Source organism: Paenibacillus nuruki (assembly GCF_963311185.1).
GTDB classification, from domain to species: domain Bacteria; phylum Bacillota; class Bacilli; order Paenibacillales; family Paenibacillaceae; genus Saccharibacillus; species Saccharibacillus nuruki.
In genome coordinates this window covers 4,175,001-4,232,671 of the sequence record NZ_OY725677.1, presented here as the reverse complement: position 1 = coordinate 4,232,671, position 57,671 = coordinate 4,175,001, and the positions used below count along the sequence as shown (strand labels likewise).

The following is a 57,671-nucleotide window of genomic DNA, read 5'->3' as shown; positions in this document are numbered from 1 at the left end:
AATCTGATCCGCCGAAAACCCAAGGATTCCTGAGGAAGGCTCGTCCTCTCAGGGTAAGTCGGGACCTAAGGCGAGGCCGAAAGGCGTAGTCGACGGACAACAGGTTGAAATTCCTGTACCACCGAAAGCCGTTATGAGCAATGGGATGACGCAGGAGGATAGTGACGCGGACTGATGGATGTCCGTTCAAGCAGTGAGGCTGGTATGTAGGCAAATCCGCATACCGCAAGGCCAGGCTGTGATGAGGAGCGAAAATTGTAGTAGCGAAGGTCATGATTTCACACTGCCAAGAAAAGTCTCTAGCCAGGAAGCAGGTGCCCGTACCGTAAACCGACACAGGTGGGTGAGAAGAGAATTCTAAGGCGCGCGGAAGAACTCTCGTTAAGGAACTCGGCAAAATGACCCCGTAACTTCGGGAGAAGGGGTGCCCCGGTAGTGTGAATAGCACGAGGGGGCCGCAGTGAAAAGGCCCAAGCGACTGTTTAGCAAAAACACAGGTCTGTGCGAAGCCGCAAGGCGAAGTATACGGGCTGACGCCTGCCCGGTGCTGGAAGGTTAAGGGGAGTGGTTAGCGCAAGCGAAGCTATGAACCGAAGCCCCAGTAAACGGCGGCCGTAACTATAACGGTCCTAAGGTAGCGAAATTCCTTGTCAGGTAAATTCTGACCCGCACGAATGGCGTAACGATTTGGGCGCTGTCTCAACGAGAGATCCGGTGAAATTTTAATACCTGTGAAGATGCAGGTTACCCGCGACAAGACGGAAAGACCCCATGGAGCTTTACTGCAACTTGATATTGAACTGGGGTGCGATTTGTACAGGATAGGTGGGAGCCGTAGAAACCGGAGCGCAAGCTTCGGTTGAGGCGCCGTTGGGATACCACCCTGATCGCATTTGAGTTCTAACCTCGTACCGTGATCCGGTACAGGGACCGTGTCAGGTGGGCAGTTTGACTGGGGCGGTCGCCTCCTAAAGTGTAACGGAGGCGCCCTAAGGTTCCCTCAGAATGGTTGGAAATCATTCGAAGAGTGTAAAGGCATAAGGGAGCTTGACTGCGAGACAGACACGTCGAGCAGGGACGAAAGTCGGGCTTAGTGATCCGGTGGTACCGCATGGAAGGGCCATCGCTCAACGGATAAAAGCTACCCTGGGGATAACAGGCTTATCTCCCCCAAGAGTCCACATCGACGGGGAGGTTTGGCACCTCGATGTCGGCTCATCGCATCCTGGGGCTGAAGTAGGTCCCAAGGGTTGGGCTGTTCGCCCATTAAAGCGGTACGCGAGCTGGGTTCAGAACGTCGTGAGACAGTTCGGTCCCTATCTGTCGTGGGCGTAGGAAATTTGAGAGGAGCTGTCCTTAGTACGAGAGGACCGGGATGGACGCACCGCTGGTGTACCAGTTGTTCCGCCAGGAGCATCGCTGGGTAGCTACGTGCGGAAGGGATAAGCGCTGAAAGCATCTAAGCGTGAAGCCCCCCTCAAGATGAGATTTCCCAGTATGTAAGACCCCTTGTAGACGACGAGGTTGATAGGTTGGGGGTGGAAGTGCCGCAAGGCATGGAGCTGACCAATACTAATCGGTCGAGGGCTTATCCAAAATCTACAAACGCGATGTTTCAGTTTTCGGATTCAGTTTTCAGGGAGCAATACAGCCTGACTGTTTGGTAATGATGGCGGAGGGGTTCCACACGTACCCATCCCGAACACGACCGTTAAGCCCTCCAGCGCCGATGGTACTTGGACCGCAGGGTCCTGGGAGAGTAGGACGTTGCCAAGCAACGCGCAAGACCCAAAGAGTGATTCCTGTTTACAGGAGTCGCTCTTTTTTTGCTTTGTTTTGTTTATTGATTTTGTTTGTTTTCATAGACTTTAAAGGATAGGTAAGGCAGACTAGAACTCCAATAGCATCTATACCCTTTGATTTTAGAGGATGGGTAGAGAGATATAACATGGATTCCAACGGCAACGGGTTAGGGCAATCTCTTCTCTGTATCGATATGTAGATGTAGAGGATTTAATTTCTGAGAAAGAGCATAAGGTTTGAGTATAAGTGGCTTAGGAAAGATTGTATGGATTGTATTTGGATTGGGGTATAGATAGTATTTTGGTTATGATTAGATTAAACAGGGTGTAAGGTTAGATCAAGATGACCGTTATTCTTCTTATACTTTCTATAGATAGCATATATAGAAGAAATCCTTATATGAATCTCTATACAAGTTCAATGCTGCCAATGCTGTGATACATTGTAATCGTATGTATTAAATGTATTAGATCCTTTTCTATATAGAATCTAATAAAGTAGCTTCAAGGAAAGAACAGCTATAATTTTTAAAATTACTTATGCTAAGGCTAATCGCCTTCAGACTTCTTATTCCTCTGTTTGAAATTCAGAACGATACCGTCATAATTCTACAATAGAATACACTATCATATAAGTATATCTAGGTAGTATAGGCGTCTACTTCTGTGCTAGAGGCTTTTGTTGGCAGTGTAAGATCATGATTTTCTTGCTGTATGTGTTTATTACTTTACATAATTATAAAGCGAGCAAAGAGTGTAGAATGAATGATATTTTCATAAGATGGAGTACAAGGAAATAGATAGAACTAAAGTTAGAGCTTAAGAACAATAATATTTTGTATACGTTTTGATTAGGCAAAGAATAAGTCAGTGAGATGGATCATTTCTTGTTATGACTACATGATGTTATATTTCTTCATGTATCTTTGGATCTTCATCTATATAAATACATAAATAAGCTATAGATTATAAGATATTGTATCTTAATCTTAGTGAAGTGTAACTGTTTTGTTACAGAAGTTGTTATAACAAATAGTATACTGATATAAGTATTAGATAGTTCTAAAGTCACGATAGCGAAAAAAAGTGATATTCGTTTTATATAGAAAAATTTAATTTGAAGTCATAGAGCGTAATTAAGTATATTTATTATTAATAGAATGTATAATTATGCAGTATGCGAATTTGATTGTTGATTATACCTTATATATTCACAAATATATGAACATGATGAATTCTATCTTTATTTAGGGGGACGATGTGATGTGGTGGAAGAACAAGCATCGGATATGGAATGTATTATTATTGGGAGTGCTTTGGGGAGCATTAGTAGGTTGTTCGCAAGCTAATATTTCTTGGACTCATTATCAGGGTGCTTTTGTAGAGTCTAGTTTTCCTATTCCAGAAGAAGTGAAGGATATGGATACTGTTATTAATAATAGGCAAATGAATTATGTACGTTATAAGCTTCCAGGAATAGAAGCATCTACATTACCAGATCTGTATTTACAAGAAATTAAAAATTGGGGTTGGAAACAACAACAAGAGAATATAGATGAAGAGCAGACTAACTTTGTTTTTGTACAAGGTAATCGTACACTACAATTAGTATTACAGAATAATTATTTGACTGTTATTGTACCTGATAAAAGTTCGAGAGCACCTATTGCTGAAGCTACGATCAATCCTTAGCATTTGACTAGTGAAGTAGATGGAAAGTCCAAAATTAATACAGAGAACAGAGAACAGAGAACAGAGAACAGAGAACAGAGAACAGAGAACAGAGAACAGAGAACAGAGAACAGAGAACAGAGAACAGAGAACAGAGAACAGAGAACAGAGAACAAAGAACAGAGAATAGAAGTTAAAATTATAAAATAAAAATCGGTTATCTTCTGTATTTAGAAAGATACCGATTTTTTGTTGTATTGACTTATTTTATGAACGTGTTTTACTTCTGTATCTAATGGAGTTTTTAGATGTTTTGTTAATAGAGTTATAACGTTTACTTTTACTAGCTTATTTGTTTGTAGAGTTCAGTAATAGATTAGAAATTAATTAGAATAGATAAAATAGCAGGTATTATGCTGTAATTGCTAGCAATATAGTCATTACCGTTAATAATGAGTGAGTAGTGAGTAGTGAGTAGTGAGTAGTGAGTAGTGAGTAGTGAGTAGTGAGTAGTGAGTAGTGAGTAGTGAGTAGTGAGTAGTGAGTAGTGAGTAGTGAGTAGTGAGTAGTTATGAGAGTACTCTATTAAGAAGTACTCCCTTAATTTTGATATAATAGTCTAGTTATAATGTTGGAAGTCGAATTATTGGATATAATAAGATACTTCTTCTTTTGTTAATTTAATAATGCCATCTTTGCGTTTACGGAATAAACGAAGCAAGATGATTAAACGGGGTAAGCAAAACCAAATATGCCACATAACTAAAGAAATTGAAAAATTGACTGGGAGCCACATACATAAAACAGCAGCAAAGCATAACCCGATCCACGTTGTATGTAATAACACTCTGCGGAATGTAGAATAGCCCATAAATTGATCAGGCAGATAACCGATCCATGGAAATTGAATTTGAAATTTCCATCGTTTGCGTAAATGATTGACCGTCATAATCAATACAGAACGAGAAATAACATATTGAATCCATAATACTAATGGAAAAGAAAGCACCCAAAAACCAAAACTAGACCATGAAAAGTAATACAGTTCAATCGCTAATGTTAGAATAGGTATAAGTAAATATATTAAATTCCAGACTTTGGTCACTGGCCATTTTTTGATGAGTTGATATTGATAAAAAGTTGCATTTTGTTGAGCTTCTGCTACCATCCGGTGCGACCCTCCTTGTATTGTATTATTGTTATCATTTGGTAGTGGTATTTAACTTTTGATCTTCATATTTTCCACGAGAAGTAGTCTGTATCCAATCGCTAGTTGTTACCCTTATATCGGTTAAATATGTACCTTTTGAAATACACGTACTCAAATTATAAGTACCTAGCATATATCATAAGTCAGTTTGAGACGATATCTGTTATTTTGATTATAATAAGAATAGGGAACAATACACAATAAATATTATAGGAATGACTATATGACTAATCAATGGAAAGCTTCTACAACCAAATTATGCAAAGCACCTTTATATGATGCTTTGACTCATTACGCTGGTTCAGATCAGCGTAGCTTTCATGTGCCTGGACATAAAAATGGTATGATCTATACGGATGTGCTCAAACCAATCATAGGAAATGATTTATTTAGCTCTATACTACAACTGGATGTTACCGAAATTAGTGGTACCGACGATCTTCATCATCCTGAGGGTGTTATTCAAGAAGCTCAGCAGTTGGCTGCCCAATGTTTTGGAGCTGAGGAGAGTCATTTTCTTGTAGGTGGTAGCACAGTTGGTAATCTAGCTCTTATTTTAACAGTATGTAGTCATCCAGGGGATATTATTATTGTACAACGTAATGTACATAAATCGATATTACATGGATTAATGATGGCAGGAGCTAAGGCAGTCTTTTTAACATCGGAGTTAGATCAAGCAAGCGGTCTGGCTGTAATTCCAAATCTAGAAAGTATTGAAGTAGCGTTGAAGCAATATCCGACTGCCAAAGCTGTTCTACTTTCTTCGCCCAATTACTATGGTATGGGTAAAGACTTGAGTGGAATTGCTGAAGCTTGTCATCGCTATCAGATACCTTTGCTAGTTGATGAAGCCCATGGAGCACATTATAGCCAGCATCATCGTTTCCCTATCAGTGCGTTAGCAGCAGGTGCAGATGGTGTTGTTCAATCTACTCACAAAATGTTGGCAGCAATGACTATGAGTGCGATGCTACATGTGCAGGGGGATTTGATTGCACGTTCTTTATTAAAGCAACGATTGACGATGGTTCAGAGTTCAAGTCCTTCCTATCCGTTGATGGCTTCTCTGGATCTAAGTCGTTATTTATTAGATTGTTATGGAGAGCAAATTTTCACAACCGGATTAGAAGCTCGAGATCATTTTATGGATAAATTGGTGGAAAACAAAAGATTCGATTATTTATCTTTTTCAGATGAGAGATATACACAAGATCCTTTTAAAGTGGTGATCTATGATCTAGAAGGGTATTTGTCTGGTGAAGTCTTGCAAGAGCGGTTAGAGCACTATGGTTGTGTACCTGAGATGAGTGATGATCGGTATGTTGTGCTCGTATTTAGTCTGGGTTCGACATTGGAAGATAGTCTGCGCTTGTTAGATGCTCTTCATCAGATCGCTCAAGAGCCACTCACAGTTAGTGTAGAAGATCATCAAGTAAACAACGTGGAACAAGATAAGAATCAAGCTACAATAGAGCGTACACGATCTTCTGAGGGCACTGAGGATGACCATTTGTCAAAAAAGAAGAGTTCAGTGACTTTATTTCATTCTAATGCGGATAGTGCAGATCAGAAAATTAATGATCATACAGAACAGCATAGGGATCAAGCAACAAATCAAGGCAAATCCATCAATCTTGATAAAGATCAATCTAATGAGCAAAATAAGTACAATATATCAGAGCCTATTTTGTTTACAATGACACCTATTGATGAAGAAAATGTAGAGGTAGTATCTCTAGAACAAGCAGAAGGACGTATATGTGCAGAAATGGTGATTCCCTACCCTCCCGGTATTCCCATTTTGTATGCAGGAGAAATCATACATTCTTCTGTATATGATAGACTGTTAACATTACGAAGCCATCATCACAAAATACAAGGCACTGCTGATTCTACATTGAATACATTGCGTGTCTATAAATAGATGTCTACCGAGCAGTAGTCTACAGAAAGCAGGAATAAGAATGAAGGCAAAAGGTTTATTTATTGTATTAGAAGGTATGGATGGTAGCGGTAAAACGAGTCAGCTTGAACATATTAAACGTTATCTTAATGAACAACAGATTGATTTTTTATCGACTCGTGAACCGGGGGGAATCTCTGTATCTGAACAAATTCGTGAAGTTATTTTGAATGTTGATAATGATATGAGTGGATTAACAGAGTGTCTATTATATGCAAGTGCTAGAAGAGAACATTTAATTCAAAAAGTGATTCCAGCGCTTCAGGCAGGAAGAATCGTTATCTGTGATCGATATGTGATGTCTTCTTTGGCTTATCAAGGGTATGGACGTGAACTGGGCAAAGCTGTACTCGATATTAATCAATTAGCGATAGATGTAGAGGGTCAGCAGTATTGGGCAGATATGAATATCTATATTGATGTTAAGCCTGAAGTAGGATTAGAGCGCATTATGTCTAAGTCTGGTGAACGAGAAGTCAATCGTCTGGATCTGGAAGCATTGGAATTTCATCATCGAGTACATCAAGGATATATGGAACTATCTGAACAACACGCAGAACGGTTTGTTATGATCAATGGTGAGCAAGATGAACAGCATGTTTTTAACGATATTAAGCAAGTATTGGATACATTAATTCAGCAGTATCATGTATAAGAATAAGGAATATGCTTCTTATTCAGGGTAGTCGGTTACAATATGGATAAAGAGTAAATAGAGGTATTATGCTTATCGATGTCGAATACAAAAAGCAGGGCTTGGTGCCTTACAGATCTGTAAAAGGAGGGCTATTATAATGAAACTGATTATTGCGATCGTGCAAGATAAAGATAGTAACCGTCTATCAGGCGAATTGGTAAAAGCTAATTTTCGGGCAACAAAACTAGCCAGTACAGGTGGATTTTTACGTGCTGGAAATACAACATTTATGATTGGTGTTGATGATAGCCAGATCGAAGCTGTTATGGAAGTCATTCGTAATAGTTGTAAGATTCGTGAACAGCTGGTTACACCAGTTACTCCAATGAGCGGTACAACAGATTCGTATCTTCCATTGCCAGTGGAAGTACAAGTAGGTGGCGCTACTGTATTCGTAATGCCTGTTGAGCGATTTGAACATTTCTAAAAAAGAATTTTATTTTAAAAAATACGCAAAAATCAGTACATCTTTAAACATAATTAAATAATAAAGAGTATAATTAAGAAACAAACAGAGGATCGGTTACGTTATTGGGAACCGGTCCGTCTTTATTATCTGCTGTAAATCTATGATCGTTCGTTGTATCGATACGTAAAAATTGAACTTTTTTTCATTTTACTATTCGTAAATCAGTGAATATGAACGATACTAATTAATAACGACTCTGTTTAGCGACTGCTAATTGATATATACACTATCCGGCATATATAAAGAAGATCTGCCTATAAGCAGAAGTTCAATGCCAGCAAAGAAAGGAAGAAAATAATGAAAATTAACCCCGGTTATCCTCCATTAAAAAGTAACCCTATCGTATCCGATTCTCCCAATAGAGTAGTGCAGCAACGGAATTTCTCGGATGTGCTTCAAAATAATAGTGCTCAAGCGACACATGATGATATTCAGCGTCAATTTAAAGAGATTCAAATGCAGGGTGACCGGCTTGCAAAATCGATGACACTACGTGAACTTAAAGCGTATCAAATGTTGGTTAAACGCTTTTTGGAAGATACCGTGCGTCGCGGTGTCAAAGTAAAAGAAACGCAAAGCTTCGATCGTCGGGGTCGTGGTAAAAAGTATAAATTGCTAGATGAAGTAGATTCTATGTTGATGAATATGGCAGAAGAATTGCTTCAAAGTGAAGAAGGACGAATCGAGTTATTGCAACGGATGGGTGAAATTCGAGGTATGCTTATTAACTTTTTATATTAATATAGTGAGTATAGATCTTGAAGTGAGCTGTTCAGTAAGGAGGCACCATGTCTTTTCAAGAAATTGTCGGGCAAGATATTGCTAAGCAGATGTTACAAAATGGTCTGCGTAATCAAAAGATTTCTCATGCATATTTGTTTAGTGGACCAGCAGGTAGCGGTCAGATGAAGATGGCGAATAGCTTTGCTAAAGCATTAGTCTGTATTCATAAAGGCGACGAAGCCTGTGGAGAGTGCATACAGTGTCGCAAGATGGAACATGGTAATCATCCTGATTTTCATGTGATTGAACCAGATGGATCTTCAATCAAAATTGAGCAAATCCGCGATATTCAGCGGATTTTTTCGTATCGTTCAGAATCGGGTAACCGTAAAATATATATTATCAAAGATGCAGATAAAATGACGATACAAGCGTCCAATAGTCTGTTAAAATTCTTGGAAGAACCGCCAGCACCTGCTGTAGCTATTTTGCTCACAGAAAATGCACAGTCAGTATTGCCTACGATTCGTTCCCGTACTCAACCTATAGTATTTACGCCACCAGATCCTCAAAAAATGGCTCAAATCTTAGGAGATGAAGGCTTTCCAATGCCTTTAGTACGATGCGTTGTTCATATTGCGTCTGATCTGGAGGAATGCCGAGAATTGCTAGCACAGAATTGGTTTGCAGAAATCAGAAACGTAATGTTACAATTAGGGAAGGAATCCGCAGGTAGAGGGAGTATGAGCCTTATTACTGCTCAGCAAAAGCTGTTTAAAGGCGGACTTGGAGATCATATTGAGCACGTATTTGATCTTTTCCACTTATGGTTTAAGGATATCATTCATATCCAGATTGGAAGGCACGAGAGTATCGTTTTTATAGATCAGTTAGAGTCTCTCTCCAAGGTGGCTACCACTCGTGATATGCAGCATTGGATATCGTGTATGTCGCTTGCTGCAGAGTGTAAGAAAATGCTTCGTTCTCATGTGAATCCACAGTTATGCATGGAGCAATTTCTTATAGGCGTTAGCGGTTGAAGGAGCTTCATCACAGACCGGACAGTGTATAACATCATGCAGAGTGCACAAAGCTTTAAACAAACGCACATTTTTTGAATACGTCATGTCAGGTGAGAATAAGAAGTAATTCTTCATATCGGAATTTTTGCCGTAGAGTTGAAAAACGGTATTGGCAAATGAGGGGGCTTATCTTTTGTATAGTGTAGTAGGAGTCCGCTTTAAAAAAGCGGGTAAAATATATTATTTCGATCCGTTAGACTTTCCAGTTGAAAGTGAACAACACGTTATTGTAGAAACTGCACGTGGGATTGAATATGGTAAAGTAGTGATTGGTAAAAAAGAAGTCAATGAATCTGATGTCGTTCTTCCTTTGAAAAAAGTGATTCGGATTGCAGAAGATCATGATGCTCAAGTAGTAGAAGAAAATCGGATCGCAGCTAAAAATGCTTTCACAACCTGTCTTAACAAAATCAGAGAGCATGAATTGAAAATGAAGTTGGTCGATGTAGAATTTACATTTGATCGTAATAAGATTATTTTCTATTTTACAGCTGAAGGTCGAGTCGATTTTCGAGAGCTGGTTAAAGATCTAGCCAGTATCTTCCGTACACGTATCGAACTACGCCAGATTGGTGTACGTGATGAGGCTAAAATGCTAGGTGGTATAGGTCCTTGTGGACGTATTCTATGCTGTTCTTCCTGGTTAGGAGATTTTGAGCCAGTATCGATCAAAATGGCTAAAGATCAAAGCTTGTCCTTGAATCCAACCAAGATTTCTGGATTGTGTGGACGTCTAATGTGTTGTCTTAAATTCGAGCACGATAATTATGAGAGCGTGAAGGAAGAGCTTCCGGCTATCGGTAAATTTGTCGTCACTTCGCTAGGCGATGGTAAAGTGGTGGGTATCAATGCCGGTTCGCGTACTGTACATGTTCAGATTTTTGACATCAGTAAAGTCAAAGAACTGCCATTGGATGACGTGGTCGTGAAGTAAACCCGATCAAGGCTGCTTTTGAGGTGGGAACTTGGAGAAGAAAAATCTTTTTACACACATTCACGAATTGGAAACACAGATGGATCATATGCATGGAGATATGGGTAAAATGAAGCAAGCTGTGAAAGAACTGTTAGAAGAGAATCAACGCTTGAGTACCGAAAATGAACAGTTGCGCAGAGTCTTGAAAAAAGAGGTTCCTGTTATTGAGCCTAAATCTGTTGGCACCTATTCGTCTAAATTGTATTCAGACTTACCTGATCTAGAAGTCGTTGGAGAAGGTTATGATAATCTAGCACGTATTTATCACGAAGGCTTCCATATCTGTAATGTGTATTATGGACATTTGCGTACAGAAGGCGATTGCTTATTCTGCCTTTCTTTTTTGAATAAATCTGAATAGTAGCATTATCCAAACCGCGGACAGCATTATGCCGCGGTTTTTATATAGTGTAATCATAATGTAGTATCATTTCTAAACAACGCAGGATAAGAAAGGAAATACCATGAACGAACAACCCCTTCTGGCAGATGAGCGTATTGATGATTTGCTTACGTATGACCTTAAAATTATTCAAAGTCGAGAAGTGTTCAGCTTTTCGATGGATGCTGTACTGCTGGCACGGTTTGCCAGTATTCCTAAGCGTGGTAAAATAATTGATCTATGTACTGGCAATGGGGTAATACCTATTCTGTTATCGACACGGACAAATGCTAGTATTGAAGGTGTGGAAATTCAAGAGCGCTTAGCAGATATGGCGATGCGTAGTGTAACCATGAATAACTTACAAGAACAGGTGAAAATTCGCATACAAGACCTTAAAGATATGCCACTTGCAGGTGAACGAGAAGCTTATGATGCTGTAACCGTTAACCCTCCTTACGCTCCTGTAACAGGAAGCGATATGAAGTTAAATATTCATCATGCGATGGCAAGACATGAGATTGGTTGTACGTTAGAAGATGTGATTCAAACGTCTGCCAAGCTTCTTCGCAATGGTGGTAAGCTGTCTATGGTTCATCGCCCGCACCGGTTAGCAGACATTATTATTTTGATGCGTCAATATGGAGTAGAACCGAAGCGTATTCGATTTGTACATCCTCGTCAACATATGGAAGCGAATATGGTGTTAATTGAAGGATTACGTGGAGGTAAGCCAGAAATGCGTATGCTACCACCACTTATCGTATATGATGAACATGAACAATATACACCTGATCTCAAAGCTGTCTATTACGGGTTAAAGGAGTCACTATGAGCATACAGATTCAAAAAAGTTTTGCTAAAGGAGAGTCTGCTGTTCTTCATGAAGGGGCAGGCACTTTGTATTTAGTTGCAACACCGATTGGTAACTTAGAAGATATGACGTATCGAGCTGTACGGACATTACAGGAATGCGATATTATTGCTGCTGAAGATACAAGGCAGACTCGCAAATTGCTAACTCATTTCGATATTACACCAGGCAAATTACTGAGTTATCATGAGCATAATAAAAAAGCCAGTGGACCGGAGTTAATTCGCCTTATTATAGAAGGAAGTAGTCTGGCGCTTGTGAGTGATGCTGGATTGCCTGCTATATCTGACCCAGGGCAAGAATTAGTGAAGTTAGCACTGGAGCAACAAATTGCTGTGGTTCCTATTCCTGGAGCGAATGCAGCACTGTCTGCTTTGATTGCTTCTGGATTATCGACAGATCGATTTACGTTTATTGGATTTTTGCCTAGAGATCATAAAGGTCAAGAAGAAGTACTGGGTAGTGTGAAGCATGGAGCAGGTACATTGCTGTTATACGAGTCTCCACACCGAATTATCAAAACATTAACAGCGATTGCACATCATTTAGGCAATCGTAATGTGGTATTAGCACGTGAGCTGACAAAGCGTCATGAAGAATGGACACGTGGTAGTGTAGAAGAAGTATTGGAATGGTTAGAATCGCATCCACCGATTGGTGAATACTGTGTTGTAATCGAGGGACAATCTATCATTGAAGCCAAAGCTGAAGCCAGCGAATGGTGGCAACAGATGACGATAGAAGAGCATGTGATCTATTACGAAAATAAAGAGAATATTTCACGTAAAGATGCAATGAAAAAAACAGCAAAAGATCGTGAAATCTCTAAACGTGATGTATATCAAGTGTTATTAAATGAAGAAGAGTAAGACGCATATGAGTGGTTACGAAAGAGCTTGCTTGGTAAATACATTTATAATAGAAGAAACTCGTTAAATAGATGAGTTTTTAACAAAAATAATGAAGAAAATAAGCGTGAAAATAGAGGAATCTTGATCTGTTCGAGGTTCCTTTTTGATGTGCAAATTGGAAGTGCTATGCAAAAGGAAGTATAATGAAAGATAAGCCTTTTTTGAAAACCAAAAGAAAGCAAAAAAATACCTTTACCCAGACAAAATGCTGAGTAAAGGTTCAAGGAGATATTAAAAAGGTTAGAATTAATAAGTTGATAGTTCTAGTATAACCTATTTTATTTATTTTGTCACAGGGACAGGAATTTCGGAAATACACTCATTACAAACGATTTTTCCTTTAAAATAAGTTACATTTTCAGCGTTACCACAGAAAATACAAGCAGGCTCGTATTTTTTAAGCATAATGCGCTCGCCATCAACGTAGATTTCCAAAGCGTCTTTTTCTCCGATACCTAGTGTACGGCGAAGTTCGATAGGAATTACTACGCGGCCCAATTCGTCTACTTTTCTTACAATACCAGTTGATTTCATCATTACTGATCAATCCTCTCAAATTTAAATATATTAGTTGTTATTGTTTTGTTTGATGTGCTAACATTCGACAAATTTCTATGTTTTATGATATTCATAATACCAACGTTTCCCAAATCAGTCAACCTATAATTTAAGAAAAATACAGTTTTTTTCACTTTTTTTTGAAAAAATATTTTTATATAGCGGTATTATCAAGTATTATAGGGTTAAAATTATTTTGTCGATTTGGAAATTCATAGCTTGTATATACCGACAACATTCGACAATATCGTCGAAAAAACTATTTTTAATTTTAAATAGTTAGGGTTTATTGATAGAAGGAGGAATTTATTTTGAAGCCTGTACAACCTTTAGGAGAAGAAAAAGTATTTAAAGATCCTGTACATAATTATATCCACGTGCAAGATCGTTTAATCTGGACTTTGATTAATACACCTGAATTTCAAAGATTACGTCGTATAAGACAATTGGGAACTTCCTATTTAACTTTTCATGGAGCAGAGCATAGCCGTTTCTCACATTCATTAGGTGTATATGAAATTACACGTCGTATTATTTCTCAATTTGAACGTGGTGGTTTTGAAGATTGGCCACGTGAAGAAAGTCTGGTGGCATTATGTGCCGCTTTATTACACGACTTGGGTCATGGACCTTTTTCTCATTCTATAGAAGAAGCTTTTGATATGGATCATGAAGAATGGACGTGTCGTATCCTACTTGGAGATACCGAAGTGAATCGGGTATTGGAAGAAGCAGAGAGTGGTCTTGCTGAACGAGTCGCTTCTGTTATTCGCAAAGATTATGAGAAAAAGATCGTTGTGAATCTGGTATCGAGTCCGTTAGATGCGGATCGGATGGATTATTTGTTACGGGATGCTTATTTTACAGGAGTTAATTATGGAACGATTGATGTTGATCGTATTTTGCGGATGCTTCGTCCTCACAATGGACGCGTCGTTGTCAAAGAATCAGGTATGCATGCGATCGAAGATTATCTTATGGCACGTTATCAGATGTACTGGCAAGTGTATTTTCATCCAGTAACTCGAAGTTCAGATATTGTATTAAAACAAATTTTCCGTCGTGCCAAAGAATTGTTCGATGAAGGATTCGATTTTAAATTTTTGCCGTATCCTTTACCTGAGTTATTCAAAGGCGATATTCAAGTTGGTGATTATTTATTGCTAGATGAAGCATTAGTACAGACAGCATTTATGCAATGGACAAGGGAAGACGATGATATTTTGGCAGATGTATGTCATCGTTTTATGCAGCGTAAGTTGTATAAATATGTAGAGACAGATCTAATTGATAAGCAGACGATTAGCAGTATACGTAGTGAATTTGCTAGAGTAGGATTACATCCTGATTATGATCTAGAAATCGATTTTCCCACCGATCTTCCTTATGATGTATTTCGTCCAGGTGATCCTAAAAAAGAAAAACAAATTCTATTATTAGATCGTCAAAACCGAATCCAAGAAATATCAGAAGTATCGGATATTGTACGTTCGATTAGCGGGATTCATCGCGGTCGATATCATCTCTATTATCCGCAAGATAAGTTGGAGAAAGTTATTCATCAATTATCCGAAGAAGTGGCAGCGATATTTGAAAACAAAATTAATCCGCCACAGATGGAATTTGAAATATAAGATTAACGAAAAAAGAACGAGAAACAGAGAAGGAGTGAGAAAAGTATATGTTATTTGATACACATACTCATTTGGATTCGATCGAATTTGCCGATGATCGTAAAGAAGTGATTGAGCGTGCTTATGCACAAGGGGTAACCCGAATGATCAATGTAGGATTCAACCGTGAAACGATTCCCACCACGATGGAATTAGTCGAAAGTTATGAATTTATATATGCGGCTATTGGCTGGCACCCTGTAGATGCGATTCATATGCAACCTGGAGATCTGGAATGGATCGAATCGCTATGCAAACATGAAAAAGTAGTAGCGATTGGTGAGATTGGTCTGGATTATCATTGGGATACTTCACCGAAAGAAGTGCAGCATAAAGTATTACGTGAACAAATCGGTCTAGCACGTTCGATTAATATGCCAATTGTTATCCATAATCGTGATGCTCATGAAGATATTGTTAAGATTTTGCGCGAAGAAAAAGCACATGAAGTTGGAGGGGTTATGCACTCCTTTTCAGGTAGCTGGGAAACGGCTAAAATGTGTCTCGATATGGGCTTTCATTTATCGTTTGGAGGACCGATTACTTTCAAAAATGCGAAGCAACCTAAAGAGGTGTTACAACAGGTTCCAATGGACCGTCTTTTGCTTGAAACAGACTCCCCATTTTTGACACCACATCCTTATCGTGGAAAACGAAATGAGTCCGGTTATGTGACACTTGTAGCAGAAGCTGCTGCTGCGCTAAAAGGGGTATCACTGGAAGAAATTAGTACAATTACAACTAAAAATGCACTGGAACGATTTGGCATTCGGTGAAAAAGAGAGTAAATCACGCAAAAAACAGCGTTAAACGGATATATGAATAAATTATAACCAAAAAACAAGAGAATATGACAACTTTTTAACCATTTATTCAGAAAAACGTGCTTGCTGGTCGCTTTACATGAGGGTTGGGTTCGGGATATTATTTCATCAGTGATTTAATCTTGCTGTTATTACGCAAGATTCCATGATTCGGTCTCGCTGAGTTTCCTGCATAGGAAAACGGGGGAACCAACATATGTCTTCAAGCCATTATTATCAGAATACCGAAGTCATTATGTATGATTCCTTTTACAGGGTCTATGGGGTGAATTGGAGGTACTCGCGCCATGAGCGGAGGAGCCTTCAAAGGGCAAGAAATATGATGTGTCCGAATCCGACAGCTAACCCCGTAAGCGATGCAGAGGCAACCTCGTATTTTCTAACGTTTTCCGAACTGTATTTAGATACGTCGGAAGCCAAGGAAAAGTTGCTTTGCTCTTTTCCAGAGGCTTCTTTTGTTTTGGGCTAAACGAAAAGATTCAGAGAATACGATATTTGAAATTTGATCTTTCAGATATTAGGTGTGTCCCTTAGACTGACCATGGCGCAGGCATTTTTGAACATCACGAAAGATTATCACACAGATTTGGTAATCTTATGCTTACGATCAGCCTGTGAAAATTCTGTTATATAGTCGCGTCATATACAATTACGTCACAGCTAGACGGCGAGACTATGAAGGAGGACGGAAGAAGTGGCAATTGCTCCTTTCGAAAAAACCCATGGTTCGCGCTCATCCAGCATGTCTTACGCGCTGAGTTGGAAGCAACAAAACCTACGCTATGTATTGTGGGCTGCATTATTAGTGATCGCTCTTGCAGCGATGCTATTGTCCCTACTTTATAATCAAGCGGGTAAAAATATTTCTGTAGTCATTGACGGCAAAGCACAAACCGTGGAAACACGTAAATTGATGCTTTCTCAACTGCTTGATGAAAATCAAATTAAAGTGGCACCACAAGATAAAGTATCTATGCCTATGAATGGCGCGCTTCAGGATGGGGACAAAGTTTATATTAACCATGCGGTTGCAGTAAACATTACGGCAGATGGTGGAACCAAGAAAATTTATACCACCTCTAAAACAGTTGGTAACACATTGGAGCAGGCTGGGTTAACACTGTCAGGTGAAGATCAATTAACACCTGCGATGGAATCTTCAGTTCATGACAATATGGATATCAAGATTGTGCGTACCAAATCATTTGTAGCGAAAAAAGTAGTCAAGATTCCGTATCAAACGGTTAAGAAAACCGATGGTTCTATGCTTGAAGGTAAAACCAAGTTAGTGCAAGGCGGTCAAACAGGTAAAGTGGTTCAATACATCGAGAAAGTATACGAAGATGGAGAATTCGTCTCCAAACGTATGGTTGATAAAAAAACAACCGCAAAAGTAAAAGATAAGATTGTAGCTATTGGTACCAAAAAAGAGGAGCCTAAACTTCTCGCAGCTGCTTCTTCTAGTGGAGGATCAAGTAATAGTACTTCCAAAGCAGGTGTAGATTTCTCTTATGCGAAAGTACTGAACAATGTATCTCTAACTGCTTATTCGTCTCAAGAACCTGGTCTAGGTACAGTGACTGCTTCGGGAGCACGTGTAACAGAAGGTCGTACGATTGCAGTCGATACGAGTGTCATTCCTATGGGATGGTGGGTATACATTGAAGGCATTGGCTTCCGCCGTGCTGAAGATACCGGTAGTGCTATTAACGGTAATAAAATCGACGTGTATATAGACAGCTTGAGCCAAGCGAGAGCATTTGGACGCAAATCCGGTTACACTGTATATGTAATTGGCCCGGTTAAACCCTAGAGAGGGTGTTGATTGGGATAGCACCATTGCTTAAGCCCAGTCATCTGTTATATGATATAAATAATATTAACTATGAGCGTGCATAAAGAAAACAAAAAGAAGAGGATAAATCCTCTTCTTTTTGTTCTGTTAAGATGAATATCGAACAGATTATCTTATCATTTAGAGAGTGAAGGGAAGCGTACAATCAACGTGATTAAAGAAGTGATTGTTGTGGAAGGACGAGACGATACCGTAGCGATTAAAAGAGCTGTAGACGCAGATACGATCGAGACAGGCGGCTCAGCTATAGGTGCTCATGTGATTCGTCGTGTAAAATTAGCTCAAGAACGACGCGGTGTAATTATATTAACTGATCCTGATTTTGCAGGTGAACGGATACGTAAGATCGTAGCGCAGAAAGTCCCTGGATGTAAGCATGCTTTTATCCCTGAAAGTGAAGCTACGCTCAAAGGTGATATCGGTGTCGAAAATGCTTCTCCAGAAGCTATTCGTGAAGCGTTGGCGCGTGTACACTCTGAGATGCCAGAAGCGGAAGTTCTGATCGATTGGGAAGATCTGATCATGACAGGACTTGTGATGCAACCTGATGCTGCGGAGCGACGAATGAAAATGGGCAATCTGCTCGGCATAGGTTATGGCAATGGAAAGCAGTTCCATAAACGTTTACGTATTTTTGGAATTAGCCGTGAAGAGTTTGCAACAGCACTCTCACAACTGGAAGCGGAGGAAGAACAATAATATGGATGAACGATTAGAAATAGCTACACCCAAACGCACCAAAGAAATTATTAATAAATATGGATTCTCGTTTAAAAAAAGCTTAGGTCAGAACTTTTTGATCGATTCCAATATTTTGAACAAAATTGTAGAAGCAGCTGAATTAACGCCTGAAAATGGAGCATTAGAGATTGGACCCGGAATCGGTGCATTAACCGAGCGTCTAGCTCAAGAAGCAGGTGCAGTCACAGCAGTTGAGATTGACCGTCGCTTGATTCCGATTTTGAAAGAAGTCTTAGAGCCTTATCCTCATGCTAAAGTACGTCATGATGATGTGCTCAAAGTCGATTTGCATCAATTGTTCCGTGAAGACTTCAGTGAAGTTGAAAAAGTCAGTGTGGTGGCTAACTTACCATACTACGTCACTACACCTATTGTGATGAAGTTGTTAGAAGAACGTTTACCGTTAGACAATATCGTCGTTATGATTCAAAAAGAAGTCGCTCAGCGCATGGCAGCCCCTCCTGGAGGCAAAGACTACGGAAGTCTTAGTATTGCTGTTCAATACTATTGCGTGCCTGAATTGATCTGTATCGTCCCTAAAACGGTATTTATCCCGCAACCGAATGTAGAATCTGCTGTCATTCGCTTGAAACTAAGGGATCGTCCGGCAGTTGAAGTCGAAGATGAAGCGTACTTCTTTGAATTAATGCAATCTTGTTTTGTACAGCGTCGCAAAACAATCGCCAATAACTTGCGTAGCCGTTATTTTGAAGGTGGCGATCGTACACAATTAGAGCAACTTTTGGCAGAAGCAGGAATCGAACCTTCTAGACGTGGAGAGACACTTAGTTTGCAAGAATACGCAACTTTGAGCAGTGTATTTTTGAGAGCAGGTATCCGTTGAAAAAATTCGTTGACAAGATAAAATTAATACTGCTATAATTTAATGTTCATTTGACAAACACTCTTTTCTTTGATATAATGAAGAGGGAAAGAGGTGGTTGTAGTCAATGGCTAACAATGCGCTTTTGGAAATCAAACGTAGTCTTGATGCTCATGTAGGGCACAAAATTACGTTACGTGCTAATGGTGGTCGTAAGAAGACCATCGAACGAACCGGAGTTTTGGAAGAGACCTACCCTTCTGTTTTTATTGTCAAGCTCGCTGAAGAGCATCAGACATTTGAACGTGTGTCTTACAGCTATGCCGATATATTGACAGATTCTGTGGAAGTCACCGTCTGTGATGACGATTGTCAGACACGAATCGAATATGTTGGGAATTGAATAACTGTTTTAGTATAAGACAGTCTTTATCTCCTTTCGGGGTAGAGACTGTTTTGTTTTGTGACTATATTTGATCTACATGAACGGAACCCGATACCCATATAATAGACTTTGTACGTCATTTTTTTTATAATATGGATTATTCGTAATGATAAGCACAGGAACCCGTACGCAGCGTATCAAATCGTTCGGATGGAATGTTGAGGGTGGAGGAACAGCATGAAGATATATGAAAAAGCGCCAGCAAAAATCAACCTGATGCTGGATGTGTTACATAAAAGACCGGATGGGTATCATGAGGTCGAGATGATCATGACAATGGTGGATCTAGCCGATCGCCTAACGATCACTGAATTGTCTCGAGATACGATCCAAATTTCTAGTCAAGCAGGATATATTCCTTTAGACGAGAAAAATCTGGCTTTTCAAGCTGCTCAAAAAATTAAAGCAAAATATAATATTAAGCAAGGCGTACATATTCATATCGATAAGCAGATTCCAGTTGCGGCTGGTCTAGCTGGAGGTAGCAGTGATGCTGCAGCAGCGCTTAGAGGATTGAATCGTCTCTGGAACCTCCAGATTCCCCATGAAGACATGATGGAGCTAGGTGCTTCTATTGGCTCTGATGTTCCTTTCTGCATCACAGGGGGGACAGCGCTCGCTACAGGACGTGGAGAGCTACTCACTCCACTGACCAGTCCACCAGATTGCTGGGTTGTGTTAGCGAAGCCACCTATTAACGTGTCTACTGCCGATGTATACGGACGGTTTCGTGCAGATAAGATCGCTAAGCATCCTTCTGCTCTAGAAATGCAAAAAGCGTTAGAAAACAAATCTTTTGATGAGATTTGTCATCAACTGGGTAACGTGTTGGAAGATGTTACTCTGACTCATTATCCGCAAGTTCAACAGCTCAAGCAGGCGATGATTCAGTTGGGAGCCGATGGTGTGCTTATGTCAGGAAGTGGACCCACTGTATTCGGATTGATCTCGCGCGAGTCCAAAGTAGCTCGTGTCTATAATGGATTACGTGGATTTTGCAAAGAAGTCTATGCTGTGCGGATATTAACTTAAATGATTTCAAATCGCAGTCTTTTTAACTCTAAATGGTGCTCGATGATAAGCCATAAGAGAAAAAGATTGCGATTTTCTTTTACAAACACGTACAAAAATGTTATATTCACTTTAATTATTCGGATTTAGGGTATAAAATGTCAATATTTTGTAGATAGCGAGGCGTTATGGTGAAAAAATTAAAGAGAAGCGCGCGGTTAGTTGAATTAACTCAATATTTAACTTCACGACCACATACGCTGATTCCATTAACCACTTTCGCTGATCGATACGGAGCGGCCAAATCATCGATTAGTGAGGATCTGACCATTATTAAAGAAGTTTTTGAAGAAGATGGTACGGGAGAATTATTAACACTTGCAGGAGCAGCAGGCGGAGTGAAATATATTCCAAAGCTGGCGAAAGAAAAAGCATTCTCATTTATGGAAGAAATCTGCGGTCAATTAGGACAACCGGATCGTCTGCTTCCAGGTAACTATATTTATATGTCTGATCTGTTAGGGCAACCTGCGATTTTGAATGAAGTAGGTAAGATTTTTGCTTCAGCTTTTGCAGATACGCCGATCGACGTCATTATGACAGTAGAAACCAAAGGAATTCCTTTGGCTCATGCTACAGGTACGCAATTGAATCTGCCGGTTGTACTGGTACGCCGGGATCATCAGATGACAGAAGGATCTGCGGTAAGTATTAACTATGTATCAGGTTCCCACAAGAGTCTGCATACGATGACATTGTCACGCCGCGCACTTAAAGAAAAATCACGTGTATTGATTATTGATGATTTTATGAAAGCTGGCGGTACTATTCAAGGTATGGTTGATCTTTTAGGAGAATTTAATGCAACGGTTGCTGGAGTCGGGGTGCTTTTAGAATCTGGTTCTGTCGACACGGATGATCGTCTGTGGGCAGATTATATATCACTTGCGAAAGTAACTGATATTGATCCTAAAAACAAAAAAATTACGGTACAACCTGGGAACTACTTTGAAAATGATTCTAATTAAGCTTTTCTGCCGATAATTTTCATTTTCGTAATGAGAACGAATATCATCAAAATCAGGTGAAAACGGTAGAAATCGAGCCTAAAGATAAATAAAATAAAAAAATATACAATTAATTTGGAGAAAAAAGAAGGAATTTGACTTCCATGTGTGGAATTACACAACCAAGTCTTGAATAGACAAAGGTGGTGAACACATATGGAAATAACGGATGTAAGACTCCGCCGAGTAAATTCCGAAGGCAGAATGAAAGCAATCGCATCCATCACAATTGATAGCGAATTTGTCGTTCATGACATTCGTGTAATTGATGGTAACAATGGAATGTTTGTTGCAATGCCAAGCAAACGGACACCTGATGGCGAGTTTCGCGACATCGCACATCCTATTTCTTCTGGAACTCGCGAGAAGATTCAGTTAGCTGTATTAGCTGAATATGAACGTGCAGGATTGGAAGAAGAAGCGATTGAAGAAGTGATTGAAGAAGGTGCTTAACGTTTACTTATTGGGGTTTGAAAGAAAAGGGAGCCACAGGGAGCTACATTGTGGCTCCCTTTTCTTTTTGTCTGGAATAAGATATATTCATTAAGGAGTTTTAACGATAAATCTAACATAATGATTTAAATATATGAGTTCGAATAAGGAGGTCTGTATTGTTGGATTCAAAAAGAATGGCAATCATACTCGCAGCAGGTAAAGGTAAACGCATGAAATCCAAATTGTACAAAGTTCTACATCCGGTATGCGGTAAGCCGATGGTAGGTCATGTACTGGATGCTGTACAGCAAGTTCATTGTGAGCGCAGTGTAGTCGTTGTAGGTCACGGAGCAGAAGCGGTACAAGCTTATCTAGGCGATCGTGCAGAATACGCACTACAAAGTGAACAATTAGGAACCGGTCATGCGATTCAACAAGCAGAATCTTTGCTGGGTACTGAAAAAGGAACAACGATTATTATTTGTGGAGATACGCCTTTGGTAACTCCTGAGACACTTGAAAATATTATTGCTAATCACGAAAGTCAGGGTGCAGCAGTAACGATTTTGACAGCTTCAATGACTGATCCTACAGGATACGGTCGTATTATTCGTGGAGCTGATGGTAGTGTACAGAAAATCGTTGAGCAAAAAGAAGGCACGCCTGAAGAATTAGCTGTACAAGAAATCAACACAGGTACGTATTGTTTTGATAACAGCAAATTGTTCCAAGCTCTTTCTCAAATTACGAACGATAATGCTCAACAAGAATATTATCTAACAGACTGCATTACTATTTTGCGTGAACAAGGTGAAATGGTAGCTGCCTACGAAACATTTGATCTAGCTGAATCAATCGGTGTGAATGATCGTCTAGCGTTGTCAGAAGCGGAAGGATTTATGCGCGCACGCCTTGCAAAAAAACATATGTTAAACGGAGTTACCATTATTGATCCATCAGCGACTTATATTGGAGCTGATGTGGTGATCGGATCAGATACAGTCCTTTATCCAGGAACCGTCCTTAACGGTGCAACAGTGATTGGTGAAGATTGTATCATCGGACCGAATACAGAAATTGAAAATTCCACAATAGGCAATGGTTCAACGGTTCGTCAATCGATTCTGTCCGGAGCTGAAGTAGGGGCTGAAGGTAATATTGGTCCATTTGCTTACTTGCGTCCGGGTACAAAGTTAAGTGATCAAGTAAAAGTAGGCGACTTTGTAGAATTGAAAAATGTAACTGTAGGACAAGGTTCCAAAATTCCTCATCTCAGTTATGTAGGGGATGCTGTTGTAGGTTCAGGCGTTAATATTGGTTGTGGGGCGATCACAGCTAACTATGATGGACTCAACAAAGCTGTTACAGAGATTGGTAACAACGTATTTATTGGAAGCAATTCGAACTTGATTGCTCCTGTACGTATCGGTGATGGCGCTTATGTGGTAGCAGGCTCAACCATTACAGAAGATGTAGAAGCTAACGACATGGCAATCGCTCGTCAACGTCAAGAAAACAAATCAGGATATGCTGAAAAAATTCGCGCTAAAGCGAAAGCAATTCATGATAAAAAGGAATAATTAACATTTATAACAAAAATTAATGATGTGTAGCTAAAATTATTATCGATTCTTACGAACAAAATGCCACTATTCGCTAAAGAATTATTATATAATATGAAATATATAATGCTTGTTGTATGATTTGACGGATCTAAAGAGAAATGAACGCCGAGTTGATAAGCATTCCAATGAACCACCACGGAGGGTTTTAACCATTATGACTTATTGTGATTCTAAATTAAAAATTTTCACTTGTAATTCTAACCCTAAGTTGGCGGGACAGATTGCTGACTATATTGGTATTCCTATGGGTGAATCTCGTACGACTGGATTTAGTGACGGAGAGATTCAGGTGAAGTTGTCTGAAAGTGTTCGTGGTTGCCATGTCTATGTCATCCAATCTACGTGTGCACCTGTCAATGATAATCTGATGGAGCTGCTAGTTATGGTAGATGCATTAAAACGTGCTTCTGCTAAAAGTATCAATGTGGTTATTCCGTATTACGGATATGCACGTCAAGACCGTAAAGCACGTTCACGTGATCCGATCACAGCCAAATTGGTTGCGAATCTGATTGAAAAAGCAGGTGCTCATCGCGTTATTGCTATGGATCTACATGCGATGCAGATTCAAGGATTCTTCGATATTCCTGTAGATCATCTACTTGGAGTACCGATTTTGGCTCAATATTTCCGTTCCAAAAAAATTGAGAATCCTGTTGTCGTGTCTCCTGACCACGGTGGTGTAGTTCGCGCGCGTAAGCTTGCTGATCTACTCAGTGCTCCGCTTGCGATTATCGATAAGCGTCGCCCTGAACCGAATGTGAGTGAAGTGATGAACATCATTGGTAATATCGAAGGTAAAACTGCGATCTTGGTAGATGATATTATTGATACTGCGGGTACTATCGTATTGGGTGCAAATGCTTTGATCGAAGGTGGAGTGAAAGAAGTGTATGCTTGTTGTACACATCCTGTATTATCTGGCCCAGCTATGGATCGTTTGGAAAACTCACCACTCAAAGAAGTTATTGTTACAGATACTATTCCGATTACACATCCTAATCCTACAAGCAAATTAAAAGTATTATCGGTAGCACCTCTTATGGGCGAAGCGATTATTCGTGTTCATGAAGAGTTGTCGATCAGTAAATTATTTGAAATTGAATAAGCGTTGATGTAATAAAAGGGTTACTTGCCCCATCTGAGGCGAGTAACCCTTATCGGCGTATCTATTTTAATAACCTGGTCTTGATAAAAAAACATGACGTTGCCGATGGTACAATACACGATTCACTTCAATAAACTGGTGATCATACGCCGTAATCATTCCGATATCGACAGGAATATCACGACGATAAATCTGCACAGGCACTTCCTGTTTAAAATGATCATAAAAATGACGGTTTTTCAGCAATTGCTGCCCAAAGGTGTACATGCTGAATCCCCCTCTCTACTGGTTAGTCGTGAAGTTGATCATTTGCAGATAAGTATCAAAAAGCGGATACGTATTCAATAATCTGATTTTAGCAAAAAATGTTAGTGACTGCACGATAATATAGCAACCTTTAATTTTTGCATCATTGCCTATTTCTAAAGAAAAGAGGATATGTACGAATGAAATGGATTGTAGGTTTGGGCAATCCCGGATCTGAATATGCCAAAACTCGTCATAATGTAGGTTTTATGGCATTAGATCGTTTAGCAGATCGCCACGGGATCGCTATTAATCAAGCTAAAAGTAAATCGCTGATCGGTGAAGGACATATTGATGGAATTAAGGTCGTTTTGATCAAGCCGATGACCTATATGAATTTATCTGGCGAAGCGGTCAGAGGATATATGGATTATTATAAAGTTGCTCTAGAAGATATGATTGTAGTCTATGATGATATGGATACCGAAACAGGTAAAATTCGACTGCGTTACCAAGGTAGTGCAGGTGGACATAATGGGATCAAATCGATTATTCAACATACCGGTACACAGACATTTGATCGTATTCGAATGGGTATTTCAAGACCAACGCCTGGTTATGCGATTGTTGATTATGTTCTATCTCCTTTTGCTAAAAAAGAAAAGGAACTGTTAGATGAAATGATCGAAAATTCGTGTAATGCGATGGAATATAGCTTAAAGCATACCTTTGAGCAGACGATGGCTAAATTTAACGGTTAATGCTATAATAAGCCTTAATTCGTAAGCAAATACAGACATTGATAACTGTCCCAAATTCATAAGTACCGCCTTTGAGTCTGATCCGTAATAAGGGTTGGATAAGAAGGCGGTTGTTTATAGGCAAATCGAGATGAATCCGATTTGTCGTTTTACCGTTTTTACCTAAGGATAAGTGAGGTGCCGTTTTGTTAGAAACTCTGATACAAGCATTTGCCAAAGATAAGGATTTTGGTTCTGTTACATCTGGTATTGTGTCCGGGATGAAAGAACAACTCATCTCCGGTTTATCCGGTTCTTCACGCCAGATCATGATGGCTAGTCTGTTCACAGAAGTTCAAAGACCGTTATTGGTTGTCACTCATAATATGTTTGCTGCTCACAAGCTTGCTGAAGATTTACAGGAAGCGCTAACACCTGAGCAGGTTTTGCTATACCCTGCGAACGAACTGGTAGCCGCAGAGTCAGCGATATCAAGCCCTGAGACATTAGCTCAACGCATCGATGTATTGATGAAATGTGCTGCTGGATTCAGAGGCATTGTTGTTGTGCCTTTTTCCGGTATTCGGCGATTTGTACCTGCTCCCGAGTCATTAGCAGGTGCTGAAATTGAATTGCAAGAAGGCGGTACACTGGTTCTAGACACATTTCTGACGCGTATGATTGAGCTTGGCTATGAGCGTGTAGAACGTGTAGAATCACGTGGTGAGATGAGTGTACGTGGCGGGATTATCGATTTTTACCCTGCGACTGCTAATCTGGCTTACCGGATAGAATTATTTGATGAGGATATTGATTCTATTCGTACATTTGATCCTGATGATCAGCGTTCGATTGATAAAGTCAAATCGATTATCATCACTCCTTGTCGCGAAATTATTGCTGATCGTACCCGTATGAATCATGCAGCAGATTTGGCTTCTGCTCGTCTTGAAATGCAAATCGAAAAAATGACCGATCGTCAGGCGAAGATTCGTCTACGTGAAGAAATTGGTCGTGAAATCGAATTGATGCGCCAACATATTTATTTCCCAGAAATATATAAATATATCAGCTTGCTGTATCCAGAGCAGGTGACTTTATATAATTACATGCCTGAAGATACGATTCTGATTATGGAAGAACCTGCACGATTGCTAGAGACTGCTAAGCAATTAGAGCGTGATGAATCCGAATGGAATATGCATTTACTGCAAAATGGTAAAAACCTGCCTTCGCTTGAGCTTGCTGGAGACACTGATGACATTATGTATCGTAGTGGCTTCCAGACGATCTGGACGTCGATCTTTTTGCGTCAAGTTCCGCATGTGCTACCTGGCAATATCGTTAACTTTGTCAGTCGCACTATGCAAGATTTCCATGGACAGATGAACGTACTCAAGTCTGAGATGGAACGCTGGAAAAAAGCAGGCATTCAAGTATTAATGGTGGCAAATGGTGAAGAACGGATGGAGCGTGTACGCCGGGTTCTTGACGATTATGATATTGAGACACCGATTATGATTGATGGAAGTCTACAAACAGGGTTTGAATTGCCATCGATTAATCTAGCCGTTATTACTGAAGGCGAAATGTTCTCTAAAAAGCAGCGTAAAGTCCGCAAAGTCAGTAAGAATGTAGATAATGCTGAACGGATTCGTAGTTATACCGAACTTAAAGTAGGCGACTATGTAGTTCATCAGAATCACGGTATCGGTAAATATATGGGGATCGGTACACTTGAAGTAGCCGGTATTCATAAAGACTATATGCATATTATGTATGCAGGTGGCGATAAGCTGTCTGTACCAATCGAACAGATCGATTTGATTCAGAAATATGTAGGTTCTGAAGAAAAAGAACCGAAAGTCTACAAGCTTGGTGGCAATGAATGGACGAGAGTAAAAAGTAAAGTTCGTTCTTCGGTTCAAGATATTGCAGATGATCTTATCAAACTGTATGCTGAGCGCCAAGAAGCTTCGGGTTATGGATTTGAAAAAGATACAGCAGAACAGCAAGAGTTTGAAGATATTTTCCCATACGATGAGACTCGTGATCAGTTACGTGCGATTGATGAGATCAAAAAAGATATGGAACAAACACGCCCAATGGATCGTCTGCTTTGCGGTGATGTAGGATATGGTAAAACAGAAGTAGCGATTCGGGCAGCCTTTAAGTCGGCTATCGAAGGTAAGCAAGTGGCTATTCTTGTCCCAACTACTATTTTGGCGCAACAGCATTATGAGACATTCCGTGAACGATTTGCTGAATATCCATTCAATATCAGTGTATTAAGCCGATTCCGTACACGTAAAGAGCAAAACGATACGATCAAAGGCATCAAGCAAGGTACAGTTGATATTGTTATTGGTACGCATCGACTATTATCTCAAGATATTATTTTCAAAGATCTTGGTCTATTGATTGTCGATGAAGAGCAACGATTCGGTGTATCCCATAAAGAAAAGCTCAAACGCCTCAAAACCAATGTCGATGTACTGACACTGACAGCAACACCGATTCCGCGTACGCTTCATATGTCGATGCTTGGTGTGCGTGACCTTTCTGTTATTGAGACACCGCCAGAGAATCGCTTCCCTGTACAGACGTATGTGGTTGAACATAGCTATACTCTGGTTCGTGAAGCAGTAGAGCGCGAATTGATTCGTGGTGGTCAAATTTATTATCTTTATAACAAAGTACAAGGCATTCATGAGATGGCAGCACAAATCTCGGAACTGGTTCCTGATGCAAGAGTTGCTGTTGGACACGGTCAAATGTCTGAGCAGGAATTGGAGAAAACGATTCTTGATTTCTTAGACGGTGAATTCGATGTTCTGGTCAGTACCAGTATTATTGAGACAGGCGTAGATATTCCAAACGTGAATACGCTAATTGTGCATGATGCTGATAAAATGGGTCTTTCTCAGCTTTATCAGTTACGTGGTCGGGTTGGACGTTCGAACCGAATTGCGTATGCTTATTTTACGTACCAACGGGATAAAGTCTTAACTGAAGTGGCAGAGAAGCGTCTGCAATCGATCAAAGAGTTCACAGAGCTGGGTTCAGGCTTCAAAATTGCGATGCGTGATCTATCGATTCGTGGAGCAGGTAATCTACTAGGTGCAGAGCAATCGGGCTTTATCGCTTCGGTCGGGTTTGACTTGTATTCACAAATGTTAGCTGAAGAAATTCAGAAACGTAAAGTGACTATGCTAGGCGAAGAAGATACCAAAGCGAACGATTGGAATACCGTTATCGATCTGTCTATTGACGCATATCTTCCAGCTGATTATATTTATGACAGTATCCAAAAAATAGAAATTTATAAAAAGGTCGCTGTCTTATCTGCATTTGATGATATTGGCGAACTTGAAGATGAGCTGTTGGATCGTTTTGGCGAATTGCCTGAAGCGGTATTGCAGTTGTTACAAGTGGCACGACTCAAGCTGTACGGCAAGCGTTATGGGATCGAAAATATTTCGCGCCGTGGAGACGATGTGTTGCTGAAGTTCCATACAGGGCAAGAAAAAGCATTCAATTTGTCTAAACTGTCCCAAGTTGGCAATCGCTTCGAAAGACGTGTACAATTTAATCAGGGTTCCAATATGGTTATTCAAGTCAAAGGTAAAGGACTAACGGATGGCGAGCTACTTGAACTGCTCTGCCAATTCCTCGAGGCTATCATGGAATCATTCAAACTAAAGGGGGAACTACAGGATGTGGCCAATTAAAAAAGCTGCGCGGAAAACGACGATGTTAGCAGTAGTTGCTATTCTGTGCATCAGTCTGTTAGCAGCTTGTAACAAAGGAACAACCGCAGAAACAAAGAATGATGAAACGAAAGATACAAGTGCGGTGGTTGCCGAGTATAAAGGCGGTACAATCACTGAAAATGAATTTAATCATGAAGTTAGTATGATGAAATTCTTCTCTCCTCAATATGCACAAATGTTTGATATGGACGAATATAAAGAAATTTTGCTTGAGCAAGAGGTAGCTTACAAATCTCTTGATGAAAGTGCAAGCGAAGCAGCAAAAACAGCAGGTGCTAAACAAGGTGAAGAACAACTTAAGCAATTTAAAACAAGTGTAGATCCTGAACAACTTGCTACTATGCTCAAAGAAGCTAATTTGACAGAGCAAGATGTTAAAGATTATATGACACGTGTATTGACTGCTTCTGAAGTGATGAAAGAAAAAGTAACCGATGCAGATGTAGAGAAATACTACACTGATAACAAAAAAGATTATGCAACAGCGACTGTACGTCATGTATTAATCGGACTACAAAGTGCTGATGGCAAAACGACTCGTACAGATGCTCAAGCATTGAAATTAGCTAAAGAAGTTAAAGCTAAATTGGATGGCGGAGCAGACTTTGCAACCATCGCTAAAAAATATTCTGACGATACAGGTTCTAAAGACAAAGGTGGTCTTTACGAAAATGAGAAAGTCGGAAACTGGGTTGAAGGTTTCAAAAATGCAGTACTAGAACAAAAAATCGGTGTGATCGGTGATCCGGTTAAAACAGATTACGGTTATCATGTAATCGAAGTTGAATCTCGTACAGAAAAAGCATTTGCTGATCTTACAACAGAAGAAAAAGAAACGATTAAATCTCAAATTGCTTCTCAAAAATTCAGTGAGTATATGTCTAAAGAAGTACCAGGTATGATTACGAAGAAAAATCTACCTAAATCTGAAACGGCTCCAGCAACTACAGCTCCAACAGCGCCGACAGAAGGTACAACAGCACCAGCTACAGAGGGAACAACAGCTCCAACAACAACTGCACCTGCTACAGAAGCACCAGCAGAAAGCAGTAAATAATATTTGATGACTGATTGGCTTCTATAGCAAAAAGTAGATTGAATGAGCAAAACAAATAGCGCGGAGTCTCCGCGCTATTTTTGTGTAATTTATTCCGAAAAAAGAATGCCACGACTGGCTAGAAAGGAGCACCGTGCATATGAAAGAATCATCTCCATCGTCCCGCATGCTCAAAGGAGCATTTATATTAGCGTTAGCTGCTGTATTGTCTAAATTAATCGGCACAATCCAAAAAATACCGTTGCAGAATATCGGAGGCGATGGAGTATTCGGTATTTATAATGCGGTGTATCCTTTTTATACACTCGTTCTTCTTGTAGCCACTGCTGGTTTTCCAGCTGCCGTCTCCAAATTTGTAGCTGAACGTATCGCCGCAGGTAATGAAGAAGGAGCAAGGCGCGTACTTACGATCTCATCCGTGATGTTGATCGTGTTAGGCGTAGTGGGTGGCATTCTGATGTACATAGGAGCACCTTTACTAGCAGATTGGATTGATAACCGACATACAGAAGCCGCGATACGTAGTTCAGCACTCGCTTTGCCGTTAGTACCGATCATGGCAGGGTTAAGAGGGTACTTCCAAGGAATGCACAATATGATTCCTACAGCTGTCTCTCAGGTTGCTGAACAGACGATTCGAGTAGCCGCTATGGTTATTCTACTACTGATGTTAGATCGTAATGGAGCCGCAGATGATTGGATCGCCGCAGGCGCTACATTTGGTTCTGCTGCTGGTGGAGCCGCTGGACTATTCGTGATGCTGATCTACTGGTGGATTTATCGGCAGAAATCAGCGAACAAGTTGTCTTTATCCTCTCAATCACATAGCGTGCATGAACCTATATTTCCGCTACTTAAAGCTTTATCATTATATGCACTCCCGATCTGCTTAGGTTCTTTGTCTGCTCCTTTAATCAGTCTGGTGGATACTTTTACTGTACCACGCTTATTAAAAGGGATCGGCTGGAGCGAAGCAGAAGCTATGGTACAATTCGGGATATACAATCGAGGTATGCCTTTAGTTCAGTTAATGTCGATGTTAGCGACTTCCTTATCAGTGCTATTTATTCCTGCGCTGGCAGATGCTAGAGTGCGTGATCGGATGGATCTGGTGCAATCGCAGAGTCGGCAGGCATTAAGCTGGTTTTGGTTACTGGGGCTTGCTGCTTCAGCGGGTGTAGCTGTATTAGCAGTTCCGCTAGATATTATGTTGTATCAAGATGATGCAGGTAGCGAAGCGATGCGCTGGTTAGCATTTACAGGTGTAGGAGCTACCGTATCTATCGTGACCGCTGCATTATTGCAAGGAATGGGTTCTGTCAAAGCGCCAGCAGTACATCTACTACTTGCTACTGTGGTCAAAGCAGTGCTGAATATTATATTGGTACCGTACTTTGGTATTAATGGGGCTGCTTTTGCGGGTATTGTTGGGTATGCGGTAGCTGCTGTATTGAATACATGGTTATTGATACGATTAACACGTTTGCAAGTTACCTGGAAGCAAGATGTAGTGAAGCCTTTATTTTTAGTGGCTGTGATGTCTGGTGCTGTGATCGCATGGATGTTCGGCGCTGAATATCTATTTGATCGTTGGGGATTAGATGGACGTATTCAAGCTTCACTGATTACTTTAGGCGGAGTATGTATCGGTGGTGTTGTGTTTGCCGGCGGGATATTCCAGTTGAAAATCATGACAACAGCAGAGATTATTGCTTTGCCGAAAATAGGCAAAAAACTAGCAAAATTACTTCAAAAATTCAAATTAATTTCGTGAAAATAGGGACATTATTGAGAAATGTGAGGAGGAACAATATGAGTGCTCAAATTACAATAGTTGGATTGGGTTCAGGCGATGTTGATCAATTGACCGTCGGAATTTTTCGCAAATTAGAACAAGCTGAAAAGCTATTTGTTCGCACCAAAGATCATCCAGCATTAGAAGCTTTACAGGCTGATTTTGTCACATTTGATGATGTATATGAATCGAAAAATTCATTTCCAGAAGTGTACGCAGAGATTGCTAATCGATTGTTACAAGCAGCAGTAGAGGGACTAGATACAGAAGAAATCATCTATGCTGTACCCGGTCATCCGATGGTGGCTGAGAAAACAGTTCAGATTTTGCGTGAGCAGGGACAAGCGCTGAATATTACTGTAAATGTACTGGGTGGAGAAAGTTTTTTGGATGAGGCATTTACCCGTCTAGGCTTCGATCCTATCGAAGGATTCCAGTTATTAGATGCGGCGCAGTTGAATGCTCAATTGCTTCAGCCTCAGCTTCATACGGTCATTGGACAAGTGTATGATACGTTTACCGCTTCAGATGTCAAATTAAGCTTAATGGAACTGTATCCTGATGATTTTGAAGTGATCGTGTGTCACTATTTGGGAGTGCAAGGCAAAGAAATAATCGAACGTACACCTGTATATGAATTAGATCGTACTGAAAACTATGGTAATTTATCATTGATCTATGTACCTCGTACAGAAGATGAGCAGATACGTAATCGTACATTTGCTCGTTTGCATGAGATCGTTGCTATTTTACGTAGTCCGGGTGGTTGTCCATGGGATCAAGAACAGACTCACCAATCGCTTCGCCAGAACTTTATTGAAGAAACCTATGAAGTGTTAGAAACGATAGATGATGATGATCCAGAACATATGCAGGAAGAATTAGGCGATGTGTTATTACAAATTATGCTTCATGCTCAGATCGAAGAAGAAACAGGAGCTTTTACTGTTTATGATGTGATCGAAAGTCTGAATCAAAAATTGATCTTCCGCCATCCGCATGTATTTGGCGATCGTGAAGCCAATGATGCACAGACAGCACTCCAAAATTGGGATGCGATGAAAGTAGAAGAGAAAAAACTCAAAGGTACATTAGATGTAGCCGCTTCTCTTCTGGATGGGGTTCCACGTGATCTGCCTGCACTACTAACTGCTTATAAAATTCAGAAAAAAGCAGCTAAAGTCGGCTTTGATTGGGAAAATATCGAAGGTGCTTTTGCCAAAATGGACGAGGAAATTCTAGAGCTTAAAGAAGCAGTACGTGAAGGACATTCTGCATTAGATCAACAGTTGGAGCTTGGAGATGTGTTGTTCTGTGCAGTGAATATTGCACGCTTTATCGATGCTGATCCTGAACAATCTTTAGCATTAGTCAATCGCAAATTCAAACAAAGATTTCAATATATCGAACAGTCTTTACACACGCAAGGCAAAGATATTCGTTCGATGACACTGGAAGAACTGGATCAATTATGGGATGAAGCTAAATTGCAAAATAAAGGGTAATCAATTATTTCGAAAAAAATAAGCAGAGCATACGTTCTTATGTTATGATCTTCCTAGCAGCGTTGAAGCACACGCTTACGGTATGCTATGATGCATATGGCACCAAAAACTCTAGTGAAATATAGAGGAATTTGGGATGTCGTGAAGAATGTAATATACTGTAGGCAAGCAACTTTGCGTAAACTTATTGTGCATGTATAGACAATCAGAATAACGCAGCTATATTTCTTTGAATATTTGGGAGGCTTTGAATAATGAATAAAACAGACTTGATTAACAACATTTCTACAAGCAGTGGATTGACAAAAAGAGATGTAGAAACAGTATTAAACGGTTTCCTTAGCGAAATTACAGATGCATTAACAAAAGGCGATAAAGTTCAATTGATCGGTTTCGGTACGTTTGAAACTCGCAAACGTGCAGCTCGTACTGGACGCAACCCGCAAACAGGTGAAGAAATTAACATTTCAGAATCTACTGTTCCTGCGTTTAAAGCAGGTAACAAACTTAAAGAAGCGGTAAACTAATGCGTCTGGACAAATTCCTGAAAGTATCGAGACTGATCAAGCGCCGTACTGTGGCAAAAGATGTGTCCGAGCAGGGACGAGTCCTGTTGAACGGACGTGAAGCCAAGCCTAGTGCTACACTTAAAGTCGGTGACGAGATTACAGTTCAATTTGGACAAAAGCTAGTCACTGTACAAGTAGAACGGTTGGCAGATAGTACGCGCAAAGACGAAGCAGCAACGATGTATACATTGCTTAAAGAAGAGCCTATCGTCAGACAGGATGATATCTTTTCCAAAGAGTAATTTGGAGAGATATCCAATGGTACATGTATTGCTCAGTGTTTAAAAAAGGTTGTCCTTAAGTCTTCGGACTGGAGGACAGCCTTTTTTGTTTTTGTTTTAATTTGTCGACAAAGTGTTACAAATCGTTATTTTGTGGTAATGTTAATTAAAATGTAATGTTGGTGATACGATAACGACAGACCATCAAGGAGGCAACCCGATGATATCAAAACCTACGCCGATTCGAAGCGGTAGCTACAAAACAAATAATCAGTCATCTCAAGGAAACAATGGGGCGCGCAGACGGCTACGGATTTGGATGCTTTTCATGGTGTTATTCCTGGGCTGGGCGATCTATACTTTCATCATGCAGTCGATACATCTAGCGGATAAAAAAGAAGAACTCGCACAGCATCAAGTGCAGAAGCAAAAAGCAGATGCAGCATTTGCTCAATCACAAAGTGAAGTGAAGCGATTGGAAGATCCTGAATACATCGGACAAGTCGCTCGTAAGCAATATGGTATGTATTTACCAGGTGAAACACCGATTTGGGCAACCGATGCAACAGACAGCAAATGAATAATGAAGTGAAATAAGTCGTAAAACTGAGCATTAGTGAGTTGACCTTATTTTCGGCTTCCGTTATAATTTAATCAACGCAGATTGTAATCCGTAAGGGATTTTACTGTATATTTTAAGGGAGGATTATTTTACTCTATGGCAATTGAAGTGGGCACCAAGTTAGAAGGCAAAGTGACGGGAATAACGCACTTTGGAGCATTTGTAGATTTGTCGGGAGGTGTCACTGGTCTTGTACACATCTCGGAAATTGCCGACAACTATGTAAAAGACGTTAATGACCATCTTAAAATGGGCGACGTCGTTACTGTTAAAGTCATCAATGTCGACAAAGACGGTAAAATCGGACTTTCGATCAAGCAAGCCGTTGACAAACCAGCAGAACCAGCACCATCTTCTAGACCACCTCGTCCTGAGCGTAGCTTTGAGCAACGTAACAGCGGTGGCGGCGGTAGAGACGGCGGAGAACGTTCTGGAGGCGGCGGTGGCGGATTTAACCGCGGCGGTGGCGGTGATCGTGGAGGTCGTTCTTTCAACAAGCCAGCAGTTGGCAAACCTACGTTTGATGATAAATTGACACGCTTCATGAAAGATAGTGAGGAACGCATTTCTTCACTCAAAAAAAATACGGAATCCAAACGTGGAGGCCGTGGTGCCAAGCGTAGTTAATCCTTACCTTGCATATAGAACACAATAACGACCGTAGGTGCCTAGGCATCTGCGGTTTTTTTGCTATAGGTATGGTACACTAAATTGAGAGACTGCCCTCAGAGGAGAAGGAGAAGCCCGGTGTCAATATCAACTAATTCTGAATTGCCGCCAGGAACGATGATTAGCGGAAGAACCAGAGGACAACAGTATATGATACAGCGCGTACTGGGCACCGGAACCAACGGAACCGTTTATTTAGTGTCTGCTCTAGCGAATGGTAATCTATATGCATTGAAAATGGGAGCTTATAATCGTACGTTACAAGCAGAGATCAAACTTCTTTTTTCTTTACATAAGCATTGGAAAGAAACAGGAAAAAATCAGGTCAATCGTTATCTATATGATGCCGATGACTATGAAGAAGATGGGCTCATTATTCCTTTTTATGTGATGAAATATGTAAAAGGTCAAACATTAAGTAATTTCCTTCGATCCAAAGGAAGTGAACATATAGGCAAAGCAGGTCTAGGGGTGCTAGAAATTTTACGTGATCTGCATGAAGCAGATTGGGTATTTGGCGATCTCAAAGCAGAACACGTAATTATTACCGACGAAGGACAGGTAGAATTGATCGATTACGGTGGTGCAAGTCAAGCAGGACGAAGTCTGCATCAATTTACAGAATGGTATGATCGCAAATTTTGGAAAGCAGGCAGTCGGACAGGAGATTACGCCTATGATTTGTTTGCTTTTGCCGTGATGTGTATCAAATTATTCAATGAACCAGGCTTACAAAAAGTGATAGCTACTCAATTGCCACAAATACGAAGTTCTGCCGATCTGGTAACGCTGGTCGATCAGACGCCCAGATTGAAACGGTATGCTCCTTGGTTAAAGCGTGCTTTGCGCGGAGAATTTGACAGTACTGGCGAAGCTTATCATGCATGGAAAGCAGTAAGTGGTTCAGGTGTATTGAATAGATATGGAGACAATGGCGATCCAGTGACCAGGCGCCTAAAAAATGCGCTGATCTGGTCGATCATTATATTAGGAATTACATTACTTATCGCTTTATTCTTTACCAAGTAAAAAACGATCAAGAAACGGGGAGAGTATGATGAGTGGAAAGACATGGCAATCGTTGTTAGAGCATGTCAGAACACTTGTAAAAGAACAGCGTCTTGGTTCAGCTGGCGATACCATTATTGTCGCTGTGTCAGGTGGGTCAGATTCTGTAGCACTACTTCATGTTTTGCATGCTTTATCCGATGAATATCAATGGAAGCTAGTCTGCGCTCATCTTAATCATGGATTTCGTCCAGAAGAGTCTGCACAAGAAGCGCAATATGTAGCTAAGATATCGTCAGACTTGCACATTCCTTTTGAGCTAGAAGAAGTCAGTACGCCTGATTATATGGTAGAGACGGGTCAAGGACCACAAGAAGCTGCACGTACATTACGCTATGATTTTTTGCATCGAATCGCTGAGAAATGGTCTGCACATTCGATCGCACTGGCTCATCATATGGATGATCAAGCAGAAACGGTATTGATGCGAATTTTGCGTGGATCAGGGGCTGAAGGATTAAGCGGAATAAAAATGCGTAGAACTGAAAAAAATGTGGAACTTATACGTCCGTTCTTACGTATATACAAGACGACCTTGATTCATGCCTGTGAAGAATGCGATTTTGGTTACATTACAGATAGCAGTAATCTTCACCGCAAGTATACACGTAACCGTATCCGATTGGATGTTTTACCATTTTTGGAGCAATTTAATGAGCAGTTGGTGCCATCACTGGCAAGGCTTGCTGAAATTGTCGGAACTGAAAATGATTATATTCAACAGGAAACAGGGACGTTATACGCAGAATTGGTTAAAGAAGAAGAAGGATCGTTTTCATTTGAAGTTACTTCTTTCGTGGAAGTGCATGTCGCTTTACAACGGAGGTTGATTAAACTAATATTGAGTTATCTGTCACCATCTTACGAAAAATTTGATTTTTCCAAAATTGAGATGGTTCGGGGACAGATTATGCAAAGTGGTCTCACAAGTTGGAGTCTGGATATTGGCGATAAGGTCACTTGTGTCCGAGAGTATCAGAATATCCGATTTATACGAGGAGTACCCAAGTTTTATGAACCATATTGTATTCCGATTTTGCGTAATAATGAGGTTATATCTATTCCTTTTACCAAGGAGCAATTAGATATCCGATTATTGCCATGGAATAGGAATGATTCAGACCAGATGGAACTTTCTTCGGAGGAAGCGTTTTTTGATGCGGATTTACTGACTTTTCCGCTTTGTTTGCGTTCTCGCCGTCAAGGTGACTCGTTTAAACTTACAGGAGAAGGCGGAACGAAGAAAGTTAAAAATCTTTTTATCGATGAGAAAATACCATTATCTCAGCGTAATACTTTGCCTTTATTGGCTGATTTTCACGGTCAAGTGCTATGGATTCCAGGAATTCGACGTTCGGGATCAGCTTTGGTGCACCCGGGTACTTCTTGTGTAGTACATATGAGGCGAATAAAAACTGAAGAAAATGTTTGATTATCGTCGATTCGGCTTGATAAGTATAATGTAGGAGGTTCAACCAAGTTGCGCAATGACATTGAAGAAGTACTCATCAGTGAAGAAGAGATTCAGCAGAAGATTTTAGAACTTGGCGCTAAGCTAAGTGACGATTACAAGGGACGCAACCCGCTTGTGATTTGTGTATTGAAAGGTGCTTTTGTATTTATGGCTGATCTGGTTAAACGGATCGATGTACCGCTTGAGATCGATTTTATGGCGGTATCCAGTTATGGAGCATCTACCAAATCATCCGGTGTTGTCAAAATCATTAAAGATCTAGATGTTTCTGTTGAAGGACGGGACGTATTGATCGTAGAAGACATTATTGACAGTGGACTCACGCTTAGTTACCTTATGGAGGTATTGCGCGGTCGTAGTGCTAGTAGCGTACGTGTAGTTACTCTTTTCGATAAGCCAGCAGGCAGAACCGTTGACTTAGAAGCAGATTATGCCGGTTTTGTTATTCCGGATGCTTTTATTGTTGGATACGGTCTAGATTATGCTGAGAAATACCGGAATCTCCCCTACATTGGGATTTTAAAACCGGCAATTTATTCAAACTAATTACCTATGCCTGAATAGCAGCAATATCCGTTATTTGGCTTCGAGCTCTATTGAGAACGTAAGTCTGGCTATGGTAAAATAATTTAAGTGTCTCGAGAGGAGGTAGGGGATGAATCGGTTCATCCGGAATTCGGGTTTCTATTTAATTCTTTTTTTAGTCGTGGTGGGCATTGTACGTTACGTTAGTGACGGAAGCGAAGCTACCGATAATCCAAGATATGATCAGCTTAAAGCAGCACTTGCTGCTGGTAATGTCTCCTCTGTTACGGTTCAGTTTGATAACTATGCGTATTTAGTTACAGGTGAATACAAAACAAAACCAGCAGATGCGAAGTCGAATGCATTTTCTTCTTACATCCCTGCCACTGATGCAGCGATCAACGAGATCGAAACAGCTAGTGACAATGGGGGTACACAAGTAACCATTAAGCCGATGGAAGGCGACAGTATTTGGTTGTCATTCATCACTTCGATGATTCCACTTGTGATTATGTTTATTCTGTTCTTCTTCCTCTTCAATCAAGCTCAGGGTGGCGGCGGCAAAGTGATGAACTTTGGTAAGAGTCGTGCTCGCTTGTACAACGAAGAGAAGAAAAAAATTACATTTGAGGATGTAGCAGGGGCTGACGAAGAGAAACAAGAACTCGTCGAAGTTGTTGACTTCCTGAAAGATCCACGTAAGTTTAACGCCGTTGGAGCTCGTATTCCTAAAGGGGTACTTCTTGTAGGTCCTCCGGGTACTGGTAAAACATTGCTTGCTCGTGCAGTAGCAGGAGAAGCAGGCGTACCATTCTTCAGCATTTCCGGTTCTGATTTCGTAGAAATGTTTGTCGGTGTCGGTGCGTCGCGTGTACGTGATTTGTTTGAAAATGCGAAGAAAAATGCACCATGTATTATTTTCATCGATGAAATTGATGCTGTTGGTCGTCAACGGGGCGCAGGTCTTGGTGGCGGTCATGATGAGCGCGAACAAACGCTAAATCAACTTCTTGTTGAAATGGATGGATTTGGAGCAAACGAAGGTATTATTATCGTTGCTGCAACTAACCGTCCAGATATCTTGGATCCTGCATTGTTACGTCCAGGTCGTTTTGACCGTCAAATTACGGTGGATCGTCCAGACGTTAAAGGTCGCGAAGCTGTACTGAAAGTTCACTCACGCAACAAACCGCTTACGTCTAACGTAAGATTGGATACAATTGCGAAACGTACAACAGGTTTTACAGGTGCAGATCTGGAGAACTTGATGAACGAAGCAGCATTGCTTGCTGCGCGTCGTAATCGTCGTGATATTTCGATGAATGAGGTTGATGAAGCTATTGACCGTATCATCGTAGGTACAGAAAAACGTAGTCGTGTTATTAGTGATCGTGAAAAACGCATCGTTGCTTATCATGAAGCGGGTCATACGATTGTAGGTTATTTCTTGGAGCATGCGGATATGGTACACAAAGTAACAATCGTACCGCGTGGACGTGCTGGCGGGTATGTTATTATGCTTCCTAAAGAAGACCGTATGCTTGTAACGAAACAGGAATTGTTGGATAAAGTAACTGGTTTGCTAGGTGGACGTGTTGCTGAAGAATTATTTATCGGCGAGATTGGTACTGGAGCATATAGTGACTTCCAACAAGCAACTGGCATCGTACGCAGCATGATCGTTGAATACGGTATGAGTGAGAAGCTTGGACCGATGCAATTCGGTACTGCTCAAGGTCAAGTATTCTTGGGTCGTGATATCGGACACGAGCAAAACTATAGTGATAAAATCGCTTATGAGATCGATCAAGAAATGCACCGTTTTATTACGGAATCTTACGAACGCTGTCGCGAATTATTGCAAAAGCATTCAAGAGAAATGCATTTGATTGCTCAAACATTGCTTGAAGTAGAAACATTGGATCTAGAACAAATCAAAGAATTGATTGAAACTGGATCTTTAAGTGATACTGGCAATAGCGATGGTAATAGCGGTTCAGGCGAAACACCAGAAGGTGGCGAACCAACTGTAGATACAATCGGTGGTTCTTTGAGCTTGGAGAAAGATAACACTCCATCTACACCTGGATTGGGCAAAGACGGAGATATTCCGAATAGCCCTACTAATGGCCCTGGCGAAGATCGTGGACCAAATGGAACAGGTGGAAGTACACCCACTTCGTAATCAATAACAAAAATGCAGTAAATAAAAAGCCTGAAGATCAATAGGATCTTCAGGCTTTTTTTGCGTTTAAAGCATTTGTTCAAATTCATAGATTGACAAGTGAGTATAGCATTGTGTACATTATTGGTTGAACCTGATCACAAATTTGACACAATTTACACGGTAGTACGGGATATTTTTCACAAACTATTCGATCAGAAAGCTATAACTATCTTAGAACATACTTCTCTGCCAAACATTGTGAAATGAATCTCAATCAATTTGAAGGAGTGATTACGATGGAAGCGTTAGCACTGGAAAAGAAAGCAGAACGGGATGCACAGCTCAAGGAACGTCTTTTAGAATTAAAAAAGGAGCGCAATGCTATTATTCTAGCTCATTATTATCAACGGGATGAGATTCAAGAAGTGGCAGATTTCCGTGGCGATTCTTTTTTGTTAGCGCAAAAAGCAGCTCAGACTGAAGCGGATACGATTGTGTTTTGTGGAGTTCACTTTATGGGTGAAAGTGCTAAAATTCTAGCACCTAACAAAACAGTGATTATCCCTGATGAGCGGGCTGGTTGTCCAATGGCAGATATGGTCAATGTAGATGGTCTGCGTCGATTAAAAGAAAAACATCCTAATGCTAAAGTGGTTACTTATATTAATTCATCTGCTGAGATCAAAGCAGAAACAGATATCTGCTGTACTTCGGCAAATGCGGTGAAAGTCATTCAGTCTGTTGATTCCGACGAAATCATTTGGGTTCCTGATAAAAATTTAGGGCATTATGTACAACAGCATACCGATAAAAAGATGATTATCTGGGAAGGATATTGTAATACCCATGATATGTTGACGGTCAAAGACGTAATGGAAATGAAAGCGAAACATCCCCATTCTGAATTTGTTGTCCATCCTGAATGTCGTCCTGATGTTGTTGCTTTAGGTGACTTTGTAGGTAGCACAACAGCGATTATCAAATATTGCAAAGAATCGCCTTGTCAGGAGTTTATCGTAGGGACAGAAGATGGTACAGGTTATCAGCTTCGCAAAGACAGCCCTGATAAAACATTTCGCTTTGCTAGCAAATATTTAGTATGCCCTAATATGAAAGTGAACAATTTAAAAAAATTAGTCAATTGCTTAGAGCAGATGAAACCTCAAATCTATGTACCACCTGCTGTTGCTGATCAAGCTCGTGTTTCTTTGGAACGTATGCTACAAGTATCTTCATCTTGAACGATTGAGAGGGAACAGATTATGATTCCAAATCGCCTGATAGATTATCATCTGAGTGAATATATTCACAAACAAGTCGATGTTATTATTATAGGTTCAGGAATTGCAGGATTGTTTGCTGCTATTTCGGCAAGTGAATATAAGCACGTTCTTATGATCACAAAGAAATCATTATTAGACAGTAATACTCGTTATGCTCAAGGCGGGATTGCAGCTGTGATAGCAGCAGATGATTCTCCTCTTTATCACCGTCAAGATACATTGCTTGCAGGAGCTGGTCTTTGTTCCTCGTCTGCCGTAGATGTGCTTGTGCAAGAAGGCCCAGCAGGTGTACAGGAACTGATTCGTCTAGGCACTTTATTTGATACGATTGATGGACAATTGGAGTTAACACGAGAAGGGGCTCATAGTCATCGCCGTATTTTACATGCAAATGGGGATTCTACAGGATATGAGATTGTTAGAGCATTATCTCAGCATGTGGCTGAACATCCACGTATTGAAGTTTGGGATGAGCATTTGGCAATTGATCTAGTCACGCATCACAATGAATGTACAGGCGTCATCGTAAAGCAACCAGATGATCGTCTCGTCTATGTCCAAGCAGAAGCGACTGTGATCTGTTCAGGAGGTAGTGGACAGCTATATCAATATACGACGAATCCTGATGTGGCTACAGGCGATGGAGTGGCGATGGCTTACCGCGCAGGAGCACAGGTACGAGATATGGAATTTATTCAATTTCATCCGACTGCTTTATGTTATCCAGGTGCACCGCGATTTCTGATCTCAGAAGCGTTACGTGGCGAAGGAGCTATTTTGCGTAATCATACAGGTGAAGCTTTTATGGCAAACTACCATCTGTTAAAAGAACTGGCACCTCGAGATATCGTAGCTAGAGCGATCATCAGTGAAATGGAAAAAGAAGAAAGTACTTGTGTCTATCTGGATATCACACATGAGTCTGAAGAGACATTGAAACGCCGTTTTCCTACTATTTTTGCAACATGTATGAGTTACGGATTAAATATAGCTCAAGACTGGATTCCTGTGGCACCTGCGGCTCATTATATGATGGGCGGTATCAAAACCGATCTTCAAGGAGCAAGTAGTGTGCAGCGATTATTTGCTTGTGGTGAAGTCTCTTCTACAGGTATTCATGGGGCAAATCGATTAGCAAGTAATTCATTATCCGAAGCGATTGTTTTTGGCAAACGGGTAGTTCAGCAAATTCTTCAACTACCTCCACTGGTTGAACCCGAGAAAGAATCCTCTTTATCAACAAAAGATATGCTTTCTTATGATAAGAATGTACCTGAATTCACAAACTACGCCGAGCAATGGATCAGTTGGCGCTTAGAACTCCAACAGATTATGGGACAGTACGCTGGACTTCGTCGTACCTCTGTATCTCTTCAAGAAGGCTTAACTAAGCTTGAAGCATTAACGATTATTTTCCAATATTCAATGGATACAAAGGAAGCTATCGAGCTGTCCAATATGTTGACATGTGCTTTGCTTGTGATGCGTTCAGCATTGTATCGGGAAGAAAGTCGTGGCGGACATTATCGAGAAGATTTTCCAGAGCGTAATGATACAGATTGGCAACAGCATATTGTGCAACAGATTCATCAAGGGCTAACAAAGGAGAGTAGTGATGATGTTTAACGGATACGAAGACAATCTAATACAATGGATCAAATTATGGCTAAACGAAGATGTAGGCGCTGGAGATATCACTACAGCAACCACAGTTCCACAAGGACATAGCAGTCGCGCCGTTATTCATGCTAAGCAAGATGGAATACTTGCGGGGCTCCCGGTAGCGGAGTTAGTATTTCGCACAGTTCATCCTGATCTGAAGTTTCAACCTATCGCTCAAGAAGGACAAAAGCTACACAAAGGTGATATCATTGCAGAAGTAGAAGGTAGTACACACCATCTACTGACAGGAGAACGTCTAGCACTTAATTTATTGCAACGGATGTCGGGGATCGCTACTCGTACTCGTGAATATGTAGATGCTATTCAAGATTTGCCGGTAAGATTGGTAGATACACGTAAGACCACACCGGGACATCGTATGCTTGAGAAATATGCTGTACGTATTGGTGGCGGACATAATCATCGTTTTGGACTTTATGATGCTGTGATGATTAAAGATAATCATATCAAAGCAGCAGGCGGAATCACCGAAGCGGTCAACTCAGCTCGTCACCAGATTCCGCACACAATGACGATTGAAGTCGAGACTGAAAGTATAGAACAAGTACAAGAAGCTTTGACTGTTGGAGCAGATATCATTATGCTTGATAATATGTCACCAGAACGTATGCAAGAAGCAGTGCATATGATTCGTGAGCAAGCCCCGCATATCAAAATTGAAGCATCGGGCAATGTATCGTTAAATACAATTTATAACTTAGCAGCCACAGGCGTTGATATTATATCTGTAGGACGACTGACGTATTCTTTTGAAAATCTGGATATTAGTCTGGATTTGGGTGCGAAGAAAGGGGAGTGACGCACTTTGATAGTTGTGATTGATATTGGAAATACGAATATTGTGTTGGGCGTATATCAAGGAGAACAATTGCTTCATCATTTCCGTATCAATACGAATCGTCAAGCTACACCGGATGAATATGGAGTGATGGTGCATAACCTTTTTCAGATGTCCAATATTGTGATTGATCATATTCAAGGAATTATTATTTCTTCTGTTGTGCCTCCAATTATGAACACGCTAGAAGAAATGTGTAGAAAATATTTACATCATACTCCTATGATTGTCGGACCGGGCATACGCACCGGTCTGAACTTGCGTTATGAGAACCCACGCGAAGTGGGAGCAGATCGGATTGTTAACGCAGTAGCCGCTGTTGCAAAATATGGTGGTCCTGTTATTGTTGTTGATTTTGGTACAGCGACTACATTTGATTGTATTGACAGTAAAGGTGATTATCTAGGCGGCGCAATCGTCCCTGGAATTGGGATTTCTACAGAAGCTTTGTATCAACGAGCTTCCAAGTTACCGAATATTGAATTAGAGAAACCTAAAAAAGTCATCGGACGTAATACCGTTCATGCCATGCAATCTGGTATTATATATGGATACGCTGGACAAGTGGATGGAATCGTCAAACGAATTCATGCTGAAATGGGTGTGATTGGTAAAGTCGTGGCTACTGGTGGTTTGGCAGAACTGATTTCCAGTGAAACCGAAACGGTCGATGAAGTGAATCCGATGCTTACACTTGAAGGATTACGTTTGATTTATGAGCGTAATGTAATAACCACACCGATAGACAAAACTTTTGGTACGCCTAAAGCGTCTAAATAAAAATAGAAGAACCATGCTCATTGGAAAATACAGCAAGAGCAACGAGAGGAGCCATTACAAATGGAAAATCAACAACACACAAAACCGGACCTTGTTGTCCGTGGTATAGCATTAGGTGGTAAAGTACGTGCATTTGCTATTCGCTCTACTCATTTAGTCGAGGAAGCACGTCAACGTCATGATACATGGCCTACAGCAACAGCAGCAATGGGTCGTACGCTGACAACAGCTGCAATGATGGGTGCTATGCTTAAAGGCGAAGAAAAATTAACATTACAAGTAAAAGGTGACGGCCCGATCGGTCAGATCGTAGCGGATGCTAATGCCAAAGGCGAAGTTCGTGGATATGTTGATCATCCACATGTTCATTTGCCAAGTAATGCGATGGGTAAATTGGATGTAGCAGGAGCAGTAGGTACAGAAGGCTTTGTATATGTAATCAAAGATTTGGGACTTAAAGATCCTTATCGTGGAAGTGTGCCGATTATTTCAGGAGAGCTAGGCGAAGATTTCACGTACTATTTTGCGAAGTCTGAACAGACTCCATCTGCGGTAGGTATTGGCGTACTTGTAGATACAGACAACTCTGTTATTGTAGCCGGCGGATTTATTATTCAATTGTTACCCGGTCTTACCGATGCAGAAATTGACCAAATCGAACAATCGATCAGCACGTTGCCACCTGTAACGACTCTTTTAGCAGAAGGATTAGAGTTAGAAGAACTGTTACGCCGTGTTGTGCCTGATGCTCAAGTGATGGAAACATCAGATGTGCGATTCTATTGCCCTTGTTCTCGTGAACGTGTAGAACAAACGTTGATGAGTCTAGGTGAATATGAATTGACGCAATTGATCGAAGAAGATGGACAAGCAGAAGTAGTATGTCATTTCTGCGGTGAAAAGCATTTATTCAATCGTCAAGATCTGGAATCTATTCTTGCTGAAGCTAAAAGTTAAGGAATACGAAATATATGACTAGAGGCAGATCACCTGTATGGACAGCCGTCTTGGTCTTATTATCTGTAATTATTATGCTGCTCGGTGCCTTTTGGGTGATCCGGGCAGTTCAACATTCTAGCTCTTCTACAGTAGCGATGGTAGGTAATGAGTCGATCAGTGAACAAGAATGGGTTAATGAATTGAAGCGAAGATATGGCAAAGAAATTTTGACACAAATGCTGAATCATCAAGCGGTCAAGCTTGAAGTGCAAGTACGCCATATCGCAGTTACTGAAGAAGAGATTCAAGATGATCTAGCAGAGCGTATTAGCGGATATTCTTCACCAGCAGACTTTTATCAAGAAATGAATACTCAATTTGGATTAAGTGCAGATGATCTGAGACAAGAATCTGAATATCAGATTGAACTGGAAAAGATCGCTACAGCAGATATCAAAATTACAGATGCAGAAGTGGATGCGTACTTGAAGCAATACGAACAATCGATGCAAAAGCATCAATTTGATTTGGCGTGGATTGAATTAGACACTGAAGAATCAGCGCAACAAGCGATAGAACGTATCGATCAAGGAGAAGTGTTCTCCTCAGTTGCACAATCGATGTCAGTGGATACATTTTCAGCACCACAAGGAGGAGCACTTGGATGGATCGATCAAGATGATCCTTTTCAACCACCTGAATTGTTAAAAGCTATTCAAGATATGCAAGCAGGTGATGTTGTTGGACCGATTGCATTAAGTACAGGTCATTATGCGATTGTACAAGTCACCGATATTCGTCCAGCTCCTTCTGCCAAGCAGAGCATGAGCCGGGAGACTGCAAGACGCAAAATTGCTCTAGGACAAGCCAAACCTTTAAATGAAATTGAGCAACAATTAAGAGAAAAATATAATGCGTACATTTTATCTGTGGCAGAATAAAATATTTATTCAATCTTAGCGATTTCGTGTTATTTTTGCTAAATGCTAGATTGACAACGCTGTGACAGATTGATAATATAAAAGTATATTAAAACCTACTATTTTACTCGGAATAGCGTAGATTAGACATATAGAATAGAGTTCGTATTCACAGCTACGTTCTATCATTTGAAGGAGGGCTATAGGCATGGCAAAAGTCGTCAATAACATCACAGAACTTATCGGAGGAACACCGCTAGTTAAGTTGAATAGTATCGTTCCTGAAGGAAGCGCAGATATCTATCTGAAGCTTGAATATCAGAATCCGGGTTCCAGTGTCAAAGACCGAATTGCAATCAGCATCGTAGAAGAAGCGGAAAAACAAGGTTTACTCAAACCTGGTGGTACGATTGTTGAAGCAACTAGTGGTAACACAGGTATTGGACTAGCTATGGTCGCTGCTGCTAAAGGATATAAATGTGTAATTGTAATGCCTGAGACAATGAGCATAGAGCGTCGCAATTTGCTGCGTGCATATGGAGCAGAATTGGTTCTTACTCCTGGATCAGAAGGTATGAATGGAGCAGTCAAAAAAGCAGAAACGATTTTGAGTGAAAATCCAGATTACTTTATTGCAGAACAATTTAAAAATAAAGCGAATGTTAAAATTCACCGTGAAACAACAGGCCCTGAAATTGTAGAAGCGATCGGTTCGATCGGTGGAACATTGGATGCTTTTGTAGCAGGTATCGGTACAGGTGGTACTATTTCTGGTGCGGGTGAAGTTTTGAAAGAATCTTTCCCAGAGATCAAAATTTATGCAGTAGAACCAGCAGCTTCTCCTATTTTGGCAGGTGGTCAACCAGGCCCTCACAAAATTCAAGGAATCGGCGCTAACTTTATTCCTGAAATTTTGAACCAAAACATTTACGATGAAATTATTCATGTTGAAAATGAAGAAGCCTTTGAATGGGCTCGTCGTGTAGCCAAAGAAGAAGGGATTCTTACAGGTATTTCTTCCGGTGCAGCGATCAAAGCCGCTCTTCAAGTGGCTAAAGAGTTAGGTACAGGTAAACGTGTCGTTGTGATTATCGCAAGTAACGGTGAACGTTACCTTAGTACACCGCTATACAACTTCGAATCGTAATTAGAACTATCGGATGATCTACAGTATCTTTATTGATATGAAGATGTTTCCGTATTGAGATCAAGTTGTATGATACACTGATCTTTTGTTCTAAGATGTTATATTCGAATATATATGGATCTCAAGCTTCTACCTTTGTCTACACGGCATAAGGCTAGAAGCTTTTTTATATTCCGCATCTTCTCATTCGATCCATGCTTTAGTATACTAACGACAATGAATAGATCATCAGGTTGGAGGAAGATCGATTGACCAAAGTATATACATCATTTCAACAATGGACAGACTGGCAAGCAGAAGGATACACCCAACTGCCTTATATCGTTCGTATCCCGTTAGAAGATCAACTTTTACCGGATAGCTGGGAACAATTGTGGCAAGAAGAGATGCCTTATTCTTTTGTATTGGAAAATGGGAAAAGTGGCAGATACAGTTATGTTGGACTTTCTCCTGTATCTATACTCAGTGGTCAAGATCAGCAAGCACATATTCGAAAGTCCACAGATACCACTCCTGTTTTGGCTATACCCAATGCACAACCTGAATATATAACTGATGCCTCTTATACAGGCAAGCCTTTAGATATATTACGAACATGGATGTCGACCGATCGTGCTCCCAAATTACCAGAGGTGCCTCCATTTACAGGAGGGTGTGTTGGCTTTCTAAGTTACGATGTCGCTCGTTCTTTAGAAAAATTACCTGATCATCTAAGCAATGATCTAGGGATGCCAGATTATCTATGGATGAAATTTAACCAAATCTGGGTGATTGATCATACAGATAAGCAGTTGTACTGTTGTGTCCATACCTCTATAGGTAACAGTACAGATCATCAATCTTCGTATAATCATGCGGCTACATGCGCAACGCAGATGGCAGAGCAGTGGCAGAATATTCTACAACAAGCTCAAGCATCATCGACAATAGCACGTAAGCAATTTCTAACAGAACATCCAATAGCATTAACCGATTCACGTACGGATGGGTATGGATTTGAGACCGAATTTGATCAGATTCAATTTGAAAAAGCAGTGCAAACGATTCAGGAGTATATCCGTCAGGGTGATGTATTTCAAGTCAATTTGTCTTTACGCAGTCATCGACCTTTAGCTTCGACACCAGAATCGGTGTATGAATGGCTTCGTTTAACCAATCCGTCTCCGTATATGGGATTGCTACGTACACCTGATTTTTATTTAGTATCGGCTTCACCCGAATTATTGGTACGTGTTGTAGATGGCAAAGTTTCTGCAAGACCGATAGCAGGTACAAGGCGTAGAGGTACAACTGAAATTGAAGATCAAGCGATGGAAGACGATCTTTTATCTAATGAAAAAGAACGTGCCGAACATATTATGCTGGTCGATCTTCAGCGTAATGATCTCGGACGAATCGCCAAATACGGTACAGTACGTGTGCCTGAACTGATGACGATCGAACGTTATTCTCATGTGATGCATTTAGTCTCCGGAGTCGAAGGTGAACTAGCCGAGTCCAAAGATGTATATGATGTTATCGCTGCTGTATTTCCCGGTGGAACAATTACCGGTGCACCGAAAGTGCGTACGATGGAAATTATTGAAGAATTAGAACAGACTCGTCGTGGTGCGTATACAGGTTCAATGGGCTGGATTGACTATAATGGTAATATGGAATTAAATATTATTATTAGAACATTAACGGTCAAAGACCATATAGCGTATATGCAAGCAGGTGCAGGTGTGGTGATCGATTCGGAACCGTATCGCGAATATCGCGAATGTTTTAACAAATCGAGAGCGATGGCAAGAGCAGTCATGTTAAGTGAGCAATACGATCAAGTGCAAGCAGAGAAAGGGAGAATATAATGATACTCGTTATAGATAACTACGATTCATTTACGTATAACCTTGTTCAATATTTAGGCGAATTGGGTGAAGAGGTTGTTGTTCGTCGCAATGATGAGATCGATATGGCGGGTATTCGCACAATGGCACCCGATCATATTTTATTATCCCCGGGTCCATGTACACCGACAGAAGCAGGTATTACTTTAGACGTGATCAACCATTTCAAAGGCGATATTCCGATCTTCGGTGTTTGTCTGGGTCATCAAGCGATTGGTCAAGCTTTTGGAGGCAATGTTATTCGTGCAGAGCGATTAATGCATGGTAAGACGTCACCTATTTTGCATGATAAGAAATCTGTTTTTGAAAATCTACCTTCTCCATTTACTGCGACTCGTTATCATTCATTGATCGTAGAACGTGAAAGTTTACCGGATTGTTTAGAAATTACAGCGGAGACAGCGGAAGGCGAAATTATGGGTCTACGTCATAAAGAATATGCAGTCGAAGGTGTGCAATTCCATCCTGAATCGATTGTGACCGATCATGGACACGAAATGTTGCGTAGCTTTTTGAGTCGTAAAGTAGATAAAGCACCAACATTATGAAATATGTATCATTAAACGGACAAGTTATTGCTACAGATCAAGCCGTGGTCTCTGTCATGGATCACGGTTTTTTGTATGGAATGGGATTGTTTGAGACGTTTCGTACTTATAATGGACAGCCTTTTTTACTGAAGCAACATCTAACTCGACTATCTACAAGTTGTAAATCGCTGGGAATCATGTGGAACGAATCGGTAGATCAGGTGCAAAATCAGATTCGAGATCTCATGTATGCTAATGAATTAACAGAGGCGTACATTCGGTATACGATTTCAGCAGGAACCGATATATTAGGTTTGCCTTCTGGAGCCTATGAGCAACCGAATATCATTATATATGCCAAATCATTACCTCCAGCACGTCCTGATTCTATGTCGCTTATCGATCATCTATATAGTCATAGCAAGTCATTACGTTGTTTACACACATTACGCAACACACCAGAAGGCGATATTCGTTTTAAGTCACTCCATTATATGAATAGTATTTTGGGCAAACGCGAACTGATGCAATATCAAGATCATCCATCTACGGCTGTAGAAGGGCTAATGCTGACCAAAGAACAACATATAGCAGAAGGTATTGTAAGCAATCTCTTTTTTGTGAAAAATCAGCAACTGTATACGCCTGCTATAGATACAGGCATACTACCCGGCATTACACGCGCTTTTGTTATCCAATTAGCTATGGTAGCAGGTATTGTTGTGCATGAAGGTCATTATACATGGAAGCATTTACTTGAAGCAGATGAAATATTTTTAACCAATTCAGTTCAAGAAATTGTTCCTGTAAAGCAATTATTAGAAGATACAGTAACGTATGAGGTTCCTCATGATCTTTCCCATTCAATGACTTTGCAATTAGCTTACGCTTATCTTAAGGAGGCTTATCAGCAGTGAAACAGCCTATGCGCTATACAAGAACATACGATTTGGGTTCGACCAACTTAACACTTGGAGATACAACATTAATAATGGGCATTTTGAATGTCACTCCAGATTCTTTTTCAGATGGAGGACAATATACATTAGTCGAGCGAGCTGTCGAACATGCTTTGCAAATGATGCAAGACGGAGCAGATCTGATTGATATTGGTGGCGAATCCACTCGTCCCGGACATGATCCCGTATCGACAGAGCAAGAGTTAGAACGTGTAATTCCTATTATTGAAGCTTTGCATCGTCAAGCTCCCCATATTCCATTATCAATAGACACCTACAAAGCAGAAGTGGCTAAGCAAGCACTGCAAGCCGGAGCACATATCATTAATGATGTTTGGGGCGGACAAGCTGACCCTCTGATGGTACAAGTAGCTGCTACTGCCCAATGTCCGATTATTTTAATGCATAATCGAGATAACATGGATTATACCGATCTGGTATCTGATGTTCGTCATGATCTTCAGATTTGTATCGATCAAGCCTTACAAGCAGGAGTACAAGCTGAACATATCATTTTAGATCCGGGTATCGGATTTGCCAAAACAGCGCAACACAATTTACAACTGATGTCGCAACTCGATCAACTATCTTTACTAGGCTATCCATTATTATTAGGAACATCTCGCAAAAAGTTTATTCGGACAGTACTTGATCTACCTGCTAACGATGTAGTTGAAGGAACAACAGCTACCACTGCTTTTGGGATTGCTCAAGGCTGTCAGATTATTCGTGTGCATGATATTAAGCAGAATAAGCGGATGGCGATGATGTGTGATGCAATGCTAGAGTCTACCATCGATCAATAGAAGTTAATCAAAGAAACAGATACACAGGAGGATAAATACTCAATGGATAAAATGATTCTGACACGGATGGAATATTACGGTTATCACGGTGTTTTTGAAGAAGAACGTAGATTAGGTCAACGTTTTTATGTCGATTTAGAATTAGAAATGGATCTGGCAACTGCTGGACAGACCGACGATCTTAGCACAACGATCAACTACGCTGAAATTCATGAAAAAGTAAAAAAAATCGTTGAAAAGCAGTCTTTTAAATTGATTGAAGCTCTAGCAGAATGTATTGCATCCTCTTTACTGGACGCTTATACTGGGTTACATGCACTAACTGTTAGAGTAACCAAGCCTCATCCACCGTTTGATATTCATTTTCAAGGCGTTACTGTGGAATTGCGGCGTACACGAAAGTGAGAGTCGGTCATGAAGTCATCTGTTCCCTCTGAATATTCAGAGGCTTATATTGCTTTAGGCGCTAATTTGGGCGATCGTGAGCAGACCTTAACAGAAGCTATACAGATGCTTGGTGATCATTCCGATATAGAGATTGTTCGTTGTTCAGGTCTGTATGAGACAGCACCGGTCGGGTATATCGATCAACCTTCTTTTTTAAATATGGTATTAATGTTACGTACCACATTAGAACCGGAACCGTTATTAATGAGCATGTTGGATGTTGAGAATAAGTTAGGTAGGGTACGAGATATTCGCTGGGGCCCACGTACAGTCGATCTCGATTTACTATGGATGGATCATCAACAATTGCATACCGAGCGTTTAGAGTTACCTCATCCACGGATGAACGAACGTGCTTTTGTACTGGTGCCATTAGCAGAAATAGTATCCTCTGATCAGCACCCCGAGTTATTTTATTCGGTTCAGCAATCGCTACAGCTTATTGAAGCCGAACAACAAGGAATTCACTATGTCAAAGCTTTTACTATGCCCTTTAATTCAAAATTAAAATAAATATACAGATTATAAAATCTGTTGTTTGATATAGGGAATCAGTCGCTTGTTTGCATGCTACATTATGGATAGAGATACAAGGAGTGAACCCGAATGTTAAAAATCGGTGATATAGAAATGAAAAATCAGGTCGTACTCGCACCTATGGCTGGAGTATGTAATCCTGCTTTTCGTTTAATAGCCAAAGAATTTGGTACAGGTCTAGTCTGTGCTGAAATGGTAAGTGATAAAGCCATCTTGAATGGTAATAAGCGTACACACGAAATGTTATTTGTGGATGAACGCGAGAAGCCGCTAAGTCTGCAAATTTTTGGAGGAGATCGTGAATCTCTAGTTGCCGCTGCCAAAGTGGTCGATCAAGATACCAATGCAGATATTATTGATATCAATATGGGTTGCCCGGCTCCCAAAATTAACAAAAGTGATGCAGGAGCCAAATGGCTACTTGATCCGAATAAAATCAATGAAATGGTCGCTGCTGTAGTTGCTAATGTAAGTAAGCCTGTTACCGTTAAAATGCGTATCGGTTGGGATAGCGATCATATCTTCGTAGTCGATAACGTTAAAGCGGTAGCTGATGCAGGTGGTAAAGCGGTCAGCGTACACGGTCGTACACGTCAACAACTATACACAGGACAAGCTGATTGGTCATATATCAAGCAAGCCAAAGAAGCAGTCTCTATTCCAGTAATCGGTAATGGAGATGTGATTACTCCTGAAGATGCGAAGCGTATGCTGGATACCACAGGTTGTGATGGGGTTATGATCGGACGGGGTGCTCTAGGGAATCCATGGATGTTATACCGCACGATCGAATACCTGAAGACCGGTCAATTACTATCGGAGCCAACCGCAGAAGAGAAAATCAGAATAGCGATTTTGCATATGGATCGTTTGATTGATCTCAAAGGGGAACATGTGGCTGTGAGAGAAATGCGTAAGCATCTTTCTTGGTATTTAAAAGGGATCAAAGGATCAGCCAAGATCAAAGATTCTATTATGGAAGAAGTAAAGCGTGATGAAATGGTACAGATTTTGCACAACTTCTTGGAAGGACTTCCTGTAGGTGAACTAAGTTCTCCGGGGAATGAAATCGAAGAAGCAGAGCAAGTATGTAGCATCTAAATGATCGTCATAGGTACAAATAATAAAGGCAGGATACAGTGTTTAATACTGCTCCTGCCTTTTTATTGACATTTCGTAATCATTCCCATATACTTTTTCAGTATAAATTTGCCTGAACTAAAGGTTTAGATACAGTAATTAAGCCTCTTTGGGGAATCCCTATTGCAATCATCATTTCGACAAGAAACCCCGAAGCGCGATGAGCGAAAATTATTCACATGACAGGAGAATCGGTTGAGATGAGCGACAAAGAAGTCATTTTAACACAGGACGGTCTGAAGAAGCTGGAAGACGAGCTAGAAATGCTTAAATCTGTAAAAAGACGTGAAGTAGCAGAACGGATCAAAGTTGCTATCGGGTACGGTGATATTAGTGAGAACTCTGAATACGAAGATGCTAAGAACGAACAAGCATTTATCGAGGGACGCATTATTACACTTGAAAAGTTGCTACGCAACGCTCGTATTATCAATAGTGATGAGATCGTTACTAATATCGTAAGTATTGGTGCTACTGTTATTGTAGAAGATATGGAATTTGGCGACACAATGGAATATACCATTGTAGGTAGTGCTGAATCTAACCCTTCACAGAATAAGATTTCGAATGAAAGCCCTGTAGGTAAAGCTATTCTTGGTAAGCAAAAAGGAACAACCGTTGATGTTAGCGTTCCTGCTGGCGGTGTGATCCAGTACAAAATTCTTGAAATCAAAAAATAAGATTGTCTTATGTACGTTAAGATAAGTAGATCGTATTTATGTTATATCCTATGAAAAAGCTTCCTTTGGGAAGCTTTTTTCTTGAAATGAATACGAAATATATGGACATTTCGCAAAGGTTAAGCAGATATTATCAGTTAAAATCGTTTTATAGATTTATGAATACTGCCAAATCAGTTACACTATACTCATAGTGTATATTTCATAGCCTGTATGTAACGCGATTAATAGATATGAAATATAGCCAACAGGTATTACTTTGAAGGAGTTGAAGTTCAGCAATGTCTGAAGAAAATGTAAACCCCAATCCAGAAGAGATGGATAACGAAAACGAAATAAGTGAGCTATTGCAGATACGTAGAGACAAATTGGACGAGTTACGCGGTCTAGGTATTGATCCATTTGGTCAAAAGTATGTACGTACTTCTACAGCAGCAGACGTTATTAGTGAATATGATAGTTTGACCAAAGAAGAACTAGAAGAAAAAAGTATCACAGTAAGTTTAGCAGGACGTATTATGGCTAAACGTGGTATGGGTAAAGCAAGCTTTGCACATATTCAAGATTTAAGCGGACGTATTCAAATCTATGTTCGTCAAGACAGCACGCCAGAAGTGAAGTACCAAGCGTTCTCTATTCTAGATCTTGGAGATATCGTAGGTGTTACAGGTAAAGTATTCAAAACCAAAACAGGCGAAACTTCTATTAAAGTAAGTGATCTAGAAGTATTGTCCAAATCACTATATCCATTGCCAGAGAAATATCATGGTCTAAAAGACGTTGAATTGCGTTACCGTCAACGTTATGTAGATTTGATTGTGAATCCTGAAGTTCAGCAGTCATTTATCACGCGTTCCCGTATTATTCAATCAATGCGTCGTTATTTGGATTCATTAGGCTATCTAGAAGTGGAAACACCTACACTACACTCTATCGCAGGTGGAGCCGCAGCCAAACCTTTTATCACGCATCATAATGCGCTAGATATGGAACTGTATATGCGTATTGCAATTGAGCTTCACTTGAAACGCTTAATTGTCGGCGGTCTGGAGAAAGTATACGAAATCGGACGCGTATACCGTAATGAAGGAACGTCAACGCGCCATAACCCTGAATTCACAATGATTGAATTGTATGAAGCATATGCAGATTACAAAGATATTATGAGTCTAACAGAGAATATGATCGCTCATATCGCTCAAGAAGTACTGGGTACAACACATATTCAATATCAAGGACAAGATATTGATCTAACTCCACAATGGCGTCGCCTGTCTATGGTAGATGCTGTTAAAGAAGTAAAAGGAGTAGACTTTGGCGTACACATGACGAATGAAGAAGCTCATGCACTAGCTAAGGAACATCATGTTAAAGTAGAACCGCATATGACATTCGGTCATATTTTAAATGAGTTCTTTGAACAATTTGTAGAAGAGACATTGATTCAGCCAACCTTTATTACAGGACATCCGGTTGAAATCTCTCCACTTGCTAAACGTAACACAGAAGATCCACGCTTTACAGACCGTTTCGAGCTGTTTGTTGTGGCACGTGAACATGCTAACGCGTTTACAGAGCTTAATGATCCGATTGACCAACGTCAACGTTTCGAAGCACAAATGGTTGAAAAAGAAAAAGGAAACGATGAAGCACATGAAATGGATGATGACTTTATTCGTGCACTAGAATACGGTATGCCGCCTACAGGTGGATTAGGTATCGGTATAGATCGTC

53 protein-coding genes, 2 rRNA genes and 1 riboswitch (2 of these 56 cut by a window edge) are annotated in these 57,671 nt (G+C 40.4%); of the genes, 52 read left to right on the top strand and 3 right to left on the bottom strand.

Annotated features, from left to right (window positions below; genetic code table 11):
• The 3 genes from RCP16_RS18750 to RCP16_RS18740 form a co-directional block, all read left to right on the top strand.
• Positions 1-1,596 (top strand): 23S ribosomal RNA (locus RCP16_RS18750); it begins 1,327 nt to the left of the window's first position.
• 63 nt (positions 1,597-1,659) lie between these two features.
• A 5S ribosomal RNA gene (gene rrf / locus RCP16_RS18745) occupies positions 1,660-1,776 on the top strand.
• Between the two features lie 1,289 nt (positions 1,777-3,065).
• Positions 3,066-3,494, top strand: a complete 429-nt coding sequence (locus RCP16_RS18740; RefSeq protein ID WP_137225662.1) for a hypothetical protein — start codon at positions 3,066-3,068, stop codon at positions 3,492-3,494.
• 622 nt (positions 3,495-4,116) lie between these two features.
• On the opposite strand, the gene RCP16_RS18735 is transcribed toward RCP16_RS18740, so the two are convergent.
• On the bottom strand, positions 4,117-4,641 hold the full coding sequence (locus tag RCP16_RS18735) for a hypothetical protein (RefSeq protein WP_308641022.1): 525 nt from the start codon (positions 4,639-4,641) through the stop codon (positions 4,117-4,119).
• A gap of 265 nt (positions 4,642-4,906) precedes the next feature.
• Between RCP16_RS18735 and RCP16_RS18730 the strand changes: the two genes are divergently transcribed.
• The 9 genes from RCP16_RS18730 (at position 4,907) to rsmI (ending at position 12,721) form a co-directional block, all read left to right on the top strand.
• Positions 4,907-6,610: an aminotransferase class I/II-fold pyridoxal phosphate-dependent enzyme gene (locus tag RCP16_RS18730; protein ID WP_308641021.1), complete on the top strand. Its 1,704-nt coding sequence runs from the start codon at positions 4,907-4,909 to the stop codon at positions 6,608-6,610.
• 40 nt (positions 6,611-6,650) lie between these two features.
• A complete protein-coding gene (tmk, locus tag RCP16_RS18725; protein WP_137225666.1) occupies positions 6,651-7,304 on the top strand; it encodes a dTMP kinase in 654 nt (217 codons plus the stop codon).
• Positions 7,305-7,443: 139 nt separating this feature from the next.
• Positions 7,444-7,773, top strand: coding sequence for a cyclic di-AMP receptor DarA (gene darA, locus RCP16_RS18720; protein WP_069326055.1), 330 nt, complete (start codon positions 7,444-7,446; stop codon positions 7,771-7,773).
• Between the two features lie 339 nt (positions 7,774-8,112).
• Complete coding sequence (locus RCP16_RS18715; protein WP_069326056.1) at positions 8,113-8,556, top strand: YaaR family protein; 444 nt, start codon at positions 8,113-8,115, stop codon at positions 8,554-8,556.
• Between the two features lie 47 nt (positions 8,557-8,603).
• On the top strand, positions 8,604-9,578 hold the full coding sequence (holB, locus tag RCP16_RS18710) for a DNA polymerase III subunit delta' (protein WP_069326057.1): 975 nt from the start codon (positions 8,604-8,606) through the stop codon (positions 9,576-9,578).
• Between the two features lie 175 nt (positions 9,579-9,753).
• Entirely contained in the window at positions 9,754-10,554 is an 801-nt protein-coding gene (locus RCP16_RS18705) for a PSP1 domain-containing protein (RefSeq protein WP_069326058.1), read from the top strand.
• A gap of 31 nt (positions 10,555-10,585) precedes the next feature.
• Entirely contained in the window at positions 10,586-10,957 is a 372-nt protein-coding gene (gene yabA / locus RCP16_RS18700; RefSeq protein ID WP_137225667.1) for a DNA replication initiation control protein YabA, read from the top strand.
• A gap of 103 nt (positions 10,958-11,060) precedes the next feature.
• Positions 11,061-11,813: a tRNA1(Val) (adenine(37)-N6)-methyltransferase gene (locus tag RCP16_RS18695; protein WP_069326060.1), complete on the top strand. Its 753-nt coding sequence runs from the start codon at positions 11,061-11,063 to the stop codon at positions 11,811-11,813.
• Positions 11,810-12,721 carry a 16S rRNA (cytidine(1402)-2'-O)-methyltransferase gene (gene rsmI / locus RCP16_RS18690; RefSeq protein WP_069326061.1) on the top strand — a complete coding sequence of 304 codons (912 nt, stop codon included), beginning with the start codon at positions 11,810-11,812 and terminating at the stop codon, positions 12,719-12,721. The genes RCP16_RS18695 and rsmI overlap by 4 nt, the downstream gene beginning before the upstream one ends.
• A 324-nt stretch (positions 12,722-13,045) precedes the next feature.
• On the opposite strand, the gene RCP16_RS18685 is transcribed toward rsmI, so the two are convergent.
• Positions 13,046-13,300 carry an AbrB/MazE/SpoVT family DNA-binding domain-containing protein gene (locus tag RCP16_RS18685; protein ID WP_017815545.1) on the bottom strand — a complete coding sequence of 85 codons (255 nt, stop codon included), beginning with the start codon at positions 13,298-13,300 and terminating at the stop codon, positions 13,046-13,048.
• Between the two features lie 332 nt (positions 13,301-13,632).
• Here RCP16_RS18685 and RCP16_RS18680 point away from each other — a divergent pair, with 332 nt between their 5' ends.
• The 11 genes from RCP16_RS18680 (at position 13,633) to RCP16_RS18630 (ending at position 24,928) form a co-directional block, all read left to right on the top strand.
• Positions 13,633-14,955 carry an HD domain-containing protein gene (locus RCP16_RS18680; RefSeq protein WP_273592879.1) on the top strand — a complete coding sequence of 441 codons (1,323 nt, stop codon included), beginning with the start codon at positions 13,633-13,635 and terminating at the stop codon, positions 14,953-14,955.
• A 47-nt stretch (positions 14,956-15,002) separates the two neighbouring features.
• Positions 15,003-15,770 carry a TatD family hydrolase gene (locus RCP16_RS18675; protein ID WP_069326063.1) on the top strand — a complete coding sequence of 256 codons (768 nt, stop codon included), beginning with the start codon at positions 15,003-15,005 and terminating at the stop codon, positions 15,768-15,770.
• 195 nt (positions 15,771-15,965) lie between these two features.
• Positions 15,966-16,189, top strand: a riboswitch (cyclic di-AMP (ydaO/yuaA leader).
• Between the two features lie 323 nt (positions 16,190-16,512).
• Positions 16,513-17,631 carry a resuscitation-promoting factor gene (locus tag RCP16_RS18670; protein ID WP_371748125.1) on the top strand — a complete coding sequence of 373 codons (1,119 nt, stop codon included), beginning with the start codon at positions 16,513-16,515 and terminating at the stop codon, positions 17,629-17,631.
• 192 nt (positions 17,632-17,823) lie between these two features.
• Positions 17,824-18,372 carry a ribonuclease M5 gene (gene rnmV, locus RCP16_RS18665; protein ID WP_308641020.1) on the top strand — a complete coding sequence of 183 codons (549 nt, stop codon included), beginning with the start codon at positions 17,824-17,826 and terminating at the stop codon, positions 18,370-18,372.
• Between the two features lies 1 nt (position 18,373).
• On the top strand, positions 18,374-19,258 hold the full coding sequence (rsmA, locus tag RCP16_RS18660; protein WP_069326065.1) for a 16S rRNA (adenine(1518)-N(6)/adenine(1519)-N(6))-dimethyltransferase RsmA: 885 nt from the start codon (positions 18,374-18,376) through the stop codon (positions 19,256-19,258).
• A 106-nt stretch (positions 19,259-19,364) separates the two neighbouring features.
• Complete coding sequence (veg, locus tag RCP16_RS18655) at positions 19,365-19,640, top strand: biofilm formation stimulator Veg (protein ID WP_069326066.1); 276 nt, start codon at positions 19,365-19,367, stop codon at positions 19,638-19,640.
• Positions 19,641-19,859: 219 nt separating this feature from the next.
• The gene (ispE, locus tag RCP16_RS18650) at positions 19,860-20,714 is read left to right on the top strand and encodes a 4-(cytidine 5'-diphospho)-2-C-methyl-D-erythritol kinase (RefSeq protein ID WP_069326067.1); all 855 of its coding nucleotides are present in this window, start codon (positions 19,860-19,862) and stop codon (positions 20,712-20,714) included.
• 170 nt (positions 20,715-20,884) lie between these two features.
• Positions 20,885-21,721 (top strand): pur operon repressor, encoded by an 837-nt coding sequence (gene purR / locus RCP16_RS18645; RefSeq protein ID WP_308641019.1) that lies wholly within the window; start codon positions 20,885-20,887, stop codon positions 21,719-21,721.
• Between the two features lie 195 nt (positions 21,722-21,916).
• Positions 21,917-22,213, top strand: a complete 297-nt coding sequence (gene spoVG / locus RCP16_RS18640) for a septation regulator SpoVG (RefSeq protein WP_069326069.1) — start codon at positions 21,917-21,919, stop codon at positions 22,211-22,213.
• A 176-nt stretch (positions 22,214-22,389) separates the two neighbouring features.
• Entirely contained in the window at positions 22,390-23,775 is a 1,386-nt protein-coding gene (glmU, locus tag RCP16_RS18635; RefSeq protein WP_069326100.1) for a bifunctional UDP-N-acetylglucosamine diphosphorylase/glucosamine-1-phosphate N-acetyltransferase GlmU, read from the top strand.
• Between the two features lie 199 nt (positions 23,776-23,974).
• Entirely contained in the window at positions 23,975-24,928 is a 954-nt protein-coding gene (locus RCP16_RS18630) for a ribose-phosphate diphosphokinase (protein ID WP_069326070.1), read from the top strand.
• Between the two features lie 66 nt (positions 24,929-24,994).
• Here the strand turns inward: RCP16_RS18630 and RCP16_RS18625 are convergent, their stop codons facing one another.
• Entirely contained in the window at positions 24,995-25,195 is a 201-nt protein-coding gene (locus RCP16_RS18625) for a hypothetical protein (protein ID WP_069326071.1), read from the bottom strand.
• Between the two features lie 179 nt (positions 25,196-25,374).
• On the opposite strand from RCP16_RS18625, the gene pth reads away from it, so the two are divergent.
• From pth to lysS, 29 genes are all read left to right on the top strand, one after another.
• Entirely contained in the window at positions 25,375-25,935 is a 561-nt protein-coding gene (gene pth, locus RCP16_RS18620; RefSeq protein ID WP_069326072.1) for an aminoacyl-tRNA hydrolase, read from the top strand.
• Between the two features lie 185 nt (positions 25,936-26,120).
• The gene (gene mfd / locus RCP16_RS18615) at positions 26,121-29,645 is read left to right on the top strand and encodes a transcription-repair coupling factor (protein WP_137225677.1); all 3,525 of its coding nucleotides are present in this window, start codon (positions 26,121-26,123) and stop codon (positions 29,643-29,645) included.
• Positions 29,632-30,744 carry a peptidylprolyl isomerase gene (locus RCP16_RS18610; RefSeq protein WP_069326074.1) on the top strand — a complete coding sequence of 371 codons (1,113 nt, stop codon included), beginning with the start codon at positions 29,632-29,634 and terminating at the stop codon, positions 30,742-30,744. The genes mfd and RCP16_RS18610 overlap by 14 nt, the downstream gene beginning before the upstream one ends.
• Before the next feature lie 139 nt (positions 30,745-30,883).
• Positions 30,884-32,518, top strand: a complete 1,635-nt coding sequence (locus tag RCP16_RS18605) for a putative polysaccharide biosynthesis protein (RefSeq protein WP_308641018.1) — start codon at positions 30,884-30,886, stop codon at positions 32,516-32,518.
• Between the two features lie 38 nt (positions 32,519-32,556).
• Positions 32,557-34,044: a bifunctional methyltransferase/pyrophosphohydrolase YabN gene (gene yabN / locus RCP16_RS18600; protein ID WP_308641017.1), complete on the top strand. Its 1,488-nt coding sequence runs from the start codon at positions 32,557-32,559 to the stop codon at positions 34,042-34,044.
• Between the two features lie 254 nt (positions 34,045-34,298).
• Positions 34,299-34,571, top strand: a complete 273-nt coding sequence (locus RCP16_RS18595) for an HU family DNA-binding protein (RefSeq protein WP_069326077.1) — start codon at positions 34,299-34,301, stop codon at positions 34,569-34,571.
• A complete protein-coding gene (locus tag RCP16_RS18590) occupies positions 34,571-34,855 on the top strand; it encodes an RNA-binding S4 domain-containing protein (RefSeq protein WP_069326078.1) in 285 nt (94 codons plus the stop codon). The genes RCP16_RS18595 and RCP16_RS18590 overlap by 1 nt, the downstream gene beginning before the upstream one ends.
• Positions 34,856-35,054: 199 nt before the next feature.
• Positions 35,055-35,414, top strand: a complete 360-nt coding sequence (locus tag RCP16_RS18585; protein WP_137225685.1) for an FtsB family cell division protein — start codon at positions 35,055-35,057, stop codon at positions 35,412-35,414.
• A gap of 138 nt (positions 35,415-35,552) precedes the next feature.
• Positions 35,553-36,083 (top strand): S1 domain-containing RNA-binding protein, encoded by a 531-nt coding sequence (locus RCP16_RS18580; RefSeq protein WP_069326079.1) that lies wholly within the window; start codon positions 35,553-35,555, stop codon positions 36,081-36,083.
• A gap of 120 nt (positions 36,084-36,203) precedes the next feature.
• Positions 36,204-37,154, top strand: coding sequence for a protein kinase domain-containing protein (locus RCP16_RS18575; protein WP_308641016.1), 951 nt, complete (start codon positions 36,204-36,206; stop codon positions 37,152-37,154).
• A 28-nt stretch (positions 37,155-37,182) separates the two neighbouring features.
• Positions 37,183-38,625 (top strand): tRNA lysidine(34) synthetase TilS, encoded by a 1,443-nt coding sequence (gene tilS, locus RCP16_RS18570; RefSeq protein WP_308641015.1) that lies wholly within the window; start codon positions 37,183-37,185, stop codon positions 38,623-38,625.
• Between the two features lie 48 nt (positions 38,626-38,673).
• Positions 38,674-39,213, top strand: coding sequence for a hypoxanthine phosphoribosyltransferase (gene hpt, locus RCP16_RS18565; protein ID WP_308641014.1), 540 nt, complete (start codon positions 38,674-38,676; stop codon positions 39,211-39,213).
• Between the two features lie 109 nt (positions 39,214-39,322).
• On the top strand, positions 39,323-41,377 hold the full coding sequence (gene ftsH / locus RCP16_RS18560; RefSeq protein WP_069326083.1) for an ATP-dependent zinc metalloprotease FtsH: 2,055 nt from the start codon (positions 39,323-39,325) through the stop codon (positions 41,375-41,377).
• A gap of 278 nt (positions 41,378-41,655) precedes the next feature.
• On the top strand, positions 41,656-42,600 hold the full coding sequence (nadA, locus tag RCP16_RS18555; protein WP_137225690.1) for a quinolinate synthase NadA: 945 nt from the start codon (positions 41,656-41,658) through the stop codon (positions 42,598-42,600).
• A gap of 21 nt (positions 42,601-42,621) precedes the next feature.
• A complete protein-coding gene (nadB, locus tag RCP16_RS18550; RefSeq protein WP_308641013.1) occupies positions 42,622-44,268 on the top strand; it encodes an L-aspartate oxidase in 1,647 nt (548 codons plus the stop codon).
• A complete protein-coding gene (nadC, locus tag RCP16_RS18545; RefSeq protein WP_308641012.1) occupies positions 44,258-45,124 on the top strand; it encodes a carboxylating nicotinate-nucleotide diphosphorylase in 867 nt (288 codons plus the stop codon). Before nadB ends, nadC begins: the two co-directional genes overlap by 11 nt.
• Before the next feature lie 6 nt (positions 45,125-45,130).
• Complete coding sequence (locus RCP16_RS18540; protein WP_069326087.1) at positions 45,131-45,943, top strand: type III pantothenate kinase; 813 nt, start codon at positions 45,131-45,133, stop codon at positions 45,941-45,943.
• Between the two features lie 60 nt (positions 45,944-46,003).
• Positions 46,004-46,900 carry an Hsp33 family molecular chaperone HslO gene (hslO, locus tag RCP16_RS18535; RefSeq protein ID WP_069326088.1) on the top strand — a complete coding sequence of 299 codons (897 nt, stop codon included), beginning with the start codon at positions 46,004-46,006 and terminating at the stop codon, positions 46,898-46,900.
• Between the two features lie 14 nt (positions 46,901-46,914).
• The gene (locus RCP16_RS18530; RefSeq protein WP_308641011.1) at positions 46,915-47,823 is read left to right on the top strand and encodes a peptidyl-prolyl cis-trans isomerase; all 909 of its coding nucleotides are present in this window, start codon (positions 46,915-46,917) and stop codon (positions 47,821-47,823) included.
• A 187-nt stretch (positions 47,824-48,010) separates the two neighbouring features.
• Positions 48,011-48,949, top strand: coding sequence for a cysteine synthase A (gene cysK, locus RCP16_RS18525; protein ID WP_069326090.1), 939 nt, complete (start codon positions 48,011-48,013; stop codon positions 48,947-48,949).
• Between the two features lie 248 nt (positions 48,950-49,197).
• Positions 49,198-50,799, top strand: coding sequence for an anthranilate synthase component I family protein (locus RCP16_RS18520; RefSeq protein WP_308641010.1), 1,602 nt, complete (start codon positions 49,198-49,200; stop codon positions 50,797-50,799).
• Positions 50,799-51,386 (top strand): aminodeoxychorismate/anthranilate synthase component II, encoded by a 588-nt coding sequence (gene pabA / locus RCP16_RS18515; protein ID WP_069326092.1) that lies wholly within the window; start codon positions 50,799-50,801, stop codon positions 51,384-51,386. Before RCP16_RS18520 ends, pabA begins: the two co-directional genes overlap by 1 nt.
• Positions 51,383-52,285: an aminodeoxychorismate lyase gene (pabC, locus tag RCP16_RS18510; protein ID WP_308641009.1), complete on the top strand. Its 903-nt coding sequence runs from the start codon at positions 51,383-51,385 to the stop codon at positions 52,283-52,285. Before pabA ends, pabC begins: the two co-directional genes overlap by 4 nt.
• Positions 52,282-53,133, top strand: a complete 852-nt coding sequence (folP, locus tag RCP16_RS18505) for a dihydropteroate synthase (protein ID WP_371748124.1) — start codon at positions 52,282-52,284, stop codon at positions 53,131-53,133. Before pabC ends, folP begins: the two co-directional genes overlap by 4 nt.
• Before the next feature lie 42 nt (positions 53,134-53,175).
• Positions 53,176-53,538: a dihydroneopterin aldolase gene (folB, locus tag RCP16_RS18500; RefSeq protein ID WP_308641008.1), complete on the top strand. Its 363-nt coding sequence runs from the start codon at positions 53,176-53,178 to the stop codon at positions 53,536-53,538.
• A gap of 9 nt (positions 53,539-53,547) precedes the next feature.
• A complete protein-coding gene (folK, locus tag RCP16_RS18495; RefSeq protein ID WP_069326095.1) occupies positions 53,548-54,093 on the top strand; it encodes a 2-amino-4-hydroxy-6-hydroxymethyldihydropteridine diphosphokinase in 546 nt (181 codons plus the stop codon).
• Between the two features lie 93 nt (positions 54,094-54,186).
• A complete protein-coding gene (gene dusB / locus RCP16_RS18490) occupies positions 54,187-55,218 on the top strand; it encodes a tRNA dihydrouridine synthase DusB (RefSeq protein ID WP_069326096.1) in 1,032 nt (343 codons plus the stop codon).
• A 239-nt stretch (positions 55,219-55,457) separates the two neighbouring features.
• Positions 55,458-55,937 carry a transcription elongation factor GreA gene (gene greA, locus RCP16_RS18485; RefSeq protein ID WP_069326097.1) on the top strand — a complete coding sequence of 160 codons (480 nt, stop codon included), beginning with the start codon at positions 55,458-55,460 and terminating at the stop codon, positions 55,935-55,937.
• A gap of 281 nt (positions 55,938-56,218) precedes the next feature.
• Positions 56,219-57,671, top strand: partial view of a lysine--tRNA ligase gene (gene lysS, locus RCP16_RS18480; protein ID WP_069326098.1) — the 5' portion only. Its footprint extends 80 nt past the window's final position; 1,453 of the gene's 1,533 nt are visible here — the first part of the coding sequence; it begins with the start codon at positions 56,219-56,221; the stop codon falls past the right edge of the window.

Excerpts from the sequence above, each read along its gene's own strand:
- RCP16_RS18740 (WP_137225662.1), top strand. The coding sequence starts at position 3,066 with ATGTGGTGGAAGAACAAGCATCGGATATGGAATGTATTATTATTGGGA.
- RCP16_RS18735 (WP_308641022.1), bottom strand. The coding sequence starts at position 4,641 with ATGGTAGCAGAAGCTCAACAAAATGCAACTTTTTATCAATATCAACTC.
- RCP16_RS18730 (WP_308641021.1), top strand. The coding sequence starts at position 4,907 with ATGACTAATCAATGGAAAGCTTCTACAACCAAATTATGCAAAGCACCT.
- tmk (WP_137225666.1), top strand. The coding sequence starts at position 6,651 with ATGAAGGCAAAAGGTTTATTTATTGTATTAGAAGGTATGGATGGTAGC.
- darA (WP_069326055.1), top strand. The coding sequence starts at position 7,444 with ATGAAACTGATTATTGCGATCGTGCAAGATAAAGATAGTAACCGTCTA.
- RCP16_RS18715 (WP_069326056.1), top strand. The coding sequence starts at position 8,113 with ATGAAAATTAACCCCGGTTATCCTCCATTAAAAAGTAACCCTATCGTA.
- holB (WP_069326057.1), top strand. The coding sequence starts at position 8,604 with ATGTCTTTTCAAGAAATTGTCGGGCAAGATATTGCTAAGCAGATGTTA.
- RCP16_RS18695 (WP_069326060.1), top strand. The coding sequence starts at position 11,061 with ATGAACGAACAACCCCTTCTGGCAGATGAGCGTATTGATGATTTGCTT.
- rsmI (WP_069326061.1), top strand. The coding sequence starts at position 11,810 with ATGAGCATACAGATTCAAAAAAGTTTTGCTAAAGGAGAGTCTGCTGTT.
- RCP16_RS18685 (WP_017815545.1), bottom strand. The coding sequence starts at position 13,300 with ATGATGAAATCAACTGGTATTGTAAGAAAAGTAGACGAATTGGGCCGC.
- RCP16_RS18675 (WP_069326063.1), top strand. The coding sequence starts at position 15,003 with ATGTTATTTGATACACATACTCATTTGGATTCGATCGAATTTGCCGAT.
- rsmA (WP_069326065.1), top strand. The coding sequence starts at position 18,374 with ATGGATGAACGATTAGAAATAGCTACACCCAAACGCACCAAAGAAATT.
- veg (WP_069326066.1), top strand. The coding sequence starts at position 19,365 with ATGGCTAACAATGCGCTTTTGGAAATCAAACGTAGTCTTGATGCTCAT.
- ispE (WP_069326067.1), top strand. The coding sequence starts at position 19,860 with ATGAAGATATATGAAAAAGCGCCAGCAAAAATCAACCTGATGCTGGAT.
- spoVG (WP_069326069.1), top strand. The coding sequence starts at position 21,917 with ATGGAAATAACGGATGTAAGACTCCGCCGAGTAAATTCCGAAGGCAGA.
- glmU (WP_069326100.1), top strand. The coding sequence starts at position 22,390 with ATGGCAATCATACTCGCAGCAGGTAAAGGTAAACGCATGAAATCCAAA.
- RCP16_RS18630 (WP_069326070.1), top strand. The coding sequence starts at position 23,975 with ATGACTTATTGTGATTCTAAATTAAAAATTTTCACTTGTAATTCTAAC.
- RCP16_RS18625 (WP_069326071.1), bottom strand. The coding sequence starts at position 25,195 with ATGTACACCTTTGGGCAGCAATTGCTGAAAAACCGTCATTTTTATGAT.
- pth (WP_069326072.1), top strand. The coding sequence starts at position 25,375 with ATGAAATGGATTGTAGGTTTGGGCAATCCCGGATCTGAATATGCCAAA.
- RCP16_RS18610 (WP_069326074.1), top strand. The coding sequence starts at position 29,632 with ATGTGGCCAATTAAAAAAGCTGCGCGGAAAACGACGATGTTAGCAGTA.
- RCP16_RS18605 (WP_308641018.1), top strand. The coding sequence starts at position 30,884 with ATGAAAGAATCATCTCCATCGTCCCGCATGCTCAAAGGAGCATTTATA.
- yabN (WP_308641017.1), top strand. The coding sequence starts at position 32,557 with ATGAGTGCTCAAATTACAATAGTTGGATTGGGTTCAGGCGATGTTGAT.
- RCP16_RS18595 (WP_069326077.1), top strand. The coding sequence starts at position 34,299 with ATGAATAAAACAGACTTGATTAACAACATTTCTACAAGCAGTGGATTG.
- RCP16_RS18590 (WP_069326078.1), top strand. The coding sequence starts at position 34,571 with ATGCGTCTGGACAAATTCCTGAAAGTATCGAGACTGATCAAGCGCCGT.
- RCP16_RS18585 (WP_137225685.1), top strand. The coding sequence starts at position 35,055 with ATGATATCAAAACCTACGCCGATTCGAAGCGGTAGCTACAAAACAAAT.
- RCP16_RS18580 (WP_069326079.1), top strand. The coding sequence starts at position 35,553 with ATGGCAATTGAAGTGGGCACCAAGTTAGAAGGCAAAGTGACGGGAATA.
- tilS (WP_308641015.1), top strand. The coding sequence starts at position 37,183 with ATGAGTGGAAAGACATGGCAATCGTTGTTAGAGCATGTCAGAACACTT.
- ftsH (WP_069326083.1), top strand. The coding sequence starts at position 39,323 with ATGAATCGGTTCATCCGGAATTCGGGTTTCTATTTAATTCTTTTTTTA.
- nadA (WP_137225690.1), top strand. The coding sequence starts at position 41,656 with ATGGAAGCGTTAGCACTGGAAAAGAAAGCAGAACGGGATGCACAGCTC.
- nadB (WP_308641013.1), top strand. The coding sequence starts at position 42,622 with ATGATTCCAAATCGCCTGATAGATTATCATCTGAGTGAATATATTCAC.
- nadC (WP_308641012.1), top strand. The coding sequence starts at position 44,258 with ATGATGTTTAACGGATACGAAGACAATCTAATACAATGGATCAAATTA.
- hslO (WP_069326088.1), top strand. The coding sequence starts at position 46,004 with ATGGAAAATCAACAACACACAAAACCGGACCTTGTTGTCCGTGGTATA.
- RCP16_RS18530 (WP_308641011.1), top strand. The coding sequence starts at position 46,915 with ATGACTAGAGGCAGATCACCTGTATGGACAGCCGTCTTGGTCTTATTA.
- cysK (WP_069326090.1), top strand. The coding sequence starts at position 48,011 with ATGGCAAAAGTCGTCAATAACATCACAGAACTTATCGGAGGAACACCG.
- pabA (WP_069326092.1), top strand. The coding sequence starts at position 50,799 with ATGATACTCGTTATAGATAACTACGATTCATTTACGTATAACCTTGTT.
- pabC (WP_308641009.1), top strand. The coding sequence starts at position 51,383 with ATGAAATATGTATCATTAAACGGACAAGTTATTGCTACAGATCAAGCC.
- folB (WP_308641008.1), top strand. The coding sequence starts at position 53,176 with ATGGATAAAATGATTCTGACACGGATGGAATATTACGGTTATCACGGT.
- folK (WP_069326095.1), top strand. The coding sequence starts at position 53,548 with ATGAAGTCATCTGTTCCCTCTGAATATTCAGAGGCTTATATTGCTTTA.
- dusB (WP_069326096.1), top strand. The coding sequence starts at position 54,187 with ATGTTAAAAATCGGTGATATAGAAATGAAAAATCAGGTCGTACTCGCA.
- greA (WP_069326097.1), top strand. The coding sequence starts at position 55,458 with ATGAGCGACAAAGAAGTCATTTTAACACAGGACGGTCTGAAGAAGCTG.